52 protein-coding genes, 1 tRNA gene and 1 pseudogene (1 of these 54 running past the window's edge) are annotated in these 50,075 nt (G+C 62.6%); 40 read left to right on the forward strand and 14 right to left on the reverse strand.

The genetic code is table 11. From position 1 onward, the window contains the following. The 11 genes from hflK to V1261_RS05030 form a co-directional block, all read left to right on the forward strand. Positions 1-152 carry the 3' end of an FtsH protease activity modulator HflK gene (hflK, locus tag V1261_RS04980; protein ID WP_405197978.1) on the forward strand. It extends 1,303 nt beyond the left edge of the window, so only the last 152 of its 1,455 coding nucleotides appear in the window; its start codon lies beyond the left edge, outside the window; the stop codon is at positions 150-152. A 38-nt stretch (positions 153-190) separates the two neighbouring features. Then, a complete protein-coding gene (gene hflC, locus V1261_RS04985; protein WP_329770334.1) occupies positions 191-1,090 on the forward strand; it encodes a protease modulator HflC in 900 nt (299 codons plus the stop codon). A 26-nt stretch (positions 1,091-1,116) separates the two neighbouring features. Next, on the forward strand, positions 1,117-1,305 hold the full coding sequence (locus V1261_RS04990; protein WP_329770335.1) for a DUF2065 domain-containing protein: 189 nt from the start codon (positions 1,117-1,119) through the stop codon (positions 1,303-1,305). A gap of 66 nt (positions 1,306-1,371) precedes the next feature. Continuing rightward, positions 1,372-2,562: an ATP phosphoribosyltransferase regulatory subunit gene (locus V1261_RS04995; RefSeq protein ID WP_329770336.1), complete on the forward strand. Its 1,191-nt coding sequence runs from the start codon at positions 1,372-1,374 to the stop codon at positions 2,560-2,562. A 52-nt stretch (positions 2,563-2,614) separates the two neighbouring features. Then, positions 2,615-4,006 (forward strand): adenylosuccinate synthase, encoded by a 1,392-nt coding sequence (locus tag V1261_RS05000; protein ID WP_329770337.1) that lies wholly within the window; start codon positions 2,615-2,617, stop codon positions 4,004-4,006. A 74-nt stretch (positions 4,007-4,080) separates the two neighbouring features. Further along, positions 4,081-4,614, forward strand: coding sequence for a phosphoribosyltransferase (locus tag V1261_RS05005; RefSeq protein ID WP_329770338.1), 534 nt, complete (start codon positions 4,081-4,083; stop codon positions 4,612-4,614). An 8-nt stretch (positions 4,615-4,622) separates the two neighbouring features. Beyond that, positions 4,623-5,180 carry a DUF2062 domain-containing protein gene (locus V1261_RS05010; RefSeq protein WP_329770339.1) on the forward strand — a complete coding sequence of 186 codons (558 nt, stop codon included), beginning with the start codon at positions 4,623-4,625 and terminating at the stop codon, positions 5,178-5,180. A 35-nt stretch (positions 5,181-5,215) separates the two neighbouring features. Next, positions 5,216-6,448, forward strand: coding sequence for a PLP-dependent transferase (locus tag V1261_RS05015; protein WP_329770340.1), 1,233 nt, complete (start codon positions 5,216-5,218; stop codon positions 6,446-6,448). Positions 6,449-6,702: 254 nt separating this feature from the next. Next, positions 6,703-7,077, forward strand: a complete 375-nt coding sequence (gene rplS / locus V1261_RS05020) for a 50S ribosomal protein L19 (protein WP_329770341.1) — start codon at positions 6,703-6,705, stop codon at positions 7,075-7,077. A 142-nt stretch (positions 7,078-7,219) separates the two neighbouring features. Next, on the forward strand, positions 7,220-7,978 hold the full coding sequence (locus V1261_RS05025) for a CoA pyrophosphatase (RefSeq protein ID WP_329770342.1): 759 nt from the start codon (positions 7,220-7,222) through the stop codon (positions 7,976-7,978). Positions 7,979-8,032: 54 nt separating this feature from the next. Next, complete coding sequence (locus V1261_RS05030; protein ID WP_329770343.1) at positions 8,033-9,031, forward strand: cobalamin biosynthesis protein; 999 nt, start codon at positions 8,033-8,035, stop codon at positions 9,029-9,031. A gap of 3 nt (positions 9,032-9,034) precedes the next feature. Here the strand turns inward: V1261_RS05030 and rsgA are convergent, their stop codons facing one another. Next, entirely contained in the window at positions 9,035-10,000 is a 966-nt protein-coding gene (gene rsgA, locus V1261_RS05035) for a ribosome small subunit-dependent GTPase A (protein ID WP_329770344.1), read from the reverse strand. After that, positions 10,001-11,281, reverse strand: coding sequence for a M48 family metallopeptidase (locus tag V1261_RS05040; RefSeq protein WP_329770345.1), 1,281 nt, complete (start codon positions 11,279-11,281; stop codon positions 10,001-10,003). Between the two features lie 81 nt (positions 11,282-11,362). Between V1261_RS05040 and orn the strand changes: the two genes are divergently transcribed. Beyond that, positions 11,363-11,983 (forward strand): oligoribonuclease, encoded by a 621-nt coding sequence (orn, locus tag V1261_RS05045; RefSeq protein WP_329770346.1) that lies wholly within the window; start codon positions 11,363-11,365, stop codon positions 11,981-11,983. Position 11,984: 1 nt separating this feature from the next. Then, entirely contained in the window at positions 11,985-12,971 is a 987-nt protein-coding gene (gene rssA / locus V1261_RS05050) for a patatin-like phospholipase RssA (protein WP_329770347.1), read from the forward strand. Here rssA and dnaG read toward each other — a convergent pair whose 3' ends face one another. Together dnaG and V1261_RS05060 are read right to left on the reverse strand one after the other, a co-directional pair. Next, complete coding sequence (gene dnaG, locus V1261_RS05055) at positions 12,972-14,894, reverse strand: DNA primase (RefSeq protein ID WP_329770348.1); 1,923 nt, start codon at positions 14,892-14,894, stop codon at positions 12,972-12,974. Between the two features lie 25 nt (positions 14,895-14,919). Beyond that, the gene (locus tag V1261_RS05060; RefSeq protein ID WP_329770349.1) at positions 14,920-15,621 is read right to left on the reverse strand and encodes a GntR family transcriptional regulator; all 702 of its coding nucleotides are present in this window, start codon (positions 15,619-15,621) and stop codon (positions 14,920-14,922) included. Positions 15,622-15,878: 257 nt separating this feature from the next. Here V1261_RS05060 and scpA point away from each other — a divergent pair, with 257 nt between their 5' ends. From scpA to V1261_RS05100, 8 genes are all read left to right on the forward strand, one after another. After that, on the forward strand, positions 15,879-18,038 hold the full coding sequence (gene scpA / locus V1261_RS05065) for a methylmalonyl-CoA mutase (protein ID WP_329770350.1): 2,160 nt from the start codon (positions 15,879-15,881) through the stop codon (positions 18,036-18,038). 3 nt (positions 18,039-18,041) lie between these two features. Further along, a complete protein-coding gene (gene meaB, locus V1261_RS05070; protein ID WP_329770351.1) occupies positions 18,042-19,061 on the forward strand; it encodes a methylmalonyl Co-A mutase-associated GTPase MeaB in 1,020 nt (339 codons plus the stop codon). A gap of 66 nt (positions 19,062-19,127) precedes the next feature. Beyond that, positions 19,128-20,660, forward strand: a complete 1,533-nt coding sequence (locus V1261_RS05075; protein ID WP_329770352.1) for an acyl-CoA carboxylase subunit beta — start codon at positions 19,128-19,130, stop codon at positions 20,658-20,660. 54 nt (positions 20,661-20,714) lie between these two features. Further along, positions 20,715-22,775: an acetyl/propionyl/methylcrotonyl-CoA carboxylase subunit alpha gene (locus V1261_RS05080; protein ID WP_329770353.1), complete on the forward strand. Its 2,061-nt coding sequence runs from the start codon at positions 20,715-20,717 to the stop codon at positions 22,773-22,775. Between the two features lie 64 nt (positions 22,776-22,839). Then, the gene (locus V1261_RS05085; RefSeq protein WP_329770354.1) at positions 22,840-23,130 is read left to right on the forward strand and encodes a DUF167 domain-containing protein; all 291 of its coding nucleotides are present in this window, start codon (positions 22,840-22,842) and stop codon (positions 23,128-23,130) included. A 107-nt stretch (positions 23,131-23,237) separates the two neighbouring features. Then, positions 23,238-24,440 (forward strand): 8-amino-7-oxononanoate synthase, encoded by a 1,203-nt coding sequence (gene bioF / locus V1261_RS05090; RefSeq protein ID WP_329770355.1) that lies wholly within the window; start codon positions 23,238-23,240, stop codon positions 24,438-24,440. Then, positions 24,437-25,699 (forward strand): cytochrome P450, encoded by a 1,263-nt coding sequence (locus V1261_RS05095; protein ID WP_329770356.1) that lies wholly within the window; start codon positions 24,437-24,439, stop codon positions 25,697-25,699. Before bioF ends, V1261_RS05095 begins: the two co-directional genes overlap by 4 nt. A gap of 54 nt (positions 25,700-25,753) precedes the next feature. Further along, positions 25,754-26,257 carry a VOC family protein gene (locus tag V1261_RS05100; protein ID WP_329770357.1) on the forward strand — a complete coding sequence of 168 codons (504 nt, stop codon included), beginning with the start codon at positions 25,754-25,756 and terminating at the stop codon, positions 26,255-26,257. Positions 26,258-26,347: 90 nt separating this feature from the next. On the opposite strand, the gene V1261_RS05105 is transcribed toward V1261_RS05100, so the two are convergent. The 3 genes from V1261_RS05105 to V1261_RS05115 all read right to left on the reverse strand — a co-directional run bounded on the left by V1261_RS05105 (position 26,348) and on the right by V1261_RS05115 (position 30,429). Beyond that, positions 26,348-27,052 carry an RnfABCDGE type electron transport complex subunit B gene (locus V1261_RS05105; RefSeq protein ID WP_329770358.1) on the reverse strand — a complete coding sequence of 235 codons (705 nt, stop codon included), beginning with the start codon at positions 27,050-27,052 and terminating at the stop codon, positions 26,348-26,350. Between the two features lie 76 nt (positions 27,053-27,128). Beyond that, positions 27,129-28,988 (reverse strand): polyhydroxyalkanoate depolymerase, encoded by a 1,860-nt coding sequence (locus V1261_RS05110; RefSeq protein WP_329770359.1) that lies wholly within the window; start codon positions 28,986-28,988, stop codon positions 27,129-27,131. A gap of 244 nt (positions 28,989-29,232) precedes the next feature. Next, positions 29,233-30,429, reverse strand: coding sequence for an amino acid aminotransferase (locus V1261_RS05115; RefSeq protein ID WP_329770360.1), 1,197 nt, complete (start codon positions 30,427-30,429; stop codon positions 29,233-29,235). Between the two features lie 192 nt (positions 30,430-30,621). Here V1261_RS05115 and uvrB point away from each other — a divergent pair, with 192 nt between their 5' ends. The 13 genes from uvrB (at position 30,622) to V1261_RS05180 (ending at position 40,142) form a co-directional block, all read left to right on the forward strand. Continuing rightward, positions 30,622-32,718 carry an excinuclease ABC subunit UvrB gene (gene uvrB, locus V1261_RS05120; protein ID WP_329770574.1) on the forward strand — a complete coding sequence of 699 codons (2,097 nt, stop codon included), beginning with the start codon at positions 30,622-30,624 and terminating at the stop codon, positions 32,716-32,718. Between the two features lie 138 nt (positions 32,719-32,856). Next, complete coding sequence (locus tag V1261_RS05125) at positions 32,857-33,396, forward strand: Fe-S cluster assembly transcription factor (RefSeq protein WP_329770361.1); 540 nt, start codon at positions 32,857-32,859, stop codon at positions 33,394-33,396. Between the two features lie 25 nt (positions 33,397-33,421). Further along, positions 33,422-34,636, forward strand: coding sequence for an IscS subfamily cysteine desulfurase (locus V1261_RS05130; protein ID WP_329770362.1), 1,215 nt, complete (start codon positions 33,422-33,424; stop codon positions 34,634-34,636). Next, positions 34,636-35,043 carry a hypothetical protein gene (locus tag V1261_RS05135; protein ID WP_329770363.1) on the forward strand — a complete coding sequence of 136 codons (408 nt, stop codon included), beginning with the start codon at positions 34,636-34,638 and terminating at the stop codon, positions 35,041-35,043. The genes V1261_RS05130 and V1261_RS05135 overlap by 1 nt, the downstream gene beginning before the upstream one ends. Then, on the forward strand, positions 35,030-35,416 hold the full coding sequence (iscU, locus tag V1261_RS05140) for a Fe-S cluster assembly scaffold IscU (RefSeq protein WP_329770364.1): 387 nt from the start codon (positions 35,030-35,032) through the stop codon (positions 35,414-35,416). The genes V1261_RS05135 and iscU overlap by 14 nt, the downstream gene beginning before the upstream one ends. A 56-nt stretch (positions 35,417-35,472) precedes the next feature. After that, positions 35,473-35,796: an iron-sulfur cluster assembly protein IscA gene (iscA, locus tag V1261_RS05145; protein ID WP_329770365.1), complete on the forward strand. Its 324-nt coding sequence runs from the start codon at positions 35,473-35,475 to the stop codon at positions 35,794-35,796. Between the two features lie 6 nt (positions 35,797-35,802). Next, positions 35,803-36,021: a hypothetical protein gene (locus V1261_RS05150; RefSeq protein ID WP_329770366.1), complete on the forward strand. Its 219-nt coding sequence runs from the start codon at positions 35,803-35,805 to the stop codon at positions 36,019-36,021. Then, positions 36,021-36,539 (forward strand): Fe-S protein assembly co-chaperone HscB, encoded by a 519-nt coding sequence (hscB, locus tag V1261_RS05155; RefSeq protein WP_329770575.1) that lies wholly within the window; start codon positions 36,021-36,023, stop codon positions 36,537-36,539. The genes V1261_RS05150 and hscB overlap by 1 nt, the downstream gene beginning before the upstream one ends. Positions 36,540-36,641: 102 nt before the next feature. After that, positions 36,642-38,513 carry a Fe-S protein assembly chaperone HscA gene (gene hscA / locus V1261_RS05160; protein ID WP_329770367.1) on the forward strand — a complete coding sequence of 624 codons (1,872 nt, stop codon included), beginning with the start codon at positions 36,642-36,644 and terminating at the stop codon, positions 38,511-38,513. 1 nt (position 38,514) lies between these two features. Further along, a complete protein-coding gene (fdx, locus tag V1261_RS05165) occupies positions 38,515-38,853 on the forward strand; it encodes an ISC system 2Fe-2S type ferredoxin (protein WP_329770368.1) in 339 nt (112 codons plus the stop codon). 13 nt (positions 38,854-38,866) lie between these two features. Continuing rightward, on the forward strand, positions 38,867-39,595 hold the full coding sequence (dnaQ, locus tag V1261_RS05170; protein ID WP_329770369.1) for a DNA polymerase III subunit epsilon: 729 nt from the start codon (positions 38,867-38,869) through the stop codon (positions 39,593-39,595). Positions 39,596-39,662: 67 nt separating this feature from the next. Beyond that, positions 39,663-39,737: transfer RNA gene (locus tag V1261_RS05175), tRNA-Val, on the forward strand. 135 nt (positions 39,738-39,872) lie between these two features. Next, on the forward strand, positions 39,873-40,142 hold the full coding sequence (locus V1261_RS05180; protein ID WP_329770370.1) for a hypothetical protein: 270 nt from the start codon (positions 39,873-39,875) through the stop codon (positions 40,140-40,142). 178 nt (positions 40,143-40,320) lie between these two features. Here the strand turns inward: V1261_RS05180 and V1261_RS05185 are convergent, their stop codons facing one another. From V1261_RS05185 to V1261_RS05225, 7 genes are all read right to left on the reverse strand, one after another. After that, on the reverse strand, positions 40,321-41,250 hold the full coding sequence (locus V1261_RS05185; RefSeq protein ID WP_329770371.1) for a Tn3 family transposase: 930 nt from the start codon (positions 41,248-41,250) through the stop codon (positions 40,321-40,323). Between the two features lie 200 nt (positions 41,251-41,450). Next, positions 41,451-42,215 carry an IS6-like element IS6100 family transposase gene (locus tag V1261_RS05195; RefSeq protein WP_001389365.1) on the reverse strand — a complete coding sequence of 255 codons (765 nt, stop codon included), beginning with the start codon at positions 42,213-42,215 and terminating at the stop codon, positions 41,451-41,453. A gap of 506 nt (positions 42,216-42,721) precedes the next feature. Further along, a complete protein-coding gene (locus V1261_RS05205) occupies positions 42,722-43,222 on the reverse strand; it encodes a GNAT family N-acetyltransferase (protein WP_000376623.1) in 501 nt (166 codons plus the stop codon). 127 nt (positions 43,223-43,349) lie between these two features. Then, entirely contained in the window at positions 43,350-44,189 is an 840-nt protein-coding gene (sul1, locus tag V1261_RS05210) for a sulfonamide-resistant dihydropteroate synthase Sul1 (RefSeq protein ID WP_000259031.1), read from the reverse strand. Next, a complete protein-coding gene (locus tag V1261_RS05215; protein ID WP_000679427.1) occupies positions 44,183-44,530 on the reverse strand; it encodes a quaternary ammonium compound efflux SMR transporter QacE delta 1 in 348 nt (115 codons plus the stop codon). Before V1261_RS05215 ends, sul1 begins: the two co-directional genes overlap by 7 nt. 163 nt (positions 44,531-44,693) lie before the next feature. Next, positions 44,694-45,485, reverse strand: coding sequence for an ANT(3'')-Ia family aminoglycoside nucleotidyltransferase AadA1 (gene aadA1, locus V1261_RS05220; RefSeq protein WP_001209508.1), 792 nt, complete (start codon positions 45,483-45,485; stop codon positions 44,694-44,696). Between the two features lie 108 nt (positions 45,486-45,593). Further along, positions 45,594-46,394, reverse strand: coding sequence for an oxacillin-hydrolyzing class D beta-lactamase OXA-10 (locus V1261_RS05225; protein ID WP_000846390.1), 801 nt, complete (start codon positions 46,392-46,394; stop codon positions 45,594-45,596). Positions 46,395-46,711: 317 nt separating this feature from the next. On the opposite strand from V1261_RS05225, the gene intI1 reads away from it, so the two are divergent. The 6 genes and pseudogenes from intI1 to V1261_RS05255 all read left to right on the forward strand — a co-directional run. Further along, positions 46,712-47,725 (forward strand): class 1 integron integrase IntI1, encoded by a 1,014-nt coding sequence (intI1, locus tag V1261_RS05230; protein WP_000845039.1) that lies wholly within the window; start codon positions 46,712-46,714, stop codon positions 47,723-47,725. A 305-nt stretch (positions 47,726-48,030) separates the two neighbouring features. After that, positions 48,031-48,321, forward strand: a complete 291-nt coding sequence (locus V1261_RS05235) for a nucleotidyltransferase family protein (protein WP_001247892.1) — start codon at positions 48,031-48,033, stop codon at positions 48,319-48,321. Beyond that, on the forward strand, positions 48,318-48,719 hold the full coding sequence (locus V1261_RS05240; RefSeq protein WP_001293886.1) for a HepT-like ribonuclease domain-containing protein: 402 nt from the start codon (positions 48,318-48,320) through the stop codon (positions 48,717-48,719). The genes V1261_RS05235 and V1261_RS05240 overlap by 4 nt, the downstream gene beginning before the upstream one ends. Beyond that, on the forward strand, positions 48,709-49,065 hold the full coding sequence (locus V1261_RS05245) for a cupin domain-containing protein (protein WP_003465043.1): 357 nt from the start codon (positions 48,709-48,711) through the stop codon (positions 49,063-49,065). The genes V1261_RS05240 and V1261_RS05245 overlap by 11 nt, the downstream gene beginning before the upstream one ends. Positions 49,066-49,319: 254 nt before the next feature. Continuing rightward, complete coding sequence (locus V1261_RS05250) at positions 49,320-49,652, forward strand: hypothetical protein (RefSeq protein ID WP_329770564.1); 333 nt, start codon at positions 49,320-49,322, stop codon at positions 49,650-49,652. Positions 49,653-49,683: 31 nt separating this feature from the next. Next, positions 49,684-50,075, forward strand: a pseudogene (locus V1261_RS05255) (transposase); the annotation flags it as partial.

The raw sequence follows: 50,075 nt of genomic DNA on the forward strand, positions 1-50,075 counted from the left end.
TCATCCAGCAGACGCAACAGGGCGCTACCGCAGCGGCGGCTCCGGCTGCAGCAGCTCCGGCACCGGCAGCAGCGGCATCGACTCCGGCAGCCCCGGCCGATGCACGCACGCGTGAAACCAGCACCACGGCGCGCAGCCGTACCGGTTCCTGAGCGGACCACCCGACCAGATTTGCAAGAGACTGAGTCAGATGAATAACAAATTGATAACCTTCGTCGTTGGACTGTTCATCGCCCTGGTGGCGGCCAGTACCCTGCTGTTCGTGGTGGACCAGCGCCAGTTTGGCGTGGTCTACAACATGGGACAGATCAACCGCGTGATCAGCGAGCCCGGCTTGTACGTGAAGATGCCGCCGCCGTTCCAGAACGTGCGCTTTGTCGACAAGCGTCTGCTGACGCTGGACAGCCAGAACAACGAATCGGTGCTGACGGCCGAGAAACAGCGCCTGGTGATCGACTGGTACGTGCGCTGGCGCATCGCCGATCCGCAGGCCTATATCCGTAACGTTGGCCTCGACGAGGCTGCCGGCAGCGTGCAGCTGTCGCGCGTGGTGCGCGATGCCTTCCAGCAGGAAGTCAACAAGTACACCGTGAAGCAGATCCTGTCCAGCAAGCGCGACGAGCTGATGGACAACGTGAAGGAGCAGGTGGTTGGCGCCGTGACCGGTGGCACCAAGGCCTGGGGCATCGAGATCGTGGACGTGCGCGTGACGCGTGCCGACTACGCCGAGGCGATTACCGAATCGGTCTACCGCCGCATGCAGGCCGAACGTGAACGCGTGGCCAACGAGCTGCGCTCCACTGGTAACGCCGAAGGCGAGAAGATCCGCGCCGAAGCCGACCGCCAGCGTGACGTGACGATTGCCGAAGCCTACCGTGATGCCCAGCGCGTCAAGGGTGAGGGCGATGCCGAGGCAACCCGCATCTATGGCGAATCGTTTGGCAAGAACCCGCAGTTCGCTAACTTCTACCGGGGTCTGGAAGCCTACCGCAAGAGCTTCGATGCCAAGGGTGACCTGATCGTGGTGGATCCGCAGAACAGCAAGTTCTTCGGCACCTATCGCCAGGGTGGTGCCGGCGGCAATGACTGATTGCCGCGGCCTGCGCGCCAGCTGCCATGGATGATGTCCTGTGGCTGGCGTTGGCCTTCATGCTGATGTTTGAAGGCCTGTTTCCCTTGCTGCTGCCGCGCAGCTGGCGCGAGACCTTCCAGCGCCTGGTACAGCTCCCGGACCAGCAGATCCGCCTGTTCGGCTTTGCCAGCGTCGCCGCCGGGCTGCTGCTGTACTGGCTGATCGCGGGCTGAGGCCACGCGCCACAGCCAGATGCAAACCGGGTAGAATCCTCTTTTTAACAGCCCCCATTTTTCCCCATGTCAGCCTGGGTACTTCCCGACTATATTTCTGATGTGCTGCCCGCCGAGGCACGCCTCATCGAAGCGCATCGCCGTGCCTTGCTCGACACTGCGGGCAGCTACGGCTATGAGCTGGTCATGCCGCCATTGGTCGAGCATATCGAATCCCTGCTGACAGGCACCGGCAAGGCGCTGCACATGCAGACCTTCAAGATGGTGGATCTGCTCTCCGGCCGCACCATTGGCGTGCGTTCCGACACCACGCAGCAGGTCGCCCGCATTGATGCGCACCTGCTCAATCGTCCCGGCGTCACGCGCCTGTGCTATTGCGGCCCGGTGCTGCACACGCGTCCGTCCCAGCCTGGCGCCAGCCGTGAACCGCTGCAGTTCGGTGCCGAAATGTACGGCTACGAAGGCATCGGTGCCGAGCTCGAAAGCCTGGCGCTGGCGCTGGATACCCTGGCGGCGGTCGATGTGCCGATGGAACAGGGCCTGGTAGTGGACCTGGCCGAGGCCAGCATCGTGCCTGCGCTGCTGGCACAGGCGGCTGATAGGGCGGTAGACGCCAACAGCATCCAGGACGCCCTGATCACCAAGAATGCCGAAGCGCTGCGCGAAGCTGCTGCTGCACTGCCCGAAGCCGTGCAAGAGCAATTGTTGGCACTGCTCGGCCTGTATGGCGGCGTCGATGCCGTGCTGGAGCGCGCGCGTGCCGTGCTGCCGCCGCTGCCGGCCATCACCTCGGCCCTGAACGATATCGCCTGGCTGGCCCAGCAGCTGCGCCGCACCCATCCGCAGGCCGAAGTGCTGCTGGACCTGGCCGATCTGCGTGGCTATTCCTATTACAGCGGCATCCGCTTTGCCATCTACCTGCCGGGCAGTCCCGATGCACTGGTACGCGGTGGCCGCTACAACGAGGTCGGTGCGGTCTATGGCCGCAACCGTCCGGCCGTTGGTTTCAGCATGGACGTGCGCGCCGTCAGCGCGCTCACGCCCGCCGCTGCCCAGCCGCAGGCCATCCTGGCGCACTGGCGCGAGGACCTGGACTGGCGCCAGGCCGTGCGCGCACTGCGCGCCCAGGGGCGCACCGTGGTGGTGCGCTTCCCCGGCCAATCGCCTGACGAAGGCCAGGAAGGCATGCACTGCCAGAGCGAACTGGTGCAACAGCAGGGTCAGTGGGTGGAACAGCCCCTGACTGTACAAGCCTGATGCCGCGGGCGTGAATGTCGGCAACCCCCATTTTTTGAACGAGGAAACTGCAATGAGCAACAACCTGGATGTCCAGATCGCCAAGGGGCGCAACGTCGTGGTGGTCGGAACCCAGTGGGGCGATGAGGGCAAGGGCAAGCTGGTCGACTGGCTGACCGAAAGTGCCCAGGCCGTGGCACGCTTCCAGGGCGGCCACAACGCCGGCCATACGCTGGTGATCAACGGCGTCAAGACCGCGCTGCACCTGATTCCCAGCGGCATCATGCGTCCGGGCGTCCAATGCTATATCGGCAATGGCGTGGTGGTGTCTGCCGCCAAGCTGCTGGAAGAAATCGCAGGCCTGGAAAAAGCCGGTGTCGAGGTGCGTTCGCGTCTGCGCATCAGCGAGGCCTGCCCGCTGATCCTGCCGTTCCACGCGGCACTGGACATCGCCCGTGAAGCCTACAAGGTCAAGGCCGGCACCGAGAAGATCGGCACGACCGGCCGTGGCATTGGCCCGGCCTACGAAGACAAGATCGCCCGCCGTGCGCTGCGCGTGCAGGACCTGAAGCACCCTGAGCGCTTTGCTGCCAAGCTGGCCGAACTGGTGGAACTGTACAACTTCCTGCTGGCCGAGCGCTACGACGCCGCCAGCATCGATTTTGGCCCGGCGCTGCAGCCTTGCCTGGTCAACGGCCAGATCAGCTATGACGCCGTGCTGGCCCAGGCGACAGAGCACGCTGAGCAGCTGCGCCCGATGATTGCCGATACCTCGCGCGAGCTGAACGAGCTGCACAAGGCGGGTGGCAACATCCTGTTCGAAGGCGCCCAGGGCACGCTGCTGGACATTGACCACGGTACCTATCCCTTTGTCACCTCCAGCAACTGCGTGGCTGGCAATGCCGCGGCTGGTGCCGGTGTCGGCCCGAGCCTGCTGCACTACGTGCTGGGCATCACCAAGGCCTACTGCACGCGCGTCGGTGGCGGTCCGTTCCCCACCGAACTGGATTGGGAAACCGAAGGCACACCGGGTTACCACATGAGCGTGGTCGGTGCCGAGCGTGGCGTGACCACCGGCCGCAGCCGCCGTTGTGGCTGGTTCGATGCCGCACTGCTGAAGCGCAGCGCCCAGGTCAACGGCCTGAGCGGCCTGTGCATCACCAAGCTGGATGTGCTGGATGGCCTGAGCGAGCTGCAGCTGTGCGTCGGCTACGAGCTGGATGGCGAGCGCATCGACATCCTGCCGCTGGGCGCGGAAGACATCGCCAAGTGCCAGCCGATCTACGAAACGCTGCCGGGCTGGACCGAGTCCACCGTGGGCGTGACCGAGTACGACAAGCTGCCGCTGGAGGCACGCCAGTACCTGAAGCGCATCGAGGAAACCACCGGTGTGCCGGTGCACGTGATCTCCACCAGCCCGGATCGTGACCATACCATCATGATGCACCACCCCTTTGCAGCCTGAAGGCTGATCGGGGACAATGCAGGGCTGGCGCAGTCGGCTTCACGACTGCTCCTTGACCGAAAGGGGTGGCAGACATGTTGACTGAAAATGGCGAGCACCTGTATGTGCATCACGAGGAGTACCAGCGGCTGATCGAGCGGCTGGCGCTGCAGATCCATGACTCGGGCTGGCAGTTTGCCACCATCATTTGCCTGGCACGTGGCGGCCTGCGGCCAGGCGATGTCCTGAGCCGGCTGTTCCGTGTGCCGCTGGCGATCCTGGCGGTCAGCTCCTACCGAGACGATGACGGCACGACCCAGGGCGAGCTGCACATGTCGACCGCCATCAGCACTACGCTGCCGGCGCTGATCGGCCCGGTGCTGCTGGTGGATGACCTGACCGACAGTGGCCAGACGCTGCACGCCGTCACCAACATGCTGCGTGAACGCCATCCGGCCATCACCGAATTGCGCACGGCCGTGATCTGGACCAAGGGGATATCGAGCAGGCGTCCCGACTACGCGGCCCAGCACCTGCCGACCAGTCCGTGGATCCACCAGCCGTTTGAAATCTATGACAAGCTGAGCCTGCAGGATTTGCAGCAGAAGAACGCCAAACAGGATTTGTAGTCCCCTTCATGAACCCCGCCCCCTGGTACCAACGCTGGATCCCGACGGAAGAAAAGCTGCGCCAAAGTCGCTGGCTGGGCTGGCTGGCACCCTGGCTCGGGCGTCCATCGCTCTGGGTCTGGTCGCGCCATGGTGTGGCGCTGGGGGTGGCATTGGGCGTGTTCTTCGGCATGCTGGTGCCGATTGCGCAGATTCCGGCATCGACGATTGCCGCCGTGGCCCTGCGTGCCAACCTGCCGGCTGCCGCTGCCAGCACTTTCGTCAGCAACCCGATCACCTTTGCCCCGGTCTATTACCTGGCCTACCAGCTCGGCAACGTGGTGCTGGGCAATGAGCCGGAGCAGCGCGCACCGGCGCAGGCCAATGCCGACAAGCTGCAGAAGCAGCTGAAGGAAGAAAAACAGCTGGGTTTCTGGCAGCGCCTGAAGCTGATGGGCAAGCCGTTGATGGTCGGTCTGGTGATCCTGGCCACGGCCTTCGGCCTGTTCAGCTATGTGCTGATCAGCCTGATCTGGTTTGCCAGCCGCTGGTGGCGTGAGTACAAGGCGGGCAAGGGCCAGGCCTGATGCCGTGGGCAGGCGAGGGCGGTTATCATCTTCCCATGAGCCAGCACATCCCCACCCGCATCATCCACGATCCCTACCAGGCCCCGGCCGACTTCGAGGCGCCGCAGCAGCCGGTCTGCAAGGCCTCGACCGTGTTCTTCCCGAATATCGCCGCCATGCGCCAGCGCACCTGGCTGGACAAGAGCGGCTACACCTATGGCCTGCATGGCACGCCGACCAGCTATACGCTGGAGCAGCGCCTGTGCAGCATCGAGGGCGGCCTGCACGCGGTGCTGGTGCCCAGCGGCCTGGCCGCGATTGCCTGCGTCAACCTGGCGTTGCTGCATGCCGGTGACGAGGTGCTGATTCCCGACAATGCCTACGGCCCGAGCAAGACGCTGGCCGAGGGCGAGCTGGAGCACTGGGGCATCAGCCATCGCTATTACGACCCGATGGACGTGAATGACCTGGCCGACAAGATCGGGCCGAGCACGCGCCTGGTCTGGCTGGAAGCAGCCGGCTCCGTCACGCTGGAGTTTCCCGATCTGGTGGCGCAGGCACGCCTGTGCCGCGACTTGGGCGTGCTGACCGCGCTCGACAATACCTGGGGCGCCGGTCTGGCGTTCCAGCCGTTCGACCTGCTGCGCTGTGGCGATCCCGACAGCGACGAGGCAATTGGCGTCGACATCAGCGCGCATGCCCTGACCAAGTACCCGAGCGGCGGGGCCGATGTGCTGATGGGCAGCGTCATCACGCGCGATCCCGCGCTGCATCGCCGCATCCTGCTCAGCCATATGCGCCTGGGCCTGGGCGTAGGCATGAACGACGTGGAGCTGGTGCTGCGCAGCCTGCCCAGCATGAGCCTGCGCTACCATGCGGCGGATCGCAGCGCACGCCATCTGGCGCAGTGGCTGCAGCAGCAGCCGCAACTGGCACAGGTGCTGCACCCGAGCCTGCCCGAATCGCCCGGCCATGCCAGCTGGAAGGAAGTCTGCAGCTCGCCCGAGCAGCCGCATGGAGCCGGTGCTGGCATCGTCAGCGTGATCTTCGAGGAGCATTACACGCAGGACGAAATCGATGCCTTCTGCGACAGCCTGCAGCTGTTCCGCATCGGCTACAGCTGGGGTGGGCCGGTCAGCCTGGTCATGCCTTACGACCTGGGCGAGATGCGTACGGTCTGGCCTGAGCACCTCGCACGCGGTACGCTGGTGCGCTTCTGCATCGGCCTGGAAGACCCGCGCGATCTCGAGGCTGATATTGCCCAGGCGCTGCTGGCGCTGCCGACCTGAATCCGGCAGGCAAGGCAGGACGTATCGGACAGGCCACAACAGGCGACAAAATGCCTGTAAGCTGTGGCCAGTGCTTGATATTCCATTGGCGTGCGAGCTATAATCCCATCTTTCGATCCTCTGTTAGCCGCCTCGCTGGGCGACGTGTGTCTGCATGACACCCGCCAGCAGCAGCCGGATACCGTAGTTGGTGCCTGTGTGAAGAGGCCATTTGTGCAGCTTGAATACGATCGGAGAGTGTGAGGAATTCAGCAATGAACCTGATCCAGACCCTGGAAAAAGAAGAGATCGAGCGTCTGAACAAGACCATCCCCGCTTTCGGCCCTGGCGACACCGTGATCGTCAGCGTGAACGTGGTGGAAGGCACGCGCAAGCGTGTGCAGGCCTACGAAGGCGTCGTGATTGCCAAGCGCAACCGCGGCCTGAACAGCGCCTTCACCGTGCGCAAGATCTCCAGCGGCGAAGGCGTGGAACGTACGTTCCAGACCTACAGCCCGCTGATTGCCGGTATTGAAGTCAAGCGCCGTGGTGACGTGCGTCGTGCCAAGCTGTACTACCTGCGTGAGCGCAGCGGCAAGTCGGCACGCATCAAGGAAAAGCTGCCGTCTCGCGTCAAGGTTGCCAGCTAAGCTGCTGCCGCGATGCCAGCCTGCCTGCGGGCAGGCCAGACCGCTCCCGCCTCAGGGCTGGAGCGGTTTTTTCTTGTCTGCTTGTCAGCATTTGCCAGTCCACGTATGCTTGCAGATGCCGTGACAGGCACCGGATACCCTTATGCGCAAGACCGATTCCCGCCCCTCCACGCCGAACCCGCAGCAGCCTGCCGACCAGCAGGTGAATGCGCTGGATCCGCGCCAGATCCCGATCTGGCACGAGGCGACCAGCCAGGTGCAGCAACAGCAGGCGCTGGCGCTCGACCGGCTGTCGCTGTCGGCAGTGCGTCAGCGCTTTGCCAATCCCTTGCCGTGGCAGCCGGAACAGCGCAGCGAGCTGCTGCCCTGGCAGCAGCCGCCGCGTGACGCTGCCGTGCTGCTCGGCCTGCAGCCGCTGCAGCAGTCACCGGACCAGTTGCGCGTGCTGCTGACGCAGCGCACCGAGCACCTCAAGTCGCACGCCGGCCAGATCGCTTTTCCGGGCGGCAAGATCGATCCTGATGATGCCGATGCCGTGGCGGCCGCCTTGCGCGAAGCCGAGGAAGAGGTCGGCTTGCCGGTGGAGGGCGTGCAGGTGCTGGGTAAGTTGCCCAGCTACATGACCGGTACCGGCTACCGCGTGACGCCGGTGGTTGGCATCCTGTCGCCGGACGTGAGCCTGCAGCCGAATCCGAACGAGGTGGCGGACGTGTTCACCGTGCCGCTACCGTTCCTGATGGACCCGCGCCACCATCGCAAGCACCAGTGGCAGCCGGCACCCGATCATCGTCGCGAATGGTTTTCCATGCCTTACCAGGAGGCGGATACTGGCATCGAACGCTATATCTGGGGCGTGACCGCCGGCATCTTGCGCGATTTCTACCGTTTCCTGGCGGCCTGACCTGACACCGGGCAGTGCTATGCTAGGCCTGCCCGTTTTCTCTCCGATTGCCGCATGTCCCTGATTTCCCTTCTGCTCGTCCTGCTGATCGAACAGCTCCAGCCGTCATCGCTGCGCCAGCCGGTGCTGCGCCGTTATCTGCAGCTGGCGGATCGCGTGGCGGACCGTCTGCCCTTGGCGCAACGACGCCAGGGCTGGCTGGCCTGGGCGCTGGCCGTGCTGCTGCCGGCAGGGCTGTCGGCGCTGCTGTACTACCTGCTGGATGCGGTGGGCTGGCTGCTGTCCTTGCCTTGGCTGGTGGCCGTGCTGCATGTCTGCCTGGCGTATCGCCCGTTCGGCCAGCCCTTGGCACGCATCCGCGATGCACTCGACATGGGGCAGGAGCAGCAGGCGCGCCAATGGCTGGCTGACTGGAAGCAGGTGGATGTCATGGCCTTGCCACACCATGACGTGCTGCGCCAGGCGCTGGAGCAGGGCACGCGCGATGCGCATCGCCAGCTGTTTGGTGTGCTGGCCGCTTTCCTGATCGGCATGCTGCTGGGCCTGGGTCCGGCCGGTGCCGTGCTGTTCCGCGCGGCCGATGTGCTGGCACAGCACTGGCGCCAGCCGCGTGCCGGGGAAGATGCTGCAGCGCATGCGCTGCTCACGGACGTGTCGCGCCAGGCCTGGAACTGGATCAACTGGCTGCCGGCCCGGGTGACGGCAGCGAGCTTTGCCGTTGCCGGCAATTTCGAGCAGGCGCTGGACAACTGGCGCTTCCAGATGCAGGGGCTGCCGGCCAGCGTCTCCGATACCGATACCGATGCCGATACGCTGGTGCAGGCGACGGCGATGGGGGCGATTGACCTGTCCTGGCCGCTGCCGGCAGCGGTGGGTACGCCGCGCCTGCCGGCTCCGCAAGACCTGCCTGCCGCTGACGCACCAGGCGCCAGCATGCTGGTGGAGCAGCCCGGCTTGCGTTCGCTGCAGGCGCTATCCGGCCTGATCCGGCGTGCGCTCTGGCTCTGGTGCCTGCTGCTGGCGCTGATCACGCTGACGCGCTGGGTCAGCTGAGGCTCAGTAACGCACCTGCGACAGTTCCTCGAACAGCTCGGCGTAGAGCTTGTGGCGCAGCGGGTGTACGCCGCCTTCGGCCACTGGCTGGTCTAGCGAGGCGAGCACGCCGCAGCCCGGTTCGTGCAGATGGGTGCAGTTGTAGAATTTGCATTGAGGCACGTGCTGACGCAGGTCCGGCATCCAGGACGCCAGATCGGCTGGCGCGATATGGCGCAGGCCGAATTCCTGGAAACCCGGTGAATCGATCACTGCGCTGCCGCTGTCGCGGTCCATCCAGTACCAGCGCGTATTGGTGGTGGTGTGGCGGCCCGAGTTGAGTGCCTGCGAAATCTCGCCGACCTGCGCATTGGCATCGGGCAGCAGCCAGTTGATCAGCGTGCTCTTGCCGGTGCCGGACGGACCGAGCACCAGCGTCTTGCGGCCTTGCAGCCACTGCTGCAGCTGCGCCAGTGCCGGATCGTCAGCGGCATGTTCCGTCAGCGAGACGCCGAGCGTGTCGTACTGCATGGCGCGGTAGGGTTCCAGCCGCTCCCAGCCGCGCGCATGCGCCTCGGCCAGATCGGCCTTGTTCAGCACGATGCGCGGCCGGATGCCGGCGGCATCGGCCGCGATCAGGGCACGCGCCAGCAGCTTGTGCGAGAACTCGGGTTCGGCGGCAATCCAGATCAGCACCTGGTCGATATTCGCGGCAAAGGCCTTGGTGCGCATCTCGTCCTGGCGGTAGAACAGGTTGCGGCGCGGCAGCACCTGCTCGATGCTGCCTTCCTCGCCCTGGCCGGGTGGTGGGGCGCTCCAGCGCACCTGGTCGCCGACGACGACGGTGCTCTTCTTGCCACGCGGGTGGCAGATGCGACGGCTGCCGTCATCAGTTTCGACTACGCAGTGGCGGCCATGGGCCGATACCACCAGTCCGTCCATCAGGTCGGTGGTGGAGGCGGCAGGGGCAGGGCGGCGGGGTTTGCCCATTCAGGCCATGCCCATGCGCGCCAGGCGGTTGCTGGCCGGCGGGTGCGAGTAGTAGAACTTCACGTAGAGCGGATCCGGCGTGAGCGTGGAAGCATTGTCTTCGTACAGCTTGAGCAGGGCGGTGGCCATCGGTTCGGCAGCGGTCTGCTGCACGGCATAGGCATCGGCCTGGTATTCGTCACGTCGCGACAGCGAGGCCAGCAGCGGCGACAGGAAGAACACGAAGGACGGCACCACCAGCAGGAACAGGATCAGCGCCAGCGCGGCATTCGGCGATAGCAGGTTGGGCATCACGCCCAGGCCGCTATAGAACCAGACCTGGTTGTAGAGCCAGCCCAGCATTGCAAAGCCGGCCAGGCTCAGGCCAAACATCAGCACCATGCGCTTGATGATGTGGCGGTGGTGGAAATGGCCCAGCTCATGGGCCAGCACGGCCTCGACCTCATCGGTGCTCAGCTTGGACAGCAGGGTATCGAAAAACACTACGCGCTTGGAGCTGCCCAGGCCGGTGAAATAGGCGTTGGCATGGGCGCTGCGGCGGCTGCCATCCATCACGAACAGGCCCTTGGCCTGGAAGCCGCAGCGCTGCATCAGCGCCTGCACGCGCTCGCTCAGCTGGCTGTCCTGCAGCGGCTGGAACTTGTTGAACAGCGGTGCGATCACGCTCGGGTAGAGCACCATCATCAGCAGCGCAAACAGCACCCAGACGCCCCAGGCCCAGAGCCACCACAGACTGCCGGCACGTTCCATCAGGAACAGGTAGAGCGCCGCCAGCGGCAGGCCGATGACGGCGGTCATCAGCGTGCTCTTGAACACGTCCGCCCACCAGAGGCCCTGCGTGCTCTTGTTGAAGCCGAAGCGTTCTTCCAGCTTGAAGGTGGCATACCAGCTCACCGGCAGTTCCAGTGCGCCATTGATCAGGAAAAAGGCGGCGATCAGCGCCAGCTGCTGCCAGAACGGATGTTCGATCAGGTTGTGCAGCTGGTAGTTGAGCGCGGCCAGGCCACCGAGCAGTGTCCAGCCGATCACGATGGCGGCGCTGTAGGTGCTTTGCCAGAGATCCATCTGGTTGCGCGCCACGGTGTAGGCGGCGGCTTTCTGGTGTGCCTGCTGGCTGATATAAGGCGCAAACGGTGCCGGTACCTGATGCCGGTTCCAGGCCACATGGCGGATCTGGCGCGTCGCCAGCCAATAGCGCAGCAGCAGGCTGCCGACCAGGGCCAGCACGAACAGCGTGGTAAACAGGTTCAGATAGGTAATATCAAAGGGGAGTGCATCCATGCGGCACAAGTGTACCTGTCTGCGGGGGATTGCGCTGACCCGATCGGCGCGAGATGCCACTGGATGCGAGACAATACGGCCATGAGTGAAACCCTGAACCCCGCCGCCGAAGCGGCTGCCCCTCCCGTGCTGGCCAAGCACGATGACAACCTCATCTGGCTCGATTGCGAAATGACCGGACTGGATCCCGAGAAGGAGCGCATCATCGAGATCGCGCTGATCGTGACCAGCCCGGACCTGGCGACGCGCGTGCACGGCCCGGTGCTGGTGATCCACCAGAGCCAGCAGCTGCTGGATGGCATGGATGCCTGGAACAAGGGCACGCATGGCCGCAGCGGCCTGATCGACAAGGTCAAGGCCAGCAACGTGACCGAAGCCGATGCCGAAAAGGAGATCCTGGCCTTCCTGCGCAAGTACGTGAGCAAGGGCAAGTCGCCGATGTGTGGCAACACCATTGGCCAGGATCGCCGTTTCCTGGTCAAGGCCATGCCCAAGCTGGAAGCCTACTTCCACTACCGCAACCTGGATGTGAGCACGCTCAAGGAACTGGCGCGCCGCTGGCGCCCGGAACTGCACGCGCAGTTCAAGAAGCACCAGAAGCACACCGCGCTGGCCGATGTCGAGGAGTCCATCGACGAGCTGGTCTATTACCGCGAGCACTTCCTGCGCATGCCGGAGCCGGTAGCGGCGGAGCAGGCCTGACATGCCGAAGCGCAAGCCGGTCATTGGCCTGGCGCTGGGCAGCGGCTCGGCGCGTGGCTGGGCGCATGTGGGCGTGCTGCGCACGCTGCTCGAGGCCGGCATCCGTCCCGATATTGTCTGCGGTTCGTCCGTGGGCGCCATCGTTGGCGCTGCCTATGCCACCGGCAAGCTCGACAGTTTCGAGGAGTGGATCCGCAGCCTGCGCATGCGCGACGTGATCTCACTGATGGATTTTCGCCTGACCGGCGGCATGCTCAAGGGCGAGAAGCTGGTCAGCTTTTTCCGCAAGCATTTTGAGGATTGCCGGATCGAGGATCTGCCGATGCCGTTCGGCGCGGTGGCGACGGCGCTGCACGGCGGCAACGAATTGTGGCTGCGCGAGGGCTCGCTGGTCGATGCGGTGCGCGCCTCGATTGCCTTGCCCGGCGTGTTCACGCCGGTCATGGTGCAGGAGCGCCTGCTGGTGGACGGTGGCCTGGTCAATCCGGTGCCGGTGACGCTGGCACGCGCCATGGGTGCCGATATCGTGATCGCGGTAGACCTGAACCGCGACATCCTGCAACGCCACCTGCAGCCACCGGACGAGCCGGCGCAACGTTCTCCCTGGCTGCAATCGATCCAGAACACATTGGGTGGCTGGCTGCCGGACAGCGTTACCGATATCGTCAGCTCGCCATTGCCCTCGATGCTGGAAGTGCTGGCAACCAGCATCAACATCATGCAGGAACGCATCACGCGCAGCCGCATGGCCGGTGATCCGCCCGACATGGTGATTGCGCCACGGCTGGCACATTTGTCGCTGATGGATTTCCACCGGGCGCAGGAGGCGATTGATGTCGGCCGTCAGGCGACCGAACTCCTGCTGCCGGTGATGCAGCCGTGGGTCAATGTATCGCCGCCCGATCCGGCGCCGATCTTGCCCGCGCCGCTGCCCGGCGCATCGGATGTGCTGGCCGATGTGCCGCCGCCCGTGGTGGATGCGCCCTGATCAGTCCTGCTGGGCAGGCGGCAGGATGTCAAGCGCCGTCTTCTGCTGCAGCAGCGTGCGTACACGCTCCAGATCGCCGGCGGCGGCCGCCTGGTTGGCCTGACGATCCAGTTCGTCGGCATGCAGCCAGGTGACGGCAGAGCGCAGTTCGGCCAGCGCCTCGTCCTGGCTCGGGTTCAGTTCCAGCGTCTGGTAGTTCTGCACCAGTTGCAGCGCCACATCGCCCCAGGCCACCTGCGGCAGGCTTTCCTGCAGCGCGCCCCAGGCCAGGGCACCATGCTCCTGATACTGGCTGTCGATCCAGCCGAACAGCGGGCCGTGCGGTATCGGCAGCGCGCACAGCAGGCCTTGCAGTGCCGGCGGCAAGCGGCCCCAGAACGGCATGTGCAGCAGCAGCAGGCGCAGCGCGTGGTCGGCGCGACTGGCTGGCGGGCTGCGCCGGCCCTGGTTGACGGGCACTGCTGGGCTGGTATTTTTTTTCCACGGCTGTTTCTGCCACTGCCCACGTTGGCCGGAGGCTGGTCGCCATTCGGCCGTGGCCGGGGCAGACTGCGCCGGCGCGCTGCCCGACTGCCGTGGCGCAGGCTGGCCGTGCGGGGACGATCCGCCCTGGGCCTGCCAGACATGTTGCAGGTCGGCGGCTGTCAGCTGTGCCTGCGCGGCCAGTTCGGCCAGCAACTGCGCCTTGAGCGCGCCATCGGGCAGCGCCTGCCAGAGCGGACGCGCCTGGCTGCTCATGCGGGCACGTCCTTCGGCGGTGGCCAGGTCGCAATTCTCGCAGGCCACCTGGATCAGGAACTGGCTGAGCGGCAGCGCCTGTTGCACCTGGGCGCTGAAAGCTTCCGGCCCATGGGCGCGGATAAAGCTGTCCGGATCATGCTCGGGCGGCAGGAACAGGAATTTGACGCTGCGGGTATCGCTGGCGTAGGGCAGGGCGGCGACCAGCGCCTTGTGCGCGGCACGCTGGCCGGCCTTGTCGCCATCGAAGCTGAACACGATCTGGTCGGTGTAGCGGAACAGCTTGTGCACATGCTCGGGCGTGCAGGCGGTGCCCAGCGTGGCCACGGCATTGGCAAAGCCGAGCTGGGCCAGCGCCACCACGTCCATATAGCCTTCGGTCACCAGCGCGTAGCCGTGGCTGCGCAAGGCATCGCGAGCCTCGAACAGCCCGTACAGTTCGCGGCCCTTGCTGAACACCGGGGTTTCCGGCGAGTTCAGGTATTTGGGCTTGTCATCGCCCAGCACGCGGCCGCCAAAACCGATGCATTCCCCCTTCACATTGCGGATCGGGAACATGATGCGATGGCGGAATCGGTCGTAGCGCCGGTCCTGCGTGCTGTCACCGGCCTGGTCGGGCTGGCGGATCACCAGGCCGGCTTCTTCCAGCAACGGATCGGTGTATTCGGGGAACACGCTGGTCAGATGGTGCCAGCCGGCCGGCGCGTAACCCATGCCGAAGCGGAGCGCGATGCGGCCGGTCAGGCCGCGGTTCTTCAGGTAGTCGATGGCAACCGGTGCCTGCTTGAGCTGCTTGCGGTAATCGGCACCGGCACGTTCCAGCACATCGGTCAGTGTTGCCTGCTTCTGCTTGCGTTCTTCCTGCTGGGCGCGCTGCTGCGGGCTGATGTTCTCTTCCGGCACTTGCAGGCCGTGCTGCTGTGCCAGATCCTGCACCGCCTCGATGAAACTCATGCCGTTGTGCTCCATCAGGAAGCGGATCGCATCGCCATTCTGGCCGCAGCCAAAGCAGTGGTAGAACTGCTTGCTCGGGCTGACCGTGAAGGAGGGCGATTTTTCCGAATGGAAGGGGCACAGGCCGGAAAAGTTGGCACCGGTCTTTTTCAGCTGGACGTGGCGACCCACCACCTCGACGACATCGACGCGTTGCAACAGATCCTGGATGAAACCCTGCGGAATGGCCATGCAGGGATTGTAGGTGCTGGAGTGCTCAGCCGGCGGCGAGCAGGCCGTTGGCGAAATGGGTGTGCACGGCGGCGCTGGCGGCGCTGGCATCGCGCGCCATCAGGGCGGCCAGAATGGCGCTGTGTTCTTCCAGCGACTGCTGCACGCGACCGGTCTTGAACAGCGAGTGGTGGCGGCCCAGCTGCATCACGCCGCGCAGGTCATTCACGATCTGCATGCGCCAGTGGTTGCCGCTGATGTCCAGCATGCGGCCGTGGAACTGCTGGTTGAGGGCAAAGAACTGGTCGATCAGGGCGCTGTCCGTGGGCGCGTCGGCCAGCAGGGCAGCCAGCTGGTGCAGCTGCTGATGCAGGCTGGACAGTTCCTGCAGTTCGCTGTCGCTGGCCTGGCGCGCCACGTCGGCGGCAGCATCGGCTTCGAGCAGGGCCAGCAGGTGGTAGATTTCGCGCACCTCGTTTTCCGGCACTTCGGTGACGTAGGCACCGCGCCGTACCCGGATCGTGACCAGGCCTTCGGCGGCCAGCACCTTGATCGCCTCGCGCATCGGCGTGCGGCTGATGCCCATTTCTTCGGCCAGCTTCTGTTCGTCGATCCAGCTGCCGGGTTGCAACTGCTGCTGCAGGATGCGGCGGCGCAGGTTGTCGGCCACATCGGCGTAGAGCGGACGTGCGGCACCGGGCAGTCGTTCAGACTGCTGGCGTGTCAGGATCGAGCTGGCAAGAGGCATATCCGCGGGCCTATCGTAAAAAAAGGGTCACAATGGGCGCATCTTACCTGTATTTGCATTCATAATTACAGCATTGCCAAATGCAACAGCGGGGGCTTTCCAGCCAACGGTCCGGCGCACTTGGCGAGTGGCTTAGTTTGGTTTTTTTTTGCTATAACACGACAAGCCCGTGTTGGCTGACGGCACCGCGCCGCGTGCGCGGTTTCCGTGCGTCTGCCGCCCGGGTTATCCATCATTACAGAGAGGGACTGCAATCCATGGCAAATTCCGACAACACCGTGTTCAACCCCAGCACAATGGAAGACTGGCTCAAGTCGGCAGCCAAGTCGGCCCCCGGCGGTGACGTGCAGGCCCTCAACTGGATCACGCCGGATGGCATCACGGTCAAGCCGCTGTACACCGCAGCCGATACCGCCGACCTGCCGTACGCCAACACGCTGCCCGGCTTCGAGCCCTTCCTGCGCGGCCCGCAGGCCACCATGTACGCGGTGCGTCCCTGGACGATCCGCCAGTACGCCGGTTTCTCTACCGCCGAAGAATCCAACGCCTTCTACCGCAAGGCACTGGCCGCTGGTGGCCAGGGCGTGTCCGTGGCGTTTGACCTGGCCACGCACCGCGGCTACGACTCCGACCATCCGCGCGTGACCGGTGACGTCGGCAAGGCCGGCGTGGCGATCGACAGCGTGGAAGACATGAAGATCCTGTTCGACGGCATCCCGCTCGACAAGGTGTCGGTGTCCATGACCATGAACGGCGCCGTGCTGCCGGTGCTGGCAGGTTACGTGATTGCGGCCGAAGAGCAGGGCGTGTCCCAGGACAAGCTCAGCGGCACCATCCAGAACGACATCCTCAAGGAGTTCATGGTCCGCAACACCTATATCTACCCGCCGCAGCCGTCGATGCGCATCATTGGCGACATCATCGAGTACACGAGCCAGAACATGCCCAAGTTCAACTCGATCTCGATTTCCGGCTACCACATGCAGGAAGCCGGTGCCAACCAGGCGCTGGAGCTGGCCTTCACGCTGGCCGACGGCAAGGAGTATGTGAAGACGGCGCTGGCCAAGGGCATGGACGTGGACGCCTTCGCCGGCCGCCTGTCCTTCTTCTGGGCCATCGGCATGAACTTCTATCTGGAAATCGCCAAGATGCGCGCCGCACGTCTGCTGTGGTGCCGCATCATGAAGGAGTTCAACCCCAAGAACCCGAAGAGCCTGATGCTGCGCACGCACTGCCAGACTTCCGGCTGGTCGCTCACCGAGCAGGACCCGTACAACAACGTGGTGCGCACCACCATCGAGGCCATGGCAGCCGTGTTCGGCGGCACCCAGTCGCTGCACACCAACGCGCTCGATGAGGCGATTGCGCTGCCGACCGAATTCTCCGCCCGCATTGCCCGCAACACGCAGCTGATCATCCAGGAAGAAACCCATATCACCAATGTGATCGACCCCTGGGCTGGTTCCTACATGATGGAAAAGCTGACCCAGGAAATGGCCGATGCCGCCTGGAAGATCATCGAGGAAGTCGATGCCATGGGCGGCATGACCAAGGCCGTGGACAGCGGCTGGGCCAAGCTCAAGATCGAGGCCGCCGCGGCCGAGAAGCAGGCGCGCATCGACTCCGGCAAGGATGTCATCGTCGGCGTCAACAAGTACAAGCTGGCCAAGGAAGATCCGGTCGAGATCCTGGAAGTGGACAACGTCAAGGTGCGCGAGTCGCAGGTGGCCCGCATCAACCAGATCAAGGCCTCGCGTGACAGCGCGGCCGTGCAGGCCGCTCTGGACGCCCTGACGGCCGCCGCCGAATCCGGCGAAGGCAACCTGCTGGATCTGGCCATCAAGGCATCGCGCCTGCGTGCCACCGGTGGCGAGATTTCCGACGCGCTTGAAAAGGCATTTGGCCGCCATCGTGCGGATACGCAAAAGGTGACTGGTGTGTACGCTGCTGCTTATGATTCGGCCGAAGGCTGGGAAAAACTCAAGGAAGAAATCAACCAGTTCGCCGAGCAGCAGGGCCGCCGTCCGCGCGTGATGGTCGCCAAGCTGGGCCAGGACGGCCATGACCGCGGCGCCAAGGTGGTGTCCACTGCCTTTGCTGACCTCGGTTTTGACGTCGACATTGGCCCGCTGTTCCAGACGCCGGAAGAGTGCGCACGCCAGGCCGTCGAGAACGACGTGCACGCGATCGGCATCTCCACGCTGGCTGCCGGCCACAAGACGCTGGTGCCGGCCATCGTCAACGAACTGAAGGCGCAGGGCGCTGACGACATCGTGGTGTTCGTCGGCGGCGTGATTCCGCGTCAGGACTACGACTACCTGTACGAAGCTGGTGTCAAGGGCATCTACGGCCCGGGTACGCCGATCCCGGTCAGCGCCAAGGACGTGCTGGAACAGATCAAGGCAAGCCTGTCCTGATCCATGTTGCCAGCAGTTCCCGCCATCCTGGAAGCCATCCTGCACGGTGACGCCCCGCGTCGCCGTCGCGGCATCGCCAAGGCGATCACGCTGCTTGAATCCACCCGCGCCGATCACCGTGCGCTGGCCGACGAGCTGCTGACGGCCTTGCTGCCGCATACCGGCAAGGCGCTGCGCCTGGGCCTGAGCGGTGTGCCGGGCGTGGGCAAGTCGACCTTTGTCGAGACCCTGGGCCTGCACCTGACCGGTCTGGGCCTCAAGGTGGCTGTGCTCGCGATCGATCCGTCTTCCAGCGTGTCCGGTGGTTCCATCCTGGGCGACAAGACCCGCATGGAACGCCTGAGCCGCGAGCCCAATGCCTATATCCGTCCCAGCCCGAGCAGCTGCAACCTGGGTGGTGTCGCCGAGAAGACGCGCGAAGCCATGCTGGTGTGCGAGGCGGCCGGCTATGATGTGGTGATCATCGAGACCGTCGGTGTCGGCCAGTCCGAAACCGCGGTACACGATATGGCCGACATGTTCGTGGTGCTGCAGTTGCCGAATGCCGGCGACGACCTGCAGGCGATCAAGAAGGGCGTGATGGAAATGGCCGATCTGGTCGTGATCAACAAGGCCGATATCGATCCGGTGGCGGCTACGCGCGCCCAGGCCCAGATTACCTCCAGCCTGCGCCTGCTCGGCTTTCATGGTCGCCACGACGATAACGATGCACCCCAGTGGCAACCGCGTGTGCTGCAGATCAGCGCACTCGAGGGCACGGGGGTCGAGGATTTCTGGGCTGCGGTCGAAGAGTACCGTGGCATCAATACCGGCAACGGCAAGCTGGCGCAGCGTCGCCAGCAACAGTCGCAGGCCTGGATGTGGGAACGCATCGATGCCGGCCTGAAGGATGCCTTCCGCACCCATGCCGGCGTGTCCGGCCAGCTGCCCGCGCTGTCGCAGCGTGTGCAGGAGGGTTCGCTGGCGGCCTCGACTGCGGCGCGCCAGCTGTTGCAACTGTTCCAGTCCGGGCCGCAGGCCTGAGGCTGGCAGCCATTCCTGTTTGTACCTGTTTCAATCTTTCCATTTTTAAAAACCAAAGGATCCGAGATGAAGGCAATTCTTGACCAACTTGATCAGAAGCGCGAAGCCGCCCGACTGGGTGGTGGCCAGCGACGCATCGATGCGCAGCACGGCAAGGGCAAGCTGACCGCGCGCGAGCGTATCGAGGTACTGCTCGACGCCGGTACGTTCGAGGAATGGGACATGTTCGTGGAGCACCGCTGCACGGACTTTGGCATGGAACAGAGCCACATTCCGGGTGACGGCGTGGTGATCGGCTACGGCACCATCAACAACCGCCTGGTGTTCGTGTTCAGCCAGGACTTCACCGTGTTCGGCGGCGCGCTGTCCGAAGCGCACGCAGAAAAGATCTGCAAGCTGATGGACCAGGCCATGAAGGTCGGTGCACCGGTGATCGGCCTGAACGACTCCGGCGGTGCCCGTATCCAGGAAGGCGTGGCTTCCCTGGCGGGTTACGCCGAAGTGTTCCAGCGCAACGTGATGGCCTCCGGCGTGGTGCCGCAGATCTCCATGATCATGGGCCCCTGCGCCGGTGGTGCAGTGTACTCCCCGGCCATGACCGACTTCATCTTCATGGTCAAGGACAGCTCCTACATGTTCGTGACCGGCCCGGAAGTGGTGAAGACCGTGACGCACGAATCCGTGACGGCCGAGGAGCTGGGCGGTGCCATCACCCACAGCAGCCGCAGCGGCGTCGCCGACCTGGCTTTCGAGAACGACGTGGAAGCGCTGCTGATGCTGCGTCGCCTGTACAACTACATCCCGTCCAACAACCGCGAGAAGGCGCCGTACCGCCCGACGCTGGATCCGGTCGATCGTGCCGACATGAGCCTGGACACGCTGGTGCCGGAGAACCCGAACAAGCCCTACGACATGAAGGAGCTGATCACCAAGACGGTGGACGACGGCGAATTCTTCGAGCTGCAGCCTGACTACGCCGCCAACATCGTGATCGGCTTTGCCCGCATGGACGGCAACGTGGTCGGTATCGTGGCCAACCAGCCGCTGGTGCTGGCCGGCTGCCTGGACATCAAGTCCTCTATCAAGGCGGCCCGTTTCGTGCGCTTCTGCGATGCCTTCAATATCCCGGTCGTCACCTTTGTCGACGTGCCCGGCTTCATGCCCGGTACCAGCCAGGAATACGGCGGCATCATCAAGCACGGCGCCAAGCTGCTGTACGCCTACGCCGAGTGCACGGTGCCGAAGATCACCATCATCACGCGCAAGGCCTACGGCGGCGCGTATGACGTGATGAGCTCCAAGCACCTGCGTGGTGACGTGAACCTGGCCTGGCCGAACGCCGAAATCGCGGTGATGGGTGCCAAGGGCGCGGTGGAGATCATCTTCCGTGAAGACAAGAATGACCCGGAAAAGCTGGCAGCCCGCGAAGCCGAATACAAGGCGCGTTTCGCCAACCCGTTCGTCGCCGGCGCCCGTGGCTTTATCGACGACGTGATCCAGCCGCACGAGACGCGCAAGCGCATCTGCCGTAGCCTGGCCATGCTGAAGGACAAGAAGCTGGAAAACCCGTGGCGCAAGCACGGCAATATCCCGCTGTAATCGCTTGCCGATCCGCATCGTTTCGACTCTCACCAGATTGAAAGAACATCGCATATGTTTACCAAGATCCTGATTGCAAACCGCGGCGAGATTGCCTGCCGCGTGATCGCCACTGCCAAGAAAATGGGCATCCAGACCGTGGCGGTCTATTCCGACGCCGACAAGGACGCACGCTTCGTGCAGATGGCCGATGAGGCTGTCCGCCTGGGCCCGCCGCCGTCGCGCGAGTCCTATCTGCTGGGCGACAAGATCATCGAGATCGCCAAGCAGACCGGTGCCCAGGGCATCCACCCGGGTTATGGCTTCCTGTCCGAGAACGAGGAGTTCTGCCGCAAGGTTGAAGAGAATGGCATCGCCTTCATCGGCCCCAAGCACGGCGCGATTGCCGCCATGGGCGACAAGATCGCTTCCAAGAAGCTGGCCGATGGCGCTGGCGTGAGCACGATTCCGGGCTACAACGACCCGATCGACACGCCGGAGCAGGCGGTCGAGATCGCCAAGGGCATCGGCTACCCGGTGATGATCAAGGCCTCCGCTGGCGGCGGTGGCAAGGGCCTGCGCGTGGCTTTCAACGACAAGGAAGCGCACGAAGGTTTCGCCTCTTGCCGCAACGAAGCCCGCAACAGCTTTGGCGATGACCGCGTGTTCATCGAGAAGTTCGTCGAGCAGCCGCGCCACATCGAGATCCAGGTGCTGGGCGATGCGCACGGCAACGTGATCTACCTGAACGAGCGCGAGTGCTCAATCCAGCGTCGTCACCAGAAGGTGATCGAGGAAGCGCCGTCTCCCTTCATCAGCGACGAGACGCGCAAGGCGATGGGCGAGCAGGCCGTGGCCCTGGCCAAGGCAGTGAACTACCAGTCTGCCGGTACCGTGGAATTCGTGGTGGGCAAGAACCAGGACTTCTACTTCCTGGAAATGAACACCCGCCTGCAGGTGGAGCACCCGGTGACCGAGTGCATCACCGGCCTGGACCTGGTGGAGCAGATGATCCGCGTGGCGGCCGGCGAAAAACTGACCATCAGCCAGTCCGACGTCAAGAAGGAAGGCTGGTCCATCGAGTGCCGTATCAACGCCGAAGACCCGTTCCGCAACTTCCTGCCTTCCACTGGTCGTCTGGTGCGCTTCCAGCCGCCGGAGCAGAACCTGTTCCAGGGCGAGCCCAGCACCGATTACGGCGTGCGCGTGGACACCGGCGTGGTGGATGGCGGCGAGATCTCCATGTTCTACGACTCCATGATCGCCAAGCTGATCGTGCATGGCAAGGACCGCAATGACGCTATCGCGCGCATGCGTGAAGCCCTGAACGCTTTCGTGATCAAGGGCGTGCAGAGCAACATCCCGTTCCAGGCCGCGCTGCTGGCGCATCCCAAGTTCATCTCCGGCGATTTCAACACCGGCTTTATCGCCGAAAACTATGCCGATGGCTTCCGCGCAGAAGACGTGCCGCACAGCGACCCGTACTTCCTGATGGCGATGGCGGCACGCCTGAACATGTACTACCGCAACCGCGCACAAGACCTGCAGGGCAAGTTCTGGGAAGGCTACAAGCGCCTGCCCAAGCGCGAGTTCACCGTCTGTGCCCTGGGCAAGGAAGGCGCCAACGTCTATGTGGACGCCAGCCTGAGCGAAACCGCACCGGGCCAGTCCACCGTGGTGACGCTGCAGACGCCCGACGGCGAGCGCCAGTACGACATGCTGATCGACCACTTCCTGGGCGATAGCCGCATCACCGGTACCTGCAACGGCGAAGCCTTCACCGTGCAGATGGAGCGTGGCCAAGGCAAGAACCCGCTGGCGATCCGCGTGATCCACAACGGCACCCAGATCGATGCGTTGGTGATGCACCCGCGTACCGCCGAACTGCACAAGCTGATGCCGTACAAGGCACCGCCGGACATGAGCAAGTTCGTGCTGTCCCCGATGCCGGGCCTGCTGACGCAGGTGGCCGTGCAGCCGGGCCAGAAGGTGCAGGCCGGCGAACGCGTGGCCGTGATCGAAGCCATGAAGATGGAAAACATCCTGTTCGCCACCGCCGACGGCGTGGTGAAGGAAGTGCTGGCACAGCCGGGCGAGAGCCTGGCGGTCGACCAGGCCATCGTGGCGTTCGAATAAGCAACTCCGCCTGATCGCTGAGTAGCACCGGACCGTCCATGTGCAAGCATGGGCGGTTTTTTCCATGAGCCACATCCTCAAGATTGCCATCCATGCCACGCCCGGTGCCAAGCGCACCGAGGCGGCCGGCCTGTACGGCGATGCCTTGCGCGTGCGGCTTGGAGCCCCGCCGGTGGATGGCAAGGCCAACGAGGCGCTGATTGCCTGGGCCGCCGCCACCTTTGGCGTGCCGAAGAAGCAGGTGGAGCTGCTGCACGGCGCAGCCGGACGGCAGAAGGTGCTGGCCGTGCACCTGCCCGATGCGCAGGCACTGGCATCGGCACAAGTACTGCTGGAGCGCTTGCGCAGCAGCTGAAACCAGACATCCCGCAGCGGATGCCGGAGATGGCGCAGACACGCCATGTCCCGCATGCTGGCCCGTCCCCGGCGGGCAGGACAGACCCAACAGAAGGAGAGCACGCCATGCTGATGGCACACCTGCAGCAGCAACTGGCTGCCCTGGAGCAGTCCGGCCTGCGCCGTCGCCGGCGCACGGTGCAGCTGCCCTGCGGCCCGCAGCAGCAGTTGGCCGGACAGGCACAACCGCGGCTGTCGTTCTGCAGCAATGACTACTTGGGCCTGGCCGCGCATCCCTTGCTGGCGCAGGCGCTGACCGAAGGCGCGCAGCGCTGGGGCGTGGGCAGCGGAGCCTCGCATCTGGTCAGCGGCCACTACCAGGTGCACGAAGACGTGGAGCAGGGCTTTGCGCGCTGGCAGCAGGCGCATATCCCGCAGGCCGAGGGCTTGCTGTTCTGCAGTGGCTTCATGGCCAATATGGCGCTGATGACGACGCTGGGCGATGGCCAGACCACGATTTTTTCCGACAAGCTGAACCATGCCTCGCTGATCGACGGCGCGCGTCTGGCCGATGCCGAGGTGCGTCGCTATGTGCACGGCGATCTGGCACAACTGGAGCGCCTGCTGCAGCGCTGCAGCACGTCGTTGCGTTTGATCGTGACCGATGCCGTGTTCAGCATGGATGGTGACCTGGCTGATTTGCCCGGGCTGCTGGCGTTGGCCGAACAGTACGACGCCTGGCTGGTGGTGGACGATGCGCATGGCCTGGGCGTGCTGGGCGCGCAGGGCCACGGTAGCCTGGAGCACTTTGGCCTGTGCAGCGAACGCCTGATCTGGATGGGCACGCTGGGCAAGGCGATGGGCGTGGCCGGCGCCGTGGTGGTGGCACACGCCACCATCATCGATTGGCTGGTGCAGCGTGCACGCCCGTATATCTACACCACCGGCATGTCACCGGCACTGGCGCAGGCCTTGCTGGCCGCGATGGAGCTGGTAGAGTCGCCAGAGGGCGCTGCCCGCCGCCGCCACCTGCAACAGCTGATCAGCCGACTGCGCGCCGGACTGTCGGCGCTGGTGCAGCAGCACTCGCACTGGAGCCTGCCCGATTCCGCCACTGCCATCCAGCCGCTGCTGGTCGGCAGCAACGAGGATGCGCTGCGCCTCTCGGCCACGCTGGAGCAGGCCGGCATCTGGGTGCCGGCGATCCGCCCGCCGACCGTACCGGCCGGCACGGCGCGCCTGCGCTTTACCCTGAGTGCCGCCCACACGGATGCGCAGCTCGACCAGCTGCTCGCTGTACTGGCTACCCTGGAGAAGAACGAGTCATGAATCCACCGGAATCCATCGTCCTGACGGACGCGCAGGCAGCAGGCAGGCCGCAGGCCAGTCCGCTGGCGCCGGATTTTGCCGATAACCCCTATGCCACGTACGCACGCTGGCGCGATGAAGGCCGCTTGCTGTGGAGCAATGCCTTTTTTGGCGGCGCCTGGCTGCTGACGCGCCATGCCGATGTCGAGAACGCCCTGCGCGATCCGCGCTTGTCGGCACAGCGTACCGGCGGCTGGGTGATGGATGTGGCCGAGGGCGATCGCGCCGGCCTGACCCCGTTCCAGCGCCTGTTTACGCGCGCCTTGCTGTTCCTGGACGCGCCCGAACACACGCGGCTGCGCCAGGTGCTGATGCCGGCATTCCGGCCGCAGCGCCTGCAGGCCCTGCAACCCGAGATCGAACAGTTTGCCGCTGAGCTGGTGGCGGGTATCACGCCTGGCCAAGACTTCGATTTCATGGAGCGTATCGCACGTCCGCTGCCGGTACGCGTGATTGCGCGCCTGATGGGCGTGGACCTGTCGCTGGAGCAGGATTTCATGCGCTGGGCTGATGACATTGCCGCCTTTATCGGCGCGGTGCGCCCGACAGCGGAACAGACCCGACTGGCCCAGCGCAGCACGCTGGAGATGGCAGGCTATTTTGAGCGTGAGCTGCTGCCGCGCCGCCGTCGCGAACCACAGGACGACCTGGTCACCGAGCTGGTACAGGTGCGTGATGATGGTCGTATCAGCTCCGATGCCGAGCTGCTGGCGCAGTGCGCCATGCTGCTGTTTGCCGGCTATGAGACCACGCGCAACCTGCTCGGCAATGGCATGCTGGTGCTGATGCAGCATCGCGCCCAGTGGGAACAGCTGTGCCGCCAGCCAGAACTGGTGCCGGGATCGATCCGGGAGCTGCTACGTTTTGACAGCCCGGTGCAGTGGACCGGCCGCCGTGTGGCCAGCAGCTTTACCCTGCACGGTCAGCAACTGCGCCGTGGTGAACTGGTGCTGCCGATGATCGGCTGCGCCAACCATGACCCGGCGCGTCATGCTGACCCGGACACACTGGATGTGCAGCGCGAGAACCCCGGTGCGCTCTCATTTGGCAGCGGCCCGCACGTCTGCATTGGTGCGGCACTGACCCAGCTGGAGGCGCAGACCCTGTTCACGCAGCTGGTGCAGCGGCTGCCGGGATTGCAACTGGCCGGTGAGGTCGAGCGCAATGGCAACCCGGTGTACCGCGGCATCCTGCGCCTGCCGATGCGGCTGCCGGCCTGAGTATCATTGTTTTATTTTCAATCGCCTACTGACAGAGCAAACAAGGAGAATCCCATGACCGAAACCGTTATCGCCAAAGGCAGCCCGCGTCCGTTCAAGGTGCTGGGCATCCAGCAGATCGCCATTGGCGGCCCGAGCAAGGCGCGCCTGCAGACCCTGTGGGTCGACATGTTCGGCCTGGAAAAGATTGGTACTTTCCAGAGCGAGCGTGAGAACGTGGACGAGGACATCTGCGCCATTGGCAGCGGCCCGTTCAAGGTCGAGGTCGACCTGATGCAGCCGATGGATCCGGAGAAGAAGCCGGCCGTGCACGCCACGCCGCTGAACCACGTCGGCCTGTGGATCGATGACCTGCCCGTGGCCGTCGAATGGCTGTCGGCGCAAGGCGTGCGTTTTGCGCCGGGCGGCATCCGCAAGGGCGCAGCCGGCTTTGACATCACCTTCATCCACCCCAAGGGCAACGAGGAGCTGCCGATTGGTGGCGAGGGTGTGCTGATCGAGCTGGTGCAGGCTCCGCAGGAAGTGATCGACGCCTTTGCCAAGTTGGCGGGCAACTGATTGTCTGGCCGCTGCCGTGTGAAGGCAGGGCCAGAAAACAGGCAGGCGACCGGGGAAACGGTCGCCTGTTGTCGTATTGGGGCAAGGCGTTCAGCTCTGGCGGCGTGCGCGGGCCTTGGCCAGCGCGGCCTCAATGATGGCGCGCTTCTTGTCCAGCACCACCGGATCAGTGTGCAGGCTCTGTTCTTCCAGATGCTCCAGCTTGTGCTCGGCCTTGGCTTCCAGCCGATCGGCGTTTTCTGCTTCGGCGCGCTGCAGCTGGAACTGGTGGAAGGTATAGCGTTCCAGCGCCTGTTGCGCCAGCGCCGGTGACCAGGCATCCCAGCCGCTGCGCTCGCCGCTGATTGGCTCCATGGCGATGCAATCGACCGGGCAGGCGATGGCGCACAGGTCGCAGCCGGTACAGAGTGGCTCCACCACGGTGTGCATGCGCTTGTTGCTGCCCAGGATGGCATCGGTCGGGCAGGCCTTGATGCACAGCGTGCAGCCGATGCACCAGGCTTCGTCGATCACGGCGACCGTCATTGGGCCTTCCTGGCCGAATTCGGGGTTCAGCGCTGCAGGAAGCCGTGCCTCCTCCAGCCCGATAGCTGCGGCAATGCGCTGCATGCCCTCGACGCCACCCGGCGGGCACTGGTCGATGCCGGCTTCAGCCGTGGCAATCGCCTGGGCGTAGCCTGCGCAATCCGGGTAGCCGCAACGCTGGCACTGTGTCTGCGGCAGCACGCGGTGGATTGCCTGGGCGCGTGCATCAGGCAGGGTAGGGACAGGGAGGGGGAGATTCCGAGAGGTCATGGGAGGATTGGCAGCAGGCAGAAACAGCACAGCCCGGCAGGGCCGGGCTGGCGTGTCAGATCTGCAGTATAGAAGATCAGGGCTGCTTGCTGGCGCTGGCTTCCTGCTTCACCGGCTGTGCGCCATCTGCGGTTTCAGGCGTACGCCAGGCAGTGACCGGGCGGCTGGCTTCGGCTTCAGGGGCCGCAGCGGGCGTGCTGTTGCTGGCAGCTTCTGTCTTGGCCGGAGCTGAGGCAGCAGGCGTCTTGCTCGCTGCCTGGGGGGCCGCTGCTGCCTGAGTCGTAGCCGCAGCCTTCGGTTGGCTGGACGTGGCCGGCTTGCTGGCAGCGACAGCCGGCTTGCTTTCGGCCTTGGCGGCTTCGGCAGGCTGGGCCGCTGTTGCGGGCTTGGCCGCAGTGGCCTTGGCAGCGGCAGCCGTCTTGCTCGCAGCCGGCTTGCGCGTTGCGGCCGGCTTGGCGCGGGTCGTAGCCGGCTTTCTGGCAGCCGGCGCCTTGGCGGCCGGTGCAGCAGCCGCCACGGCCGGCGTGGTGGCTTTGGCCTGGCTGGTAGCCGGAGCATCTTCGACCGGCTGGTAGTTGTTGCCCAGTTGCAGTTGTTCGTACAGGTCTTCGCGGTTTTCCAGCGCTTCCATCAGGGCCTGGGAGGCGGCACGGCGTTTGGTCGTGACGATGCCGGTATGGTGCCTGGCGATGAAATCGCGCAGGATCGGGTAGACCACTTCGCGCCAGCGACGGCCGCTGAAGATACCGTAGTGACCGGCACCCATGACCTCGAAATATTGCTTTTCGCTCTCCGGCACGCTGCTGCACAGGTCCAGCGAGGCCTGGGTCTGGCCCAGACCGGCGATGTCATCCAGTTCGCCCTCGATCGCCAGCACGGCGGTCTTGGTGATGTCCTGCGGACGCACCAGCTCGGGCGTGCCTTCCGGATTGCGCACTTCCCACGTGCCGTTCGGCAGGGCGTAGTCCTGGAACACGGTCTTGATGGTGTCGAGGTAAAACTCGGCATCCATGTCGAGCACGGCGTTGTACTCGTCGTAGAACTTGCGGTGGGATTCGGTGCTGCCACCGTCACCACGCACCAGATCCTTGAAGTAGTCGTAGTAGCTGGTGGCGTGGCGGTTCGGGTTCATGGCCACGAAACCGGCGTACTGCAGGAAGCCGGGGTAGACGCGGCGACCGGCACCGGGGTAGTTGTTCGGCACACGATGGATCACGTTGGTCTCGAACCAGGCCAGGCTGCGCTTGATCGCCAGGTCGTTCACGGCGGTGGGCGAACGGGAGGCGTCGATCGGGCCACCCATCATGGTCATGGAGGCCGGGGTCTTTTCGCCACGCGTGGCCATCAGGGACACGGCCGCCATCACCGGCACGGTCGGCTGGCAGACGCTGACCACGTGCACTTCGCCGTTGTTTTCCTGCAGGTAGCGGATGAACTCCTGCACGTAGTTGACGTAGTCGTCCAGGCTGAAGGTGCCTTCGGACAGCGGCACTTCACGTGCGTTCTTCCAGTCGGTGATGTAGACCTTGTGGTCACGCAGCAGCGTGCGCACGGTGTCGCGCAGCAGGGTGGAGTAGTGGCCGGACAGCGGGGCCACCACCAGTACCACCGGGGAACGCAGCAGGGTTTCCAGCGTCTTGGTGTCGTCGGCGTAGCGCTTGAAGCGCAGCAGGTTGCAGAATGGCTTGCTGATCTCGACACGCTCGTGGATCGTCACGCTGACGCCATCGACCGGTACCGAGGTGATGCCGAATTCGGGCTTTTCGTAATCCTTGGCGAGACGGTGGAGCAGGTTGTAGCCAGCGGCAACGCGGTTGGCCATGGGCGCGTGGCTCATCGGCGCCAGCGGGTTGGTGAACAGACGCGAGGCAACGAGCGCGAGTTCGGCAAACGGTTCCATCAGCGTGCGCTGGGCTTCGTAAATCTGGTAGAGCATGGTGATTCCCTGTTTCTTTTTTGCTGCAGTGCAACAATGGTAACAGCTTATGCTGGCTGCTTCAACGAACAAACGGTCGTGCTAAATGACCTCAACAAGTCATTTTGCGCCTGCTATTACTCGGGAACATAAGGATATTCCCTAGAGAAGTAAGTTGCATGACGCATGTCAAGATGCGCCAGAGTGTTGTCTGTATACAAAAAAAAGCCACTCCGGCTGGAGTGGCTTGACTGGCGTGATGCGATCAGATCACCTGGGCGATGCTGTTGCAGACATGGCCGATGTTCTGGCTGTTGAGTGCCGCCACGCACATGCGGCCAGTGTCGGTGCCGTAGACGCCAAACTCGTTGCGCAGGCGTACCATCTGGTCCTTGTTCAGGCCGGAGTAGCTGAACATGCCGACCTGGGTGGTGATGAAGGACATGTCCTGCTGTACGCCGGCGGCTTTCAGGCCGTCAACCAGCGCCTGGCGCATCTGCTTGATGCGCACGCGCATTTCACCCAGCTCCTTTTCCCACAGGGCGCGCAGTTCCGGGTCATTCAGCACGATGGCGACGACGCTGCCGCCGTGCGTCGGCGGGTTGCTGTAGTTGGTGCGGATCACGATCTTGAGCTGGCTCATGACGCGGGCGGCTTCTTCCTTGCTGGCGCTGACCACGCTCAGGGCACCAACGCGCTCGCCGTACAGGCTGAAGCTCTTGCTGAAGGAGGTAGAGACGAAGAACTGCAGGCCGGCCGCAACGAACTTGCCGATCACGGCGCCATCTTCGGCAATGCCGGCACCAAAGCCCTGGTAGGCCATGTCGAGGAAGGCGACCAGGTTCTTGTTCTTGACCACGTCAACCACCTGATCCCACTGGGCGGCGGTCAGGTCGTAGCCGGTCGGGTTGTGGCAGCAGGCGTGCAGCACCACGACGGTGCCGGCGGGTGCGGCGTTCAGGCTGGCCAGCATGCCGTCAAAGTTGATGCCACGCTTGTCGGCATCGTAGTAGGCATAGGTCTCGACGGTGAAGCCGGCATTGGTGAACAGGGCGCGGTGGTTTTCCCAGCTCGGATCGCTGATCAGCACCTTGGCATCGGGATTGAGCTTTTTCAGGAAGTCGGCGCCGATCTTCAAGCCGCCGGTACCGCCCAGGGCCTGCACGGTGGAGACACGGCCGCTTTGCACGACTTCGCTGTCGGCACCGAACACCAGGCCCTTGACCGCGCTGTCATAGGCGGCCAGGCCGTCGATCGGCAGGTAGCCGCGCGCGGCCTTTTTTTCCATCAGGCGCTGTTCGGCGATCTGCACGCATTCCAGCAGCGGCAGCTTGCCGTTGTCGTCAAAGTACACGCCCACGCCCAGATTCGTCTTGCTGGGGTTGGTGTCGGCGCCAAATTGTTCGTTCAGGCCCAGGATCGGATCGCGCGGGGCCATTTCGACGGCGGAAAAAAGGGACATGGTTTACCTCTGGTGGATGAAAAGTGCCGTGGTGTGCAGGCAAAACGGGTGTGCCGGGCAGGCCGTTTCAGCCAGCGGCAGACACAACATTCCATTGTAGGGCGTGGCGCCGGCATGGAGATGAATTTCTTTGCGCTGGCTGGAGCGCCGGCCATGCTTTACATTGCTGGTTTCGTCCCCATCTGCCGTGCCATGCCTGTTTCTCCCAAGCCCGATCTGCCCGACGCCAATACGGCACAAGCGCCCCAGGGCAGCTTTGTGTCCTATCCCGATTCCCCGTTCCAGCTGTTCCAGCCCTATCCGCCGGCGGGTGACCAGCCGACGGCGATTGCCGGCCTGGTGGAAGGGGTCCGTGATGGCGAGGCCTACCAGACGCTGCTGGGCGTGACAGGCTCCGGCAAGACCTACACCATGGCCAACGTGATCGCCCAGCTCGGCCGGCCGGCGATCGTGTTTGCGCCGAACAAGACGCTGGCGGCGCAGCTCTATAGCGAGTTCCGCGAGTTCTTTCCGAAGAATGCGGTGGAATATTTCGTCAGCTATTACGACTACTACCAGCCCGAAGCCTATGTGCCGCAGCGCGACCTGTTCATCGAGAAGGACAGCGCGATCAACGAGCATATCGAGCAGATGCGACTGAGCTGCACCAAGAGCCTGCTGGAGCGGCGTGACGTGGTGATCGTGGCAACCGTGTCGGCGATCTACGGTATCGGCAAGCCGGAAAGCTACCACCGCATGATCATGACGCTGCGCGAGGGCGATACCTACAGCCAGCGCGAGGTAATCGCGCAGCTGGTGCGCATGCAGTACCAGCGCAACGAGATGGAGTTCACGCGCGGCAAGTTCCGCGTGCGCGGCGACACCATCGACGTGTTTCCGGCGGAGCACAGCGAACTGGCCCTGCGCATCGAATTGTTTGACGACGAGATCGAGACGCTGCAGCTGTTCGATCCGCTCACCGGCAAGGTGCGCCAGCGGCTGGCACGCTTTACCGTCTACCCGAGCAGCCATTACGTGACGCCGCGCGAGCAGGTGCTGGCGGCAGTCGAAACCATCAAGGAAGAGCTGAAGGAGCGGCTCGCCTTCTTTTATGAAGAGGGCAAGCTGGTGGAAGCGCAGCGGCTGGAGCAGCGCACCCGCTTTGATCTGGAAATGCTGTCCGAAGTGGGGCACTGCAAGGGCATTGAGAACTACTCGCGCCACCTGGCCGGTACTGCGCCGGGCGAGGCACCGTCCACGCTGACCGATTACCTGCCGCCCGACAGCCTGATGTTCCTGGACGAGAGCCACAACATGATCGGCCAGCTCGGCGGCATGTACAACGGTGACCGTTCGCGCAAGCAGACCCTGGTCGATTACGGCTTCCGGCTACCGAGCGCGCTGGACAATCGGCCGCTCAAGTTCGAGGAATTCGAAGGCAAGATGCGCCAGGTGGTGTTTGTCTCGGCCACGCCGGCCGATTACGAGAAAACCCATTCCGGCCAGGTGGTGGAGCAGGTGGTGCGCCCGACCGGCCTGGTGGACCCGGAAGTGGAAGTGCGGCCTGCCACGCACCAGGTCGATGACGTGCTGCAGGAAATCCGCCTGCGCGTGGAGCAGGGCGATCGCGTGCTGATTACCACGCTGACCAAGCGCATGGCCGAGCAGCTGACCGATTACCTGGCCGAGAACGGCGTGCGCGTGCGCTACCTGCACAGCGATATCGATACGGTGGAACGGGTGGAGATCCTGCGCGACCTGCGGCTGGGCGAGTTTGATGTGCTGGTCGGTATCAACCTGCTGCGGGAAGGCCTGGATATTCCCGAGGTCTCCCTGGTGGCGATCCTGGACGCCGACAAGGAAGGCTTCCTGCGCTCTGAACGCAGCCTGATCCAGACCATTGGCCGCGCTGCGCGCAACGTCAACGGCAAGGCAATCCTGTATGCCGACCGCATTACCGACAGCATGCAGCGCGCCATGTCGGAAACCGGCCGCCGCCGAGAGAAGCAGCTGGCGCACAACCTGGAGCATGGCATCACGCCGCGCAGTGTGGTGAAGAAGGTACGCGACCTGATCGATGGCGTCTATAGCGAGAAGGCGAGCAAGGCGGCACAGCAGCAGGAATTGCAGCGCGCCTATGTCGAGGACGTCAGCGAGAAGGATTTGTCCAAGGAAATCAAGCGTCTGGAAAAACAGATGCTGGAGCACGCGAAAAATCTGGAGTTCGAGCAGGCGGCGCGTACGCGCGATCAGCTGGCGGCCTTGCGCGAACGCGTGCTGGGCGGAGCCGCACACGACAGTGTGATTTGAAATTTTTATCGTTTCCATCAGGCAAAACCATCCCTTTGTCCTAGTGGGATGTATGGTTATCTGCTATACTCGACACAATTACTCGGGATATCGACCTTCCCGGGTCCTTTCAAGGAACGATTGAAGAGGTACCAGACCATGCGACTCACGACCAAGGGACGCTTCGCCGTTACTGCCATGATCGACCTGGCCCTGCGCCAGTCCAGTGGCCCGGTAACGCTGGCCGCGATCAGCCAGCGCCAGCAAATTTCGCTGTCCTATCTGGAACAGCTGTTTGGCAAGCTGCGTCGCCACGAACTGGTGGAATCCACCCGTGGCCCGGGCGGCGGCTATTCGCTGGCGCGCAAGGCGCAGGACATCACGGTGGCCGACATCGTGGTGTCGGTAGACGAACAGCTCGACGCCACCAGCTGCGGCGGCAAGAGCAATTGCCGCGGTGAACATACCGGTCCGTGCATGACCCACGACCTGTGGACCAGCCTGAACGAGCGCATGCTCGACTTCCTGCGCTCGGTCAGCCTGCAGAAGCTGGTGGACGAGCAGATCGCCAGGGGAGTGCAGGTCGAGGACAAGCCGATCATCAAGCGCGCGATTTCCAGCACGCCGGTGATCAAGCCGCTGCGCGTCAACGCACCCAACTCGGTGTTCGCTTTGGGCACCACCCCGATTTCCAAGTAAACCATCCAACAGATCTAGACCCATCATGAGCAAGCAATACCCGATCTATCTGGACTACGCCGCGACCACCCCGGTTGATCCCCGTGTGGCCGAGGCCATGATCCCTTGGCTGGCCGAGCACTACGGCAACCCGGCGTCGCGCAGCCACGCCTGGGGCTGGGAAGCCGAAGACGCGGTGGACAACGCCCGCGAGCAGGTCGCTGCGCTGATCAACGCCGATGCGCGTGAAATCATCTGGACCAGCGGCGCTACCGAATCCGACAACCTGGCGATCAAGGGCGCGGCCCAGTTCTACAAGAGCCGCGGCAAGCACCTGATCACGGTCAAGACCGAACACAAGGCGGTGCTGGACACCATGCGCGAGCTGGAGCGCCAGGGCTTTGAGGTGACCTATCTGGACGTGCAGGAAAACGGCCTGATCGACCTGGACGTGCTGAAGGCGGCAATCCGCCCCGACACCATCCTGATCAGCGTGATGTTCGTGAACAACGAGATCGGCGTGATCCAGGACATCCAGGCCATCGGCACGCTGTGCCGCGAGAAGGGCATCGTGTTCCATGTGGACGCGGCCCAGGCCACCGGCAAGACGCCGATTGATGTGCAGACCATGCCGATCGACCTGATGAGCCTGGCCTCGCACAAGGTCTACGGCCCCAAGGGCATTGGCGCGCTGTACGTGCGTCGCAAGCCGCGCATCCGCCTGGAAGCGCAGATGCACGGTGGCGGCCACGAACGCGGCATGCGCAGCGGCACGCTGGCCACGCACCAGATCGTCGGCATGGGCGAGGCCTACCGCCTGGCCAAGGCCGAGATGGAGCAGGATCGCGAACACGCCAACAAGCTGTACCAGCGCCTGCTGACCGGCCTGAGCAAGATTGACCAGTCCTTCGTCAACGGTGACACGCCGAACCGCATCCCGCACATCCTGAACATGAGCTTCAACTTCGTCGAAGGCGAATCGCTGATGATGGGCGTGAAGTCGCTGGCGGTGTCCAGTGGCTCGGCCTGTACCAGCGCCAGCCTGGAGCCCAGCTATGTGCTGCGCGCCCTGGGTCGCAGCGACGAACTGGCCCATAGCAGCCTGCGCATGTCCTTTGGCCGCTTCACCACCGAAGCCGACGTGGATCACGCGATTGCCGAGATCACCGAGAACGTGGCCAAGCTGCGCGAGCTGAGCCCGCTGTGGGAAATGTTCCTGGATGGCGTCGACATGGACGCCATCGAATGGGCGGCGCACTGATGACCGCCCGGCGCGCCACTCCCTGGCTGCTGGCCGGCGCTCTGGCCGTCAGCATGCTGCCGCTGCAGGCGCAGGCCTCCACCCAGGTGGCCTGCCTGCTGATGGGGCAGGTCAAGGAGGTGCGCGCACAACCGCTGTCCGAGCTGGTGGTGCGGTTCCAGATCCAGGGCGTGCGTGACGACAACACGCAGCGCAACGATGTGGAATGCCGCAAGCAGTTCAAGGCTGGTGACAGCCTGTGGGCCAGCCTGAACCTGAACAAGCTGCCCCAGACACTGGCCTACAAGTCCGGTGACCGGATCTGGATGAGCTATCGCTACGGGGACGATCGTAGCGGCAGTGTCTGGCGCAAGTACGAAGCAATATCGTCCACGCAATACATGGAGAAAAGAAATGGCATACAGTGACAAGGTCGTTGACCACTACGAAAACCCCCGCAACGTTGGCTCTTTTGACAAGGGCGACGAATCCGTCGGTACCGGCATGGTGGGCGCACCGGCCTGTGGCGACGTCATGAAGCTGCAGATCAAGGTCAACCCGCAGACCGGCGTGATCGAGGATGCACGCTTCAAGACCTATGGTTGTGGCTCCGCCATCGCCAGCAGCTCGCTGGTGACCGAATGGGTCAAGGGCAAGACGCTGGACGAGGCCGCTGCGCTGAAGAACAGCCAGATTGCCGAAGAGCTGGAGCTGCCGCCGGTCAAGGTGCACTGCTCCATCCTGGCGGAAGACGCCATCAAGGCCGCCGTCAACGACTACAAGCAGAAGCACCAGGCCTGAGCGTGCCCGGCTGAACGCAGGTGCCGGCTGGCACCTGCTCGCAAGGAATTTCCGACATGGCAATTACGATGACAGAAGCGGCGGCACGACATGTCAACCGTTCGCTCAGCAAGCGTGGCAAGGGCGTGGGTGTGCGCCTGGGCATCAAGACGACTGGCTGTTCCGGCCTGGCCTATACGCTGGAGTACGTGGACGAGCCTGCTAGCGAGGACGTGATCTTCGAGCAGCACGGCGTCAAGGTACTGGTCGATCCCAAGAGCCTGGCCTATATCGATGGCACCGAGCTCGATTACGTGCGCGAAGGCCTGAACGAAGGCTTCAAGTTCCTCAATCCGCGGGAACGCGATCGCTGCGGTTGCGGCGAAAGCTTCCGCGTCTGATTCACCATGCAGGCCCGGGCCACCGTGTCGGTGACGCTGGACAACGAGGCGGAGATCCTGGCGATCAACCGCTGGTTCCGTCGCTGGGGGCCCAGCCTGCACTGTTCTGACAACCAGGGCTGTGGCTGCTGCGTGGATGTCTGGCAGGTCGAGGCTCCACTCGAAGCCTTTGATGACCTGCCGGCACCGATGCGCAGCCGACCGGTCGTGAGCGAGCATCCATGATCAATCTGCAATCTACCGATTTCGAGCTGCTGAACGTGCCGACGCAGTTTTCCCAGGATCTGGCGCAGCTGGACAATGCCAGAAAGGCCTTGCTGCGCGAGGTCCATCCGGACCGCTTTGTCGCCGAAGGGCCGGCCATGCAGCGCATGGCCATGCAATGGGCGGTGCGCATCAACGAGGCCTACCAGCGCCTGAAGGATCCGCTCGAGCGTGGTGCCTACCTGTGCGAGCTCAACGGCGAACCGATCCAGGCCGAGAGCAATACCGCGATGCCGCCGGATTTCCTGGTGCAGCAGATGGAATGGCGCGAGGCGCTGGAAGAGGCCAAGGACGCTCCGGCCCTGCAGGCACTGGCAGACGACGTGCAGCAGCAGCGCCAGATTGCCGAAGCCGCGATTACCGAGGCCATCGACCAGCAGCAGGACTATGTGGCAGCGAGCACCTGGGTGCGCAAGTTGATGTTCATCCACAAGTTTGCACAGGAGGTGCGACAGCACCAGCTGCGCCAGGCCGGCTGATACGCCGCTATCGCCCGTTGCCGGCCCGCCAGACACTTCTTGGACAATACGCAATACGGATACTTGGCGCAGACTCGCTGGCCTGCGCATTTTTTCTGATCTATGGCACTCCTACAAATTTCCGAACCGGGCCAGTCGCCCAACCCGCACGAACGCCGCATTGCTGTCGGCATCGACCTGGGCACCACGCATTCGCTGGTGGCATCGCTGCGCCATGGCAACGCCGAATGCCTGCCCGATGCCGATGGCAAGCTGCTGCTGCCGTCGGCCGTGCGCTACCTGGACAATGGCGGCCGCCAGATCGGCTACCAGGCGCTGGAGCATCTGGCCGATGACCCGCACAACACGATTATCTCGGTCAAGCGCTTCATGGGCCGCAGCCTGAACGATATCCGCGCCAGCTATGGCGATGCACTGCACTACGCGCTCGATGCCGACGATGCCGACAAGGGTATGGTGCGCATCCAGACGCGCGCCGGTGACAAGTCGCCGGTCGAGGTCAGCGCCGAGATCCTGGCCACGCTGCGTTATCGTGCCGAAGATACTTTTGACGACGACCTGTATGGTGCGGTGATCACCGTGCCCGCGTATTTTGACGATGCCCAGCGTCAGGCGACCAAGGATGCCGCGCAAATGGCTGGCATCAATGTGCTGCGCCTGATCAACGAACCCACAGCCGCCGCGATTGCCTACGGTCTGGACAATGCCAGCGAAGGCGTCTACGCGGTGTTTGACCTGGGCGGTGGCACGTTTGACATTTCCATCCTGCGCCTGACGCAGGGCGTGTTCGAAGTGATTGCCACCAATGGCGATTCCGCCCTGGGCGGTGACGACTACGACCGCACACTGTCGCAACTCGCGCAGCAACGCGCCAGCATCAGCGCCGTCACGCCTGAAGACCAGGCGGCGCTGCAGCTGGCGGCACGTGCCTGCAAGCACGGCCTGACTGAAGCTGACAGTGCCCGTTTCGAGGTTACGCTGACGACCGGCCAGATTGCGCTGGACATCACGCGCCAGGACTTTGCCGATGCCACCGCTGAGCTGACCAGACGCGCCCTGCAGGTGACGCGCCAGGCGCTGCACGATGCCCAGCTGCTGCCGGCAGAAGTGCAGGGCGTGGTCATGGTGGGCGGCTCGACCCGCATGCCGGTGATCCGCCAGGCCGTCAAAGACTTTTTTGGCAGCGAGCCGCTGACCGACCTGAACCCCGACGAGGTCGTGGCGCTGGGTGCGGCGATTCAGGCCAACCAGCTGGCTGGCAACAGCCGTGAGGGCGACATCCTGCTGCTGGACGTGATTCCGCTCTCGCTCGGCATCGAGACCATGGGCGGCCTGGTGGAGCGCATCATCCCGCGCAACCAGACGATTCCGGTCGCCATGGCACAGGATTTCACCACCTATCAGGACGGCCAGACCGCGATGAGCCTGCACGTAGTGCAGGGCGAGCGCGACATGGTGGACGACTGCCGCAGCCTGGCGCGCTTCACGCTGCGCGGCATCCCGCCGATGTCGGCCGGTGCGGCGCGCATCCGCGTCACCTTTACCGTGGATGCCGATGGCCTGCTGAATGTCAGCGCCAGCGAGCAGACCAGCGGCGTGCAGGCGCAGATCGAGGTCAAACCCAGCTATGGCCTGGACGATGCCACCATCACCACCATGCTGCGGGACAGCTTTGCCACGGCCGAGCAGGACATGGCGGCACGTGCGCTGGCTGAGGCCCGCGTCGATGCCGACCGCATGATCCTGGCCACGCACAGCGCGCTGAAGGCAGACGGTGATCTGCTGACGGACGATGAGCGCCAGCAGATCGACGTGCTGATCGCACAACTGGACACCACCCGCCAGAGTACGGACCCGGCTGCCATCGAGGCGGCTACCAAGACCCTGGCTACCGGCACCGAAGCCTTTGCTGCCATGCGCATGAATCGCGGCATCCAGCAGGCGCTTTCCGGCAAGAACATCGAGACTATGTGATATGGCAACCATCAAGATCCTTCCCCATCCCGAGTACTGCCCCGAGGGCGCAGAAATCCAGGTGCCGTTTGGCACCACCATCTGCCAGGGCCTGCTCGACAACGACATCAATCTCGACCACGCTTGTGACATGAGCTGCGCCTGCACCACCTGCCACGTGGTGGTGCGCCAGGGCTTCAACAGCCTGAACGAGATGGACGAGTGCGAAGAAGACATGCTGGACCGCGCCTGGGGCCTGGAGCCCGATTCGCGCCTGTCCTGCCAGGCCATGGTCGGCCAGCAGGACCTGGTGGTGGAGATTCCCAAGTACTCCATCAACCACGCCAAGGAAAACCACTGAGCGGACGGGCAGCATGCGCCAGATCATTCTCGATACTGAAACCACCGGCCTGGAAGTCAGCGACGGCAACCGCATCATCGAGATCGGTTGCGTGGAGCTGCTGAACCGCCAGTTGACCGGCAACAACCTGCACCTGTACATCAACCCGGAGCGCGAGAGCGAGGAGGGCGCGCTGCGCGTGCACGGCCTGACGACCGAGTTCCTGCGCGACAAGCCGCGCTTTGCCGAGATCGTGCAGCAGTTCCTGGACTATGTGCAGGGTGCCGAGGTGATCATCCACAACGCGGCGTTTGACGTGCGCTTTCTGGATTACGAACTGAGCCTGCTGCAGCGCCAGGAAGGTTTTCGCAGCCATGTGGCGAACGTGATCGATTCGCTGGCGCTGGCCAAGGAGCAGTTTCCGGGCAAGCGCAACTCGCTGGATGCGCTGTGCGACCGCTTTGGCATCGACAACTCCAACCGCACGCTGCACGGCGCCTTGCTGGACGCGGAGCTGCTGGCCGACGTCTACATCAGCCTGACGCGTGGTCAGGAAACCCTGGTGATGTACGCCGAGCAGGCCGATGACACGGGCACTGGTACCGCCGTGGCGCAGGTGGACCTGAGCCAGATCGTGCTGCCGGTGCTGCGCGCCAACGCCGCCGAGCAGGATGCGCACGTGGCCATGCTGGCGGTACTGGACAAGGCCAGTGGCGGCAACACGATCTGGAAAAAAAGTTCAGACGACTTGCAGAACACCTGAAAGTTGTGCCATAATCATGGCTTCAGCGGTTGACGAGCACCAGTTCTTCAACCGCTCACCAGACAAAGGGTGTTTAGCTCAGTGGTAGAGCACTGCCTTCACACGGCAGGGGTCAGTGGTTCGAACCCACTATCACCCACCAAAAAATAATAATAAAAACAGGCACTTACGGGAAACCGTAGGTGCCTTTTTCGTTGCGGGGGTAATAGAGGGGTGTAGTCTCTGCAGATAAGATGGCTCACCGGCTTTCATTTGCCCTCCTTCAGAGACAACCTTCATGAACCAAATCGAACCGCCCGAATCCCCTGACCAGCCCCCCAAGAAGAAATCCAGCCCCTGGAACTGGATTCTCCCCGCCATCGGCATCATCCTGGCAATCCAGATCCTTGGCCCGGTGGCTGGCTTGGCCGCGATCGTGGTCTATGTGGTGGTGGCTAAATCAAAGCTGGGCCGCTTCTGGGCCACGGTGCTGGCTATCATCACCGGCGTGCTGGTACTGGCAGCTCTGATGCAGTTCCTGGGGATAGGCCCAGGTGTTGCAGGTTGAACAAGGGCGGCAGCCTACAAAATTAAAACTAAAGATTGGATGCATTCACGAAAATAGGGATTGTGATCTACAATGATTGTTGTCTAAAGTTCTCAGGAAGACAACATGAAGCACCACCTTTCCCTACTTCTCATGCTTAGTATTGGGGGTCGTCTCAGAAAACGGAAAATAAAGCACGCTAAGCCGGTTGCAGCGGCCGTAGCGGCCTGAACTTGCCCGCGCCGATCTTGGCGCTGCTGCGCCAGAGGTAATCGCCGGTCAGGTTGATGTGCTCCCAGCCGAGCGGCGACAGGTACTGCAACAGGCCGTCATCGACGGCTTGACCGTGGCCACGCAAGGCGTTCGCGGCCCGCTCCAGATAGACCGTGTTCCATAGCACGATGGCCGCCGTCACCAGGTTGAGGCCGCTGGCCCGGTAGCGCTGCTGCTCGAAGCTGCGGTCGCGGATTTCCCCCAGGCGGTTGAAGAACACGGCGCGGGCCAGCGCGTTGCGCGCCTCGCCTTTGTTCAGCCCGGCATGCACGCGGCGGCGCAGCTCGACGCTTTGCAGCCAGTCCAGGATGAACAGTGTGCGCTCGATGCGTCCCAGCTCACGCAGGGCGACGGCCAGGCCGTTCTGGCGCGGGTAGCTGCCAAGCTTCCTGAGCATCAGCGAGGCCGTCGCCGTGCCCTGCTTGATCGAGGTGGCCATCCGCAGGATTTCATCCCAATGGGCGCGGACGTGCTTGATGTTGAGCGTGCCGCCGATCATCGGTTTCAACGCCTCGTAGGTGGCATCGCCCTTCGGGATGTAGAGCTTGGTGTCGCCCAGTCTCAGCAATGGCGGGAACGGTGGCTCATCAGCGCCAAGGATGACGCCGGGAAAGCGCAGGTAGCAGAGCTGCACCGCGAAGCCCAGCCGATTGGCCGGGCCGCGCCGCTGCCGGATGATGGAGAGGTCGCTTTCGCTGAACGTGTAGTGACGGATCAACTCATCCTTGGTGTCCGGCAACGCCAGCAGGCTTTCGCGCTCGGCGGCGGAGAGGATCGAACGGCGGGGCATGCGGTTTCCTTCTTCTTGAAAACGTAGGTTTGTGACAAGCCCGCCAAGGCAACCGGCGCGTGTCATTTTCAGAAGACGACTGCACCAGTTGATTGGGCGTAATGGCTGTTGTGCAGCCAGCTCCTGACAGTTCAATATCAGAAGTGATCTGCACCAATCTCGACTATGCTCAATACTCGTGTGCACCAAAGCGAGGTGAGCATGGCGACGGAGGCTCTGTTGCAAAGATTGGCGGCAGTCAGAGGTAGGCTGTCGCTCTGCGCCGATCAGGCGGCTGCTGCGAAATGGTGGTTGAGCATGCCCATGGCCTCCGTCAGCGCCGAGGGCCCAATGCCAAAAGCTCTCTCCACAAGGCGCACCTCGCCCCTGATGCCGGGCTGCAGGCACCAGGGGCGAGCCTGTCCTTTGCGCAGGGCTCGCATGACTTCGAATCCCTTGATCGTGGCATAGGCCGTGGGGATCGATTTGAAACCGCGCACCGGCTTGATCAGTATCTTGAGCTTTCCGTGATCGGCCTCGATCACGTTATTGAGATACTTCACCTGCCGGTGGGCCGTCTCCCGGTCCAGCTTTCCTTCGCGCTTCAATTCGGTGATCGCTGCACCATAGCTCGGCGCTTTGTCGGTATTGAGCGTGGCAGGCTTTTCCCAGTGCTTCAGGCCTCGCAGGGCCTTGCCCAGGAACCGCTTCGCTGCCTTGGCGCTGCGGGTCGGCGACAGGTAGAAATCGATCGTGTCGCCCCGCTTGTCGACTGCCCGGTACAGGTAGGTCCACTTGCCCCGCACCTTGACGTAGGTTTCATCCAGGCGCCAGCTCGGATCAAAGCCACGCCGCCAGAACCAGCGCAGCCGCTTCTCCATCTCCGGGGCGTAGCACTGGACCCAGCGATAGATCGTCGTATGGTCGACCGAAATGCCGCGTTCCGCCAGCATTTCCTCAAGGTCGCGATAGCTGATCGGATAGCGACAATACCAGCGCACCGCCCACAGGATCACATCACCCTGGAAATGGCGCCACTTGAAATCCGTCATCGTTCCGTCCGTCCAATCTCCGCCAAGCATGCTCAAGCTTCACGATTTTTGCAACAGAGCCCACACGAGTATTGAGCATAGTCGAGATTGGTGCAGATCACTTCTGATATTGAACTGTCAGGAGCTGGCTGCACAACAGCCATTACGCCCAATCAACTGGTGCAGTCGTCTTCTGAAAATGACATTTGGTATCTCTCATAAACGGATGTTTTTGAGAGAACTATCTTCGGCCTTCACACGCACGAAAGGCGGCGAAGCTCCGCCGTTAATCCGTCCGCCGGAGATCTCGCCCAGGCAGGCTGAAGGCCGAGCAAGCCTGACAGGCCCGAAAAGCCCGGCACGGGCGTCGGCGGCGATGACGGCGGCGGCATTATCCAGGGTTGATGATGGAAGTGGAGGATATCGACAACCTCTCGCGCAACCAAGACATCGCGGTCGGACTGCAAGTGATCTTGAAGCCACGGGCCCGTCCCACCCCGACATGGACCTCGATGCCCGAACGGACGTTAGATTTCGAGTTCTAGGCGTTCTGCGATGAAGGTTGGATCCCAGCCGGGATTGAAAGTGTCGACGTGGGTGAATCCGAGCCGCTCGTATAGGCCACGCAGGTTCGGGTGGCAGTCGAGCCGCAGCTTGGCGCACCCCTGCGTTCGCGCGGCATGGCGGCAAGCCTCGATCAGCGCGGAGCTGACACCCCGGCCCGCATGTGTCCGTCGCACCGCGAGCTTGTGCAGATATGCGGCCTCCCCCTTGAGGGCGTCGGGCCAGAACTCGGGATCCTCGGCCGACAAGGTGCAACAGCCGACGATGCCGTCGCTGCAACTCGCGACTAGGAGCTCGGATCTCAGGACGAAGGTCTCCGCGAATGTCCGGTCGATCCGCGCGACGTCCCAGGCGGGCGTTCCCTTGGCGGACATCCACGCCGCAGCGTCGTGCATCAGCCGCACAACCTCGTCGATATCACCCGAGCAGGCGACCCGAACGTTCGGAGGCTCCTCGCTGTCCATTCGCTCCCCTGGCGCGGTATGAACCGCCGCCTCATAGTGCAGTTTGATCCTGACGAGCCCAGCATGTCTGCGCCCACCTTCGCGGAACCTGACCAGGGTCCGCTAGCGGGCGGCCGGAAGGTGAATGCTAGGCATGATCTAACCCTCGGTCTCTGGCGTCGCGACTGCGAAATTTCGCGAGGGTTTCCGAGAAGGTGATTGCGCTTCGCAGATCTCCAGGCGCGTGGGTGCGGACGTAGTCAGCGCCATTGCCGATCGCGTGAAGTTCCGCCGCAAGGCTCGCTGGACCCAGATCCTTTACAGGAAGGCCAACGGTGGCGCCCAAGAAGGATTTCCGCGACACCGAGACCAATAGCGGAAGCCCCAACGCCGACTTCAGCTTTTGAAGGTTCGACAGCACGTGCAGCGATGTTTCCGGTGCGGGGCTCAAGAAAAATCCCATCCCCGGATCGAGGATGAGCCGGTCGGCAGCGACCCCGCTCCGTCGCAAGGCGGAAACCCGCGCCTCGAAGAACCGCACAATCTCGTCGAGCGCGTCTTCGGGTCGAAGGTGACCGGTGCGGGTGGCGATGCCATCCCGCTGCGCTGAGTGCATAACCACCAGCCTGCAGTCCGCCTCAGCAATATCGGGATAGAGCGCAGGGTCAGGAAATCCTTGGATATCGTTCAGGTAGCCCACGCCGCGCTTGAGCGCATAGCGCTGGGTTTCCGGTTGGAAGCTGTCGATTGAAACACGGTGCATCTGATCGGACAGGGCGTCTAAGAGCGGCGCAATACGTCTGATCTCATCGGCCGGCGATACAGGCCTCGCGTCCGGATGGCTGGCGGCCGGTCCGACATCCACGACGTCTGATCCGACTCGCAGCATTTCGATCGCCGCGGTGACAGCGCCGGCGGGGTCTAGCCGCCGGCTCTCATCGAAGAAGGAGTCCTCGGTGAGATTCAGAATGCCGAACACCGTCACCATGGCGTCGGCCTCCGCAGCGACTTCCACGATGGGGATCGGGCGAGCAAAAAGGCAGCAATTATGAGCCCCATACCTACAAAGCCCCACGCATCAAGCTTTTGCCCATGAAGCAACCAGGCAATGGCTGTAATTATGACGACGCCGAGTCCCGACCAGACTGCATAAGCAACACCGACAGGGATGGATTTCAGAACCAGAGAAAGAAAATAAAATGCGATGCCATAACCGATTATGACAACGGCGGAAGGGGCAAGCTTAGTAAAGCCCTCGCTAGATTTTAATGCGGATGTTGCGATTACTTCGCCAACTATTGCGATAACAAGAAAAAGCCAGCCTTTCATGATATATCTCCCAATTTGTGTAGGGCTTATTATGCACGCTTAAAAATAATAAAAGCAGACTTGACCTGATAGTTTGGCTGTGAGCAATTATGTGCTTAGTGCATCTAACGCTTGAGTTAAGCCGCGCCGCGAAGCGGCGTCGGCTTGAACGAATTGTTAGACATTATTTGCCGACTACCTTGGTGATCTCGCCTTTCACGTAGTGAACAAATTCTTCCAACTGATCTGCGCGCGAGGCCAAGCGATCTTCTTCTTGTCCAAGATAAGCCTGTCTAGCTTCAAGTATGACGGGCTGATACTGGGCCGGCAGGCGCTCCATTGCCCAGTCGGCAGCGACATCCTTCGGCGCGATTTTGCCGGTTACTGCGCTGTACCAAATGCGGGACAACGTAAGCACTACATTTCGCTCATCGCCAGCCCAGTCGGGCGGCGAGTTCCATAGCGTTAAGGTTTCATTTAGCGCCTCAAATAGATCCTGTTCAGGAACCGGATCAAAGAGTTCCTCCGCCGCTGGACCTACCAAGGCAACGCTATGTTCTCTTGCTTTTGTCAGCAAGATAGCCAGATCAATGTCGATCGTGGCTGGCTCGAAGATACCTGCAAGAATGTCATTGCGCTGCCATTCTCCAAATTGCAGTTCGCGCTTAGCTGGATAACGCCACGGAATGATGTCGTCGTGCACAACAATGGTGACTTCTACAGCGCGGAGAATCTCGCTCTCTCCAGGGGAAGCCGAAGTTTCCAAAAGGTCGTTGATCAAAGCTCGCCGCGTTGTTTCATCAAGCCTTACGGTCACCGTAACCAGCAAATCAATATCACTGTGTGGCTTCAGGCCGCCATCCACTGCGGAGCCGTACAAATGTACGGCCAGCAACGTCGGTTCGAGATGGCGCTCGATGACGCCAACTACCTCTGATAGTTGAGTCGATACTTCGGCGATCACCACTTCCCTCATGATGTTTAACGTTGGAGCTAAGGGGCAGGCACAGGCGGCGCATAAAATGCGAAGCATGCGCCGACTGGGACTGTCCAGCGACCGCAGGGAGCGACCTTGAGCGACTTGTTAGCCACCAATGATGCCCTCACTTTCCATGATTTTGGTGGGAATGGATTTTCTTAGCGGCAACTTACTTTCGTTGTCTATATCCATGTTAAAGGCGAAAAAGTAAACCTCTGTCTCCTTCTCAACCCACCCAACCCACCATGCGACACCAGGATTTGACTCAGTTCCCACACCAGAAAAACCAGTTTTTGAATGCACTAGATATTCAGGTGCCGCCTCCGTTACCAAAGCCTCTTTTACTATTAGCTGGTTTTCTTTAGATGCTGACAATTTATTTAAATATAGAGACTCTAGAAACTCCACTTGATTAACTGCGGAAATTCTAAGCTGGCCTTCCAACCAGAATTTGTCAATGCCACCACTGATATTCTGGTTGCCATAGGAAAATTTTTTAAGGTATTTCTGCATTCTTACTTCGCCAACTTCTCTGGCGATTTGTTGAAATACGGGAACAGCTGAAACTTGTATTGCCCCTCTTAAGGTCAAGTCTCTTTCCCATTGCTTCATGGCTCTTGGCTTTCCGTCCCATTTGAAAACCTGATGCTCATTCTTTATGACACCAGTTTCTAGGCCGATAATTGCGTTGGGGATCTTAAATGTTGATGCTGGAAGATATTCCTTTGATGCACGAGCTAAGTCATTGGTAGCGCAGGATTTACTGCTACTTTTACAAAGCACGAAGACACCATTGACGGCTTCGGCAGAGAACTCTTTGTTCCAAGACGTATTTTCTGTAATTGAACCAGCTAATGCCGTACTCGAAAGACACGCGATAATTACATATGCGGCAAATGTTTTCATGGCACCTTCTTGGTGGCTAACGTTAATTCGACCTCAGAGGCGTTTAAGTCAAAATACCTCTGACGTCTAACATGATTAATCAAAGTCTGATTTTTTAACAAAATCAGAAAGATAGACGCGAAACTTTAAAACAAAGGCGTCAACACTTCAAGTAGCGATCTTTCGCTTCGGCGAGGCCTAACTTTGTTTTAGGGCGACTGCCCTGCTGCGTAACATCGTTGCTGCTCCATAACATCAAACATCGACCCACGGCGTAACGCGCTTGCTGCTTGGATGCCCGAGGCATAGACTGTACAAAAAAACAGTCATAACAAGCCATGAAAACCGCCACTGCGCCGTTACCACCGCTGCGTTCGGTCAAGGTTCTGGACCAGTTGCGTGAGCGCATACGCTACTTGCATTACAGCTTACCAACCGAACAGGCTTATGTCCACTGGGTTCGTGCCTTCATCCGTTTCCACGGTGTGCGTCACCCGGCAACCTTGGGCAGCAGCGAAGTCGAGGCATTTCTGTCCTGGCTGGCGAACGAGCGCAAGGTTTCGGTCTCCACGCATCGTCAGGCATTGGCGGCCTTGCTGTTCTTCTACGGCAAGGTGCTGTGCACGGATCTGCCCTGGCTTCAGGAGATCGGAAGACCTCGGCCGTCGCGGCGCTTGCCGGTGGTGCTGACCCCGGATGAAGTGGTTCGCATCCTCGGTTTTCTGGAAGGCGAGCATCGTTTGTTCGCCCAGCTTCTGTATGGAACGGGCATGCGGATCAGTGAGGGTTTGCAACTGCGGGTCAAGGATCTGGATTTCGATCACGGCACGATCATCGTGCGGGAGGGCAAGGGCTCCAAGGATCGGGCCTTGATGTTACCCGAGAGCTTGGCACCCAGCCTGCGCGAGCAGCTGTCGCGTGCACGGGCATGGTGGCTGAAGGACCAGGCCGAGGGCCGCAGCGGCGTTGCGCTTCCCGACGCCCTTGAGCGGAAGTATCCGCGCGCCGGGCATTCCTGGCCGTGGTTCTGGGTTTTTGCGCAGCACACGCATTCGACCGATCCACGGAGCGGTGTCGTGCGTCGCCATCACATGTATGACCAGACCTTTCAGCGCGCCTTCAAACGTGCCGTAGAACAAGCAGGCATCACGAAGCCCGCCACACCGCACACCCTCCGCCACTCGTTCGCGACGGCCTTGCTCCGCAGCGGTTACGACATTCGAACCGTGCAGGATCTGCTCGGCCATTCCGACGTCTCTACGACGATGATTTACACGCATGTGCTGAAAGTTGGCGGTGCCGGAGTGCGCTCACCGCTTGATGCGCTGCCGCCCCTCACTAGTGAGAGGTAGGGCAGCGCAAGTCAATCCTGGCGGATTCACTACCCCTGCGCGAAGGCCATCGGTGCCGCATCGAACGGCCGGTTGCGGAAAGTCCTCCCTGCGTCCGCTGATGGCCGGCAGCAGCCCGTCGTTGCCTGATGGATCCAACCCCTCCGCTGCTATAGTGCAGTCGGCTTCTGACGTTCAGTGCAGCCGTCTTCTGAAAACGACAGCGCGGCACGGGAATCAAGGCATTGCGATTCTCGAAAATAGTTCTTGAAATTCTATTCTTGATTGCATATCATCTCAACGAGTTTCGATAAGAAAGGATGCGCATGCGACCGTCTGTTGTGCTTGACATGAAGCGAAGCGCAGTGCGTGAAGCGGTAGGCCGCTTTCGCGCCGCGAACCCGCGCGTCTTCGGCTCGGTGCTGCATGGCACCGACCGGGATGGCAGCGACCTCGACCTGTTGGTCGATGCGCTGCCCGGTGCCACGTTGTTGGACTTGGGCGATTTGGAAGAAGAACTGAAATCGCTGCTCGGCGTTGACGTCGATCTGCTGACTCCCGGCGACCTGCCGCCGAAGTTCCGGGCCAAGGTGCTCGCGGAGGCGCAACCGATATGAGCGAGAACCGCCTGCCCGATTACCTCGACCACATTCAGCAGGCCGCAACCGATGCGCGCAGCTTCGTGGAAGGGATGGCCAAGGACGACTTCTTGGCCGACAAGCGCACCCAGCAGGCCGTCATCATGAGCCTGATCGTCATCGGCGAGGCGGCCACAAAGGTGATGGATGGCTACGTCGAGTTCACCCAGGCGCATGCCGACGTGCCGTGGCGCAGCATGCGCAATATGCGTAATCGCATGGCTCACGGCTATTTCGACATCAACCTCGATGTGGTGTGGGAGACGGTACAGGAATGGCTGCCGGCGTTGCTCCAGCAATTGCCCGCCGTGCGTCAGGATGCCGACGATGAAGACCGTAACGACAACTGTGAAAGAGGGATCTCCGATGACTGTTGAATCGAGAATATTTTCTGTAGCCGAGTATGTTCAGCCGTCCGAAGGCGAGCCTATTCGTTCCGTTGTGCTTGAAACCCGAGACTCAATTATCGTGGTTTGGCATGTCCATCCCGGGCAGGAAATTGCGGCTCACATTCATCCTCACGGCCAAGACACGTGGACTGTTTTGTCGGGAATGGCTGATTACTTTCAGGGCAATGGGATTGTTCGTGCCCTCAGGGAAGGTGAGATAGCCGTGGCAAGACCGGGCCAAGTGCACGGGGCGCGAAATACAGGTACCGAGCCATTTGTGTTCGTCTCGGTTGTGGCATCAGCCAATGCCGGTTTCGTATTGGCTGAGCGATAGAGCCCAATCTCTGGAGTTGGTCCAATGAGCGGTCGGGGAGATAGGTAACAGACATGCAGCGGACACGGCTGCTAAACCAGGTCGCAAACCTCCTTGCGTCGCAGCGTGCCGCAAGCGACGCGATCAATCGAATGGGGTCGGCATGAGACTGAACACCATCCAGTTCCCGACCGCGTAGCCGCCTGTCCTGCCGATCAGGTCTTGACCATCGACGCCTGGGATCAGTCCTGAATGTTCTTGGAGACCACTACGTTATGAGCCGCAGCCGCCGCAAAACACCCATCGTCGGGCACACGACCTGCGGCAGCGAGCGCGAGGACAAGAAGCTCTGGCATCAGCGCTGGCGCACCCGTGAGCGCACGGCGCTGACCAGCGCGTCGCCCGAAGCCCTGAGCGCCCATCTGCCCCTGCTGGAAAACCAGGCCAGCAGCGTCTGGTCGATGGGCAAGGATGGCCGCTCCTACTGGCCCGTCAAGCGCCAGGCCGCCACGGCGGATCGCATCGCCAATCACAAGGGACGCAACCCGCAAGAACGCGCCTCCCTGAAAAAGCGCCTGAATCGACCCGGATCCTGTAGACACCTGTGAGTCTCATAACTGAGGTCTAATAGGAGGTGCCATGAGTCAGAAGAGATATCCGGAAGAATTCAAGATCGAAGCGGTCAGACAGATTGTGGAGCGCGGTCATGCGGTGGCCGAAGTATCGGAACGCTTGGGCGTCAGCCAACACAGCCTGTACAAGTGGATCAAGCAGCGACAGATGTCCCCCGGCCAGCGCCAGGAGCAATTGAGCCAGTCCGAGGAGCTGCGCCGCCTGAAGGCTGAACTCAAGCGTGTTACCGAGGAGCGCGACATCCTAAAAAAAGCCGCCGCGTACTTTGCCAGGCAGTCCGGGTGAGGTACGCGTTTATCCAGCGCCATGAGGGTGTACACGCGGTACGCCGTCTATGTTCGGTGCTGAGGGTCCATCCCAGCGGCTATTACGCCTGGAAGCACAAACCCTACAGCGAC

The organism is Brachymonas sp. J145 (assembly GCF_036312245.1).
Lineage (GTDB): Bacteria > Pseudomonadota > Gammaproteobacteria > Burkholderiales > Burkholderiaceae_C > Brachymonas > Brachymonas wangyanguii.

What these genes read in the sequence shown, in the direction of transcription:
- hflC (WP_329770334.1), top strand. Translation starts at nt 191, where the DNA reads ATGAATAACAAATTGATAACCTTCGTCGTTGGACTGTTCATCGCCCTG.
- V1261_RS04990 (WP_329770335.1), top strand. Translation starts at nt 1,117, where the DNA reads ATGGATGATGTCCTGTGGCTGGCGTTGGCCTTCATGCTGATGTTTGAA.
- V1261_RS04995 (WP_329770336.1), top strand. Translation starts at nt 1,372, where the DNA reads ATGTCAGCCTGGGTACTTCCCGACTATATTTCTGATGTGCTGCCCGCC.
- V1261_RS05000 (WP_329770337.1), top strand. Translation starts at nt 2,615, where the DNA reads ATGAGCAACAACCTGGATGTCCAGATCGCCAAGGGGCGCAACGTCGTG.
- V1261_RS05005 (WP_329770338.1), top strand. Translation starts at nt 4,081, where the DNA reads ATGTTGACTGAAAATGGCGAGCACCTGTATGTGCATCACGAGGAGTAC.
- V1261_RS05010 (WP_329770339.1), top strand. Translation starts at nt 4,623, where the DNA reads ATGAACCCCGCCCCCTGGTACCAACGCTGGATCCCGACGGAAGAAAAG.
- V1261_RS05015 (WP_329770340.1), top strand. Translation starts at nt 5,216, where the DNA reads ATGAGCCAGCACATCCCCACCCGCATCATCCACGATCCCTACCAGGCC.
- rplS (WP_329770341.1), top strand. Translation starts at nt 6,703, where the DNA reads ATGAACCTGATCCAGACCCTGGAAAAAGAAGAGATCGAGCGTCTGAAC.
- V1261_RS05025 (WP_329770342.1), top strand. Translation starts at nt 7,220, where the DNA reads ATGCGCAAGACCGATTCCCGCCCCTCCACGCCGAACCCGCAGCAGCCT.
- V1261_RS05030 (WP_329770343.1), top strand. Translation starts at nt 8,033, where the DNA reads ATGTCCCTGATTTCCCTTCTGCTCGTCCTGCTGATCGAACAGCTCCAG.
- rsgA (WP_329770344.1), bottom strand. Translation starts at nt 10,000, where the DNA reads ATGGGCAAACCCCGCCGCCCTGCCCCTGCCGCCTCCACCACCGACCTG.
- V1261_RS05040 (WP_329770345.1), bottom strand. Translation starts at nt 11,281, where the DNA reads ATGGATGCACTCCCCTTTGATATTACCTATCTGAACCTGTTTACCACG.
- orn (WP_329770346.1), top strand. Translation starts at nt 11,363, where the DNA reads ATGAGTGAAACCCTGAACCCCGCCGCCGAAGCGGCTGCCCCTCCCGTG.
- rssA (WP_329770347.1), top strand. Translation starts at nt 11,985, where the DNA reads ATGCCGAAGCGCAAGCCGGTCATTGGCCTGGCGCTGGGCAGCGGCTCG.
- dnaG (WP_329770348.1), bottom strand. Translation starts at nt 14,894, where the DNA reads ATGGCCATTCCGCAGGGTTTCATCCAGGATCTGTTGCAACGCGTCGAT.
- V1261_RS05060 (WP_329770349.1), bottom strand. Translation starts at nt 15,621, where the DNA reads ATGCCTCTTGCCAGCTCGATCCTGACACGCCAGCAGTCTGAACGACTG.
- scpA (WP_329770350.1), top strand. Translation starts at nt 15,879, where the DNA reads ATGGCAAATTCCGACAACACCGTGTTCAACCCCAGCACAATGGAAGAC.
- meaB (WP_329770351.1), top strand. Translation starts at nt 18,042, where the DNA reads ATGTTGCCAGCAGTTCCCGCCATCCTGGAAGCCATCCTGCACGGTGAC.
- V1261_RS05075 (WP_329770352.1), top strand. Translation starts at nt 19,128, where the DNA reads ATGAAGGCAATTCTTGACCAACTTGATCAGAAGCGCGAAGCCGCCCGA.
- V1261_RS05080 (WP_329770353.1), top strand. Translation starts at nt 20,715, where the DNA reads ATGTTTACCAAGATCCTGATTGCAAACCGCGGCGAGATTGCCTGCCGC.
- V1261_RS05085 (WP_329770354.1), top strand. Translation starts at nt 22,840, where the DNA reads ATGAGCCACATCCTCAAGATTGCCATCCATGCCACGCCCGGTGCCAAG.
- bioF (WP_329770355.1), top strand. Translation starts at nt 23,238, where the DNA reads ATGCTGATGGCACACCTGCAGCAGCAACTGGCTGCCCTGGAGCAGTCC.
- V1261_RS05095 (WP_329770356.1), top strand. Translation starts at nt 24,437, where the DNA reads ATGAATCCACCGGAATCCATCGTCCTGACGGACGCGCAGGCAGCAGGC.
- V1261_RS05100 (WP_329770357.1), top strand. Translation starts at nt 25,754, where the DNA reads ATGACCGAAACCGTTATCGCCAAAGGCAGCCCGCGTCCGTTCAAGGTG.
- V1261_RS05105 (WP_329770358.1), bottom strand. Translation starts at nt 27,052, where the DNA reads ATGACCTCTCGGAATCTCCCCCTCCCTGTCCCTACCCTGCCTGATGCA.
- V1261_RS05110 (WP_329770359.1), bottom strand. Translation starts at nt 28,988, where the DNA reads ATGCTCTACCAGATTTACGAAGCCCAGCGCACGCTGATGGAACCGTTT.
- V1261_RS05115 (WP_329770360.1), bottom strand. Translation starts at nt 30,429, where the DNA reads ATGTCCCTTTTTTCCGCCGTCGAAATGGCCCCGCGCGATCCGATCCTG.
- uvrB (WP_329770574.1), top strand. Translation starts at nt 30,622, where the DNA reads ATGCCTGTTTCTCCCAAGCCCGATCTGCCCGACGCCAATACGGCACAA.
- V1261_RS05125 (WP_329770361.1), top strand. Translation starts at nt 32,857, where the DNA reads ATGCGACTCACGACCAAGGGACGCTTCGCCGTTACTGCCATGATCGAC.
- V1261_RS05130 (WP_329770362.1), top strand. Translation starts at nt 33,422, where the DNA reads ATGAGCAAGCAATACCCGATCTATCTGGACTACGCCGCGACCACCCCG.
- V1261_RS05135 (WP_329770363.1), top strand. Translation starts at nt 34,636, where the DNA reads ATGACCGCCCGGCGCGCCACTCCCTGGCTGCTGGCCGGCGCTCTGGCC.
- iscU (WP_329770364.1), top strand. Translation starts at nt 35,030, where the DNA reads ATGGCATACAGTGACAAGGTCGTTGACCACTACGAAAACCCCCGCAAC.
- iscA (WP_329770365.1), top strand. Translation starts at nt 35,473, where the DNA reads ATGGCAATTACGATGACAGAAGCGGCGGCACGACATGTCAACCGTTCG.
- V1261_RS05150 (WP_329770366.1), top strand. Translation starts at nt 35,803, where the DNA reads ATGCAGGCCCGGGCCACCGTGTCGGTGACGCTGGACAACGAGGCGGAG.
- hscA (WP_329770367.1), top strand. Translation starts at nt 36,642, where the DNA reads ATGGCACTCCTACAAATTTCCGAACCGGGCCAGTCGCCCAACCCGCAC.
- fdx (WP_329770368.1), top strand. Translation starts at nt 38,515, where the DNA reads ATGGCAACCATCAAGATCCTTCCCCATCCCGAGTACTGCCCCGAGGGC.
- dnaQ (WP_329770369.1), top strand. Translation starts at nt 38,867, where the DNA reads ATGCGCCAGATCATTCTCGATACTGAAACCACCGGCCTGGAAGTCAGC.
- V1261_RS05180 (WP_329770370.1), top strand. Translation starts at nt 39,873, where the DNA reads ATGAACCAAATCGAACCGCCCGAATCCCCTGACCAGCCCCCCAAGAAG.
- V1261_RS05185 (WP_329770371.1), bottom strand. Translation starts at nt 41,250, where the DNA reads ATGACACGCGCCGGTTGCCTTGGCGGGCTTGTCACAAACCTACGTTTT.
- V1261_RS05195 (WP_001389365.1), bottom strand. Translation starts at nt 42,215, where the DNA reads ATGACGGATTTCAAGTGGCGCCATTTCCAGGGTGATGTGATCCTGTGG.
- V1261_RS05205 (WP_000376623.1), bottom strand. Translation starts at nt 43,222, where the DNA reads ATGGACAGCGAGGAGCCTCCGAACGTTCGGGTCGCCTGCTCGGGTGAT.
- sul1 (WP_000259031.1), bottom strand. Translation starts at nt 44,189, where the DNA reads ATGGTGACGGTGTTCGGCATTCTGAATCTCACCGAGGACTCCTTCTTC.
- V1261_RS05215 (WP_000679427.1), bottom strand. Translation starts at nt 44,530, where the DNA reads ATGAAAGGCTGGCTTTTTCTTGTTATCGCAATAGTTGGCGAAGTAATC.
- aadA1 (WP_001209508.1), bottom strand. Translation starts at nt 45,485, where the DNA reads ATGAGGGAAGTGGTGATCGCCGAAGTATCGACTCAACTATCAGAGGTA.
- V1261_RS05225 (WP_000846390.1), bottom strand. Translation starts at nt 46,394, where the DNA reads ATGAAAACATTTGCCGCATATGTAATTATCGCGTGTCTTTCGAGTACG.
- intI1 (WP_000845039.1), top strand. Translation starts at nt 46,712, where the DNA reads ATGAAAACCGCCACTGCGCCGTTACCACCGCTGCGTTCGGTCAAGGTT.
- V1261_RS05235 (WP_001247892.1), top strand. Translation starts at nt 48,031, where the DNA reads ATGCGACCGTCTGTTGTGCTTGACATGAAGCGAAGCGCAGTGCGTGAA.
- V1261_RS05240 (WP_001293886.1), top strand. Translation starts at nt 48,318, where the DNA reads ATGAGCGAGAACCGCCTGCCCGATTACCTCGACCACATTCAGCAGGCC.
- V1261_RS05245 (WP_003465043.1), top strand. Translation starts at nt 48,709, where the DNA reads ATGACTGTTGAATCGAGAATATTTTCTGTAGCCGAGTATGTTCAGCCG.
- V1261_RS05250 (WP_329770564.1), top strand. Translation starts at nt 49,320, where the DNA reads ATGAGCCGCAGCCGCCGCAAAACACCCATCGTCGGGCACACGACCTGC.